47 protein-coding genes are annotated in these 43,476 nt (G+C 69.9%); 20 read left to right on the forward strand and 27 right to left on the reverse strand.

Annotation, left to right across the window (positions count from 1 at the left end):
- Nucleotides 1-12 precede the first annotated feature (12 nt).
- The 7 genes from CcI156_RS18870 to CcI156_RS18900 all read right to left on the reverse strand — a co-directional run bounded on the left by CcI156_RS18870 (nucleotide 13) and on the right by CcI156_RS18900 (nucleotide 5,644).
- Complete coding sequence (locus CcI156_RS18870; protein ID WP_023842042.1) at nucleotides 13-384, reverse strand: NUDIX domain-containing protein; 372 nt, start codon at nucleotides 382-384, stop codon at nucleotides 13-15.
- A 35-nt stretch (nucleotides 385-419) separates the two neighbouring features.
- Nucleotides 420-1,034, reverse strand: a complete 615-nt coding sequence (locus CcI156_RS18875) for an AAA family ATPase (protein WP_076807244.1) — start codon at nucleotides 1,032-1,034, stop codon at nucleotides 420-422.
- Nucleotides 1,034-1,849 (reverse strand): hypothetical protein, encoded by an 816-nt coding sequence (locus CcI156_RS18880; RefSeq protein ID WP_076807247.1) that lies wholly within the window; start codon nucleotides 1,847-1,849, stop codon nucleotides 1,034-1,036. Before CcI156_RS18880 ends, CcI156_RS18875 begins: the two co-directional genes overlap by 1 nt.
- Nucleotides 1,842-2,882 (reverse strand): radical SAM protein, encoded by a 1,041-nt coding sequence (locus CcI156_RS18885; protein WP_076807274.1) that lies wholly within the window; start codon nucleotides 2,880-2,882, stop codon nucleotides 1,842-1,844. Before CcI156_RS18885 ends, CcI156_RS18880 begins: the two co-directional genes overlap by 8 nt.
- 316 nt (nucleotides 2,883-3,198) lie before the next feature.
- Entirely contained in the window at nucleotides 3,199-3,513 is a 315-nt protein-coding gene (locus CcI156_RS18890; RefSeq protein WP_011436251.1) for a 4a-hydroxytetrahydrobiopterin dehydratase, read from the reverse strand.
- Complete coding sequence (locus tag CcI156_RS18895; protein WP_011436252.1) at nucleotides 3,513-4,064, reverse strand: flavoprotein; 552 nt, start codon at nucleotides 4,062-4,064, stop codon at nucleotides 3,513-3,515. The genes CcI156_RS18890 and CcI156_RS18895 overlap by 1 nt, the downstream gene beginning before the upstream one ends.
- Nucleotides 4,061-5,644: a hypothetical protein gene (locus CcI156_RS18900; protein WP_011436253.1), complete on the reverse strand. Its 1,584-nt coding sequence runs from the start codon at nucleotides 5,642-5,644 to the stop codon at nucleotides 4,061-4,063. The genes CcI156_RS18895 and CcI156_RS18900 overlap by 4 nt, the downstream gene beginning before the upstream one ends.
- Nucleotides 5,645-6,840: 1,196 nt before the next feature.
- On the opposite strand from CcI156_RS18900, the gene fxlM reads away from it, so the two are divergent.
- The 6 genes from fxlM (at nucleotide 6,841) to CcI156_RS18930 (ending at nucleotide 14,948) form a co-directional block, all read left to right on the forward strand.
- The gene (gene fxlM, locus CcI156_RS18905) at nucleotides 6,841-8,073 is read left to right on the forward strand and encodes a methyltransferase, FxLD system (protein WP_076807249.1); all 1,233 of its coding nucleotides are present in this window, start codon (nucleotides 6,841-6,843) and stop codon (nucleotides 8,071-8,073) included.
- 127 nt (nucleotides 8,074-8,200) lie between these two features.
- On the forward strand, nucleotides 8,201-8,386 hold the full coding sequence (locus tag CcI156_RS18910) for an FxLD family lanthipeptide (RefSeq protein ID WP_023842039.1): 186 nt from the start codon (nucleotides 8,201-8,203) through the stop codon (nucleotides 8,384-8,386).
- Nucleotides 8,387-8,468: 82 nt separating this feature from the next.
- Nucleotides 8,469-11,693 (forward strand): lantibiotic dehydratase, encoded by a 3,225-nt coding sequence (locus CcI156_RS18915; protein ID WP_175637624.1) that lies wholly within the window; start codon nucleotides 8,469-8,471, stop codon nucleotides 11,691-11,693.
- Nucleotides 11,690-12,916, forward strand: a complete 1,227-nt coding sequence (locus CcI156_RS18920; protein ID WP_011436258.1) for a lanthionine synthetase C family protein — start codon at nucleotides 11,690-11,692, stop codon at nucleotides 12,914-12,916. Before CcI156_RS18915 ends, CcI156_RS18920 begins: the two co-directional genes overlap by 4 nt.
- Before the next feature lie 8 nt (nucleotides 12,917-12,924).
- Complete coding sequence (locus CcI156_RS18925; protein WP_083342718.1) at nucleotides 12,925-13,776, forward strand: thiopeptide-type bacteriocin biosynthesis protein; 852 nt, start codon at nucleotides 12,925-12,927, stop codon at nucleotides 13,774-13,776.
- Nucleotides 13,773-14,948, forward strand: coding sequence for a hypothetical protein (locus CcI156_RS18930; RefSeq protein ID WP_023842038.1), 1,176 nt, complete (start codon nucleotides 13,773-13,775; stop codon nucleotides 14,946-14,948). The genes CcI156_RS18925 and CcI156_RS18930 overlap by 4 nt, the downstream gene beginning before the upstream one ends.
- Here CcI156_RS18930 and CcI156_RS18935 read toward each other — a convergent pair.
- The 10 genes from CcI156_RS18935 to CcI156_RS18980 all read right to left on the reverse strand — a co-directional run bounded on the left by CcI156_RS18935 (nucleotide 14,902) and on the right by CcI156_RS18980 (nucleotide 21,872).
- Complete coding sequence (locus CcI156_RS18935) at nucleotides 14,902-15,756, reverse strand: NAD(P)-dependent oxidoreductase (protein ID WP_139341546.1); 855 nt, start codon at nucleotides 15,754-15,756, stop codon at nucleotides 14,902-14,904. The genes CcI156_RS18930 and CcI156_RS18935 overlap by 47 nt on opposite strands.
- A 15-nt stretch (nucleotides 15,757-15,771) precedes the next feature.
- A complete protein-coding gene (locus tag CcI156_RS18940) occupies nucleotides 15,772-15,951 on the reverse strand; it encodes a hypothetical protein (protein WP_131728935.1) in 180 nt (59 codons plus the stop codon).
- 41 nt (nucleotides 15,952-15,992) lie between these two features.
- Nucleotides 15,993-16,307 carry a 4a-hydroxytetrahydrobiopterin dehydratase gene (locus tag CcI156_RS18945; protein ID WP_011436262.1) on the reverse strand — a complete coding sequence of 105 codons (315 nt, stop codon included), beginning with the start codon at nucleotides 16,305-16,307 and terminating at the stop codon, nucleotides 15,993-15,995.
- Between the two features lies 1 nt (nucleotide 16,308).
- Entirely contained in the window at nucleotides 16,309-17,763 is a 1,455-nt protein-coding gene (locus CcI156_RS18950; protein ID WP_076807255.1) for a hypothetical protein, read from the reverse strand.
- A gap of 133 nt (nucleotides 17,764-17,896) precedes the next feature.
- Entirely contained in the window at nucleotides 17,897-18,196 is a 300-nt protein-coding gene (locus CcI156_RS18955) for a 4a-hydroxytetrahydrobiopterin dehydratase (protein ID WP_011436264.1), read from the reverse strand.
- Nucleotides 18,189-19,748, reverse strand: coding sequence for a hypothetical protein (locus CcI156_RS18960; protein WP_011436265.1), 1,560 nt, complete (start codon nucleotides 19,746-19,748; stop codon nucleotides 18,189-18,191). Before CcI156_RS18960 ends, CcI156_RS18955 begins: the two co-directional genes overlap by 8 nt.
- Before the next feature lie 401 nt (nucleotides 19,749-20,149).
- Nucleotides 20,150-20,461: a hypothetical protein gene (locus CcI156_RS18965; protein WP_011436266.1), complete on the reverse strand. Its 312-nt coding sequence runs from the start codon at nucleotides 20,459-20,461 to the stop codon at nucleotides 20,150-20,152.
- A gap of 45 nt (nucleotides 20,462-20,506) precedes the next feature.
- A complete protein-coding gene (locus CcI156_RS18970; protein ID WP_011436267.1) occupies nucleotides 20,507-20,794 on the reverse strand; it encodes a hypothetical protein in 288 nt (95 codons plus the stop codon).
- On the reverse strand, nucleotides 20,791-21,171 hold the full coding sequence (locus CcI156_RS18975) for a hypothetical protein (RefSeq protein WP_011436268.1): 381 nt from the start codon (nucleotides 21,169-21,171) through the stop codon (nucleotides 20,791-20,793). The genes CcI156_RS18970 and CcI156_RS18975 overlap by 4 nt, the downstream gene beginning before the upstream one ends.
- On the reverse strand, nucleotides 21,168-21,872 hold the full coding sequence (locus CcI156_RS18980; RefSeq protein WP_011436269.1) for an ATP-binding protein: 705 nt from the start codon (nucleotides 21,870-21,872) through the stop codon (nucleotides 21,168-21,170). The genes CcI156_RS18975 and CcI156_RS18980 overlap by 4 nt, the downstream gene beginning before the upstream one ends.
- A gap of 119 nt (nucleotides 21,873-21,991) precedes the next feature.
- Between CcI156_RS18980 and CcI156_RS18985 the strand changes: the two genes are divergently transcribed.
- The gene (locus tag CcI156_RS18985; RefSeq protein WP_011436270.1) at nucleotides 21,992-22,240 is read left to right on the forward strand and encodes a hypothetical protein; all 249 of its coding nucleotides are present in this window, start codon (nucleotides 21,992-21,994) and stop codon (nucleotides 22,238-22,240) included.
- Between the two features lie 76 nt (nucleotides 22,241-22,316).
- Here the strand turns inward: CcI156_RS18985 and CcI156_RS18990 are convergent, their stop codons facing one another.
- Nucleotides 22,317-23,555, reverse strand: a complete 1,239-nt coding sequence (locus CcI156_RS18990; RefSeq protein ID WP_076807257.1) for a hypothetical protein — start codon at nucleotides 23,553-23,555, stop codon at nucleotides 22,317-22,319.
- Nucleotides 23,552-24,355, reverse strand: a complete 804-nt coding sequence (locus tag CcI156_RS18995; protein ID WP_076807259.1) for an SAM-dependent methyltransferase — start codon at nucleotides 24,353-24,355, stop codon at nucleotides 23,552-23,554. The genes CcI156_RS18990 and CcI156_RS18995 overlap by 4 nt, the downstream gene beginning before the upstream one ends.
- Nucleotides 24,356-24,971: 616 nt before the next feature.
- Here CcI156_RS18995 and CcI156_RS25880 point away from each other — a divergent pair.
- The 5 genes from CcI156_RS25880 to CcI156_RS19015 all read left to right on the forward strand — a co-directional run bounded on the left by CcI156_RS25880 (nucleotide 24,972) and on the right by CcI156_RS19015 (nucleotide 30,047).
- Nucleotides 24,972-26,501 carry a tetratricopeptide repeat protein gene (locus CcI156_RS25880; RefSeq protein ID WP_011436273.1) on the forward strand — a complete coding sequence of 510 codons (1,530 nt, stop codon included), beginning with the start codon at nucleotides 24,972-24,974 and terminating at the stop codon, nucleotides 26,499-26,501.
- Nucleotides 26,498-27,286, forward strand: coding sequence for a 5-formyltetrahydrofolate cyclo-ligase (locus tag CcI156_RS19005; RefSeq protein WP_011436274.1), 789 nt, complete (start codon nucleotides 26,498-26,500; stop codon nucleotides 27,284-27,286). Before CcI156_RS25880 ends, CcI156_RS19005 begins: the two co-directional genes overlap by 4 nt.
- A 600-nt stretch (nucleotides 27,287-27,886) precedes the next feature.
- Entirely contained in the window at nucleotides 27,887-28,048 is a 162-nt protein-coding gene (locus tag CcI156_RS25885; protein WP_162865199.1) for a DUF5679 domain-containing protein, read from the forward strand.
- Nucleotides 28,049-28,196: 148 nt separating this feature from the next.
- Nucleotides 28,197-29,069: an SAM-dependent methyltransferase gene (locus tag CcI156_RS19010; protein ID WP_011436276.1), complete on the forward strand. Its 873-nt coding sequence runs from the start codon at nucleotides 28,197-28,199 to the stop codon at nucleotides 29,067-29,069.
- Nucleotides 29,070-29,117: 48 nt separating this feature from the next.
- A complete protein-coding gene (locus CcI156_RS19015; protein WP_076807261.1) occupies nucleotides 29,118-30,047 on the forward strand; it encodes a thiopeptide-type bacteriocin biosynthesis protein in 930 nt (309 codons plus the stop codon).
- Between the two features lie 290 nt (nucleotides 30,048-30,337).
- Here CcI156_RS19015 and CcI156_RS19020 read toward each other — a convergent pair whose 3' ends face one another.
- From CcI156_RS19020 to CcI156_RS19045, 7 genes are all read right to left on the reverse strand, one after another.
- Nucleotides 30,338-30,928 (reverse strand): hypothetical protein, encoded by a 591-nt coding sequence (locus tag CcI156_RS19020; RefSeq protein WP_011436278.1) that lies wholly within the window; start codon nucleotides 30,926-30,928, stop codon nucleotides 30,338-30,340.
- Between the two features lie 20 nt (nucleotides 30,929-30,948).
- Nucleotides 30,949-31,305: a TIGR02391 family protein gene (locus tag CcI156_RS26320; protein WP_371681823.1), complete on the reverse strand. Its 357-nt coding sequence runs from the start codon at nucleotides 31,303-31,305 to the stop codon at nucleotides 30,949-30,951.
- Nucleotides 31,306-31,770, reverse strand: a complete 465-nt coding sequence (locus CcI156_RS26325; RefSeq protein WP_217697722.1) for a hypothetical protein — start codon at nucleotides 31,768-31,770, stop codon at nucleotides 31,306-31,308.
- 81 nt (nucleotides 31,771-31,851) lie between these two features.
- Complete coding sequence (locus CcI156_RS19030) at nucleotides 31,852-32,781, reverse strand: endonuclease/exonuclease/phosphatase family protein (protein ID WP_011436281.1); 930 nt, start codon at nucleotides 32,779-32,781, stop codon at nucleotides 31,852-31,854.
- A 261-nt stretch (nucleotides 32,782-33,042) separates the two neighbouring features.
- Nucleotides 33,043-33,399: a hypothetical protein gene (locus tag CcI156_RS25890; protein ID WP_011436282.1), complete on the reverse strand. Its 357-nt coding sequence runs from the start codon at nucleotides 33,397-33,399 to the stop codon at nucleotides 33,043-33,045.
- Between the two features lie 93 nt (nucleotides 33,400-33,492).
- A complete protein-coding gene (locus CcI156_RS19040; protein ID WP_139341547.1) occupies nucleotides 33,493-34,026 on the reverse strand; it encodes a hypothetical protein in 534 nt (177 codons plus the stop codon).
- Nucleotides 34,027-34,287: 261 nt separating this feature from the next.
- A complete protein-coding gene (locus tag CcI156_RS19045; protein WP_076807266.1) occupies nucleotides 34,288-35,424 on the reverse strand; it encodes a hypothetical protein in 1,137 nt (378 codons plus the stop codon).
- A gap of 178 nt (nucleotides 35,425-35,602) precedes the next feature.
- Between CcI156_RS19045 and CcI156_RS19050 the strand changes: the two genes are divergently transcribed.
- On the forward strand, nucleotides 35,603-36,043 hold the full coding sequence (locus CcI156_RS19050) for a hypothetical protein (protein WP_023841966.1): 441 nt from the start codon (nucleotides 35,603-35,605) through the stop codon (nucleotides 36,041-36,043).
- 555 nt (nucleotides 36,044-36,598) lie between these two features.
- On the opposite strand, the gene CcI156_RS19055 is transcribed toward CcI156_RS19050, so the two are convergent.
- The gene (locus tag CcI156_RS19055; RefSeq protein WP_076807268.1) at nucleotides 36,599-37,411 is read right to left on the reverse strand and encodes a hypothetical protein; all 813 of its coding nucleotides are present in this window, start codon (nucleotides 37,409-37,411) and stop codon (nucleotides 36,599-36,601) included.
- 666 nt (nucleotides 37,412-38,077) lie between these two features.
- Here CcI156_RS19055 and CcI156_RS19060 point away from each other — a divergent pair.
- The 7 genes from CcI156_RS19060 to CcI156_RS25895 all read left to right on the forward strand — a co-directional run bounded on the left by CcI156_RS19060 (nucleotide 38,078) and on the right by CcI156_RS25895 (nucleotide 43,295).
- Nucleotides 38,078-38,350: a hypothetical protein gene (locus CcI156_RS19060; protein ID WP_023841967.1), complete on the forward strand. Its 273-nt coding sequence runs from the start codon at nucleotides 38,078-38,080 to the stop codon at nucleotides 38,348-38,350.
- Nucleotides 38,351-38,470: 120 nt separating this feature from the next.
- Complete coding sequence (locus tag CcI156_RS19065) at nucleotides 38,471-39,070, forward strand: ATP-binding protein (RefSeq protein WP_254847516.1); 600 nt, start codon at nucleotides 38,471-38,473, stop codon at nucleotides 39,068-39,070.
- A 111-nt stretch (nucleotides 39,071-39,181) separates the two neighbouring features.
- Nucleotides 39,182-40,045: a GNAT family N-acetyltransferase gene (locus tag CcI156_RS19070; RefSeq protein WP_023841968.1), complete on the forward strand. Its 864-nt coding sequence runs from the start codon at nucleotides 39,182-39,184 to the stop codon at nucleotides 40,043-40,045.
- Nucleotides 40,046-40,214: 169 nt separating this feature from the next.
- Nucleotides 40,215-41,285: a DUF4037 domain-containing protein gene (locus CcI156_RS19075; RefSeq protein ID WP_035733906.1), complete on the forward strand. Its 1,071-nt coding sequence runs from the start codon at nucleotides 40,215-40,217 to the stop codon at nucleotides 41,283-41,285.
- A 170-nt stretch (nucleotides 41,286-41,455) separates the two neighbouring features.
- On the forward strand, nucleotides 41,456-41,980 hold the full coding sequence (locus CcI156_RS19080; RefSeq protein WP_011436292.1) for a helix-turn-helix domain-containing protein: 525 nt from the start codon (nucleotides 41,456-41,458) through the stop codon (nucleotides 41,978-41,980).
- A 5-nt stretch (nucleotides 41,981-41,985) separates the two neighbouring features.
- Entirely contained in the window at nucleotides 41,986-42,585 is a 600-nt protein-coding gene (locus CcI156_RS19085) for a PIN domain-containing protein (protein ID WP_076807271.1), read from the forward strand.
- A gap of 539 nt (nucleotides 42,586-43,124) precedes the next feature.
- Nucleotides 43,125-43,295: a hypothetical protein gene (locus CcI156_RS25895; protein WP_023841971.1), complete on the forward strand. Its 171-nt coding sequence runs from the start codon at nucleotides 43,125-43,127 to the stop codon at nucleotides 43,293-43,295.
- Nucleotides 43,296-43,476 lie beyond the last annotated feature (181 nt).

Genomic DNA, 43,476 nt, shown 5'->3' on the forward strand with positions numbered 1-43,476 from the left:
ACCGGCAGAACATCACCCACCACGACCATCAGGCCACACCCAGCCCCGAAGGCCGTCCCCCCAAAAGATCAACAACGGGACTTCCGAATACGTACCTCCGTGCCAGCACTCCGGCTGAAAGAACAGGCCAAGGCGCGCTTCCCCGCGCTCGTTCCGGAAGTGGACCGTCGAAGCGAGAGTAAGCGAGGCGGGATCGAGATGAAGGCCAATTTCTTCACGGCTCTCGCGGCATAGCGCGGAAGCGGCGTCCTCACCATCTTCGAGTTTTCCTGACGGGACGTTCCACCAGCCGTCGGCGAATCCCGTGCCGGATCGCAACGCGAGCAGGACCGCATCATCGCGGATGAGCAGGAGCATGACGTCGATGACGCTGCGGTACCCCATGGTGGCAGTATCTCCCGACTGTGCTGAGGAAACGGTCAGCGGCTGGTCGGGTTGAGCCCGAGGGTCGTGAGCTGCTCGGCGATCCAGCCGACCCGCGCGCTGGTGGACATGTTCGGTGGAATGTCGAAGATGCGCTGCCCGACGGTGGCGCAGATGCTGCGCACGACGCGGTCGGCGGCGGGTTGGATGTCGAGGACCTTGGACCGGTAGGGGTCGCCGATCTGGTGCTGGTCGAACTTGTCGCAGCAGTAGAAGACCGCGTCGTAGACGGACGCCCAGGCCCGGCAGAAGGCTTCCATCGCGCGCAGGACCGGCGCGTGGGGTCCCTCTGGGCCGCCGGGCAGGACGAGCCAGGCGTAGGCGAGGACGTTCGCGATCGTCTTGTCACAGATGATCATGGTGTGTTGGCGTGCGACGCGGAGTTGGCTGGACAGCTGGGCGGCGAACAAGTCGACCTCGGTTTCCAGGTCGAACTCGCCGCGGCCGTGCACGACGATCTCCTCGATGAACGGGGAGTTCCGAGCCGGTTCGGGCACGCAGGCGACGTRCACCCCACGCTCCCGGAAATGTGCCGCCAGGGCATGGGTGAGCGTGGTCTTGCCGGAGGCGTGGGTACCCTCGACGGCCACGACGAGGCAGTTGCGCAGCATCAGCGGACTCCTTCCGCGGCCAACGTCTGGTCGTCGCGACCAGCCGGTACGGCAGGCACGGACGAGGGCCGTGCTGGAGGGGTAGTCGCGGGAGTCACAGCCGTTGGACCTGCGGCAGGGATGTCGGTGGTCTGGTCCCAGGCGGCGGCCTCGACGACATCGTCGAGATTGAGCTGGTCCCACTGATAATGGCCCGTGCTGCGCGCCGCGACGAGCGCGATCGCCAGCGCGCGGAGAACAACCTGCCGAAGGATCTGCGGTGCCCCCGCCGAGGCGCCATACCCCACCCGTGCAGGGTCGGCAGAGGTACCCGACTCCGCGAACAGGCCGTGGAGATGAAACGCGGTACACACGTCTTCCAGTACGACCGGCGTGGAGCCGCGCGCCGTGTCGTGAAGACGCGCGAGACTGGGCTGCGYGGTCTCGCCCGGCCAGGCGGCGGCGAGGGCGGTGATTCCGCGTGTAGGTGCGCCGGCGGCGGCGAGCCTCGCCAGGTCGTCGGCGAGCCGGTGGCCTGCGAGGATCGCCGCCCGGCGTCGGGCCTGCACCAGCAGGGCATCGAGCCCGGCGGCGACGAGGAGAGTCTCCGCCGGGTCCTCGGCCGCGACGGCGTGGAAGCCGAACCGCAACGTCCTCTCGGTCACCGCCAGAGTGCGGCCCCGTGGCAGCCGCAGGTACACCGCTCCCATGGCGTCCGGCGACGCGGCGCGGGTCAGGACGGTGAACGCGGCCAACAGCGGTGTGCGTTCGGCGAACGGCCGCCGCTCGGCACCAAAAGGTGTGTCGGCCCAGCCCAGGTTCGTTGCCTCACGCATGGCTGATCCGCAGCAAAGGACGCCCTGATGGCGGTCGCTCGGCGCGGGTGAGGGCGCGGATCGAGCGGCCCAGGTATTTGGCGTAGTGGTTGCGCTGGAACYGGTACCGCGCCCAGATCGCCGCGATCGGCTCGTCGAGCAGGTTGCCCAGCGGTTCGAGTAGGTCGGGGGCGCCGTAGACCGGCCAGGCACTGGCCTGCCCCGACGGCCCGACAACGATCATGTGGCCTTCGGTGTCCGGGGTCCAGGCCGTCAGGCGCAGTGCCGGCCGCCAGTCGTGCACCGTCCGCAGCTCGGCCAGCCGGTCGAACATCAGCGTGGCTTCGTCCAGGCTGATGAACTCGTGGTCGGCGAGGTCGAGCGCGTTGCCCTTCTTCAACGGCAGGATCAATTTGAGCTTTCCGGCGTCCAGCAGGTCGGCGATCTGGTAGGTGAACGGCAACGCGGCCAGCGTCGAGCRGTAGACCACCGCCGACAGCGACAACGGCAGCCCGGCGTCCTGGAACGCCCGTATCCCGGCCATCACCGCGTCGTAGTCGCCGCKGACCCGGTTCGTCGTCGCCCGCGGCCCTTCCAGCCCGACGTTCACGAACGCGATCTTGCCGGACAGGCGCGCCGCGTGCTGAAGACCGCGGGTCGCGTTGGTCGGCACGCCGATGACCGTCCCAGCGAACAGGTCGACGATGTCCACGAAGTCCCGGCGCAGCAACGGCTCACCGCCGGACAGGAACACCCGCGGCACCCCGGCCAGATTGTCCCGCATCCGCTCCAACGCATCCAGCGTGGGGTCCGGCTCCTGCAACGTCTCCGAGCAGAACGAACAGTCAAAATTGCACCGCTTCGTCACCTGAAGGATCACCGACAGAGGGCCGGCCGCCGTCGAGGCAACCGAGTCCAGGTCCGAGGACGCCGCGAGGTTGAAGTGGTGCCCGTCGGTGAAGACCACAGGTTCATCAGCGCGGGAACGCCCCTCGTCGCAGGCGGACCGCGCCGCGGGATCGACGGCAGGTACGGATGGGGAATACGCGATCATCAGGCCCTTCTCGACGTAGGCGCGCACGGCGACCGGGCCAGCTGACCGCCGCCTTCCTGACGGTGAGCTGCCGCGCCGACGCTGAACGTCCCCAGCGTCCCAAGAGACCCACATGATGGTCATTCCCTGCGGAGCGAACATCTGATTCGTGCGGGTACAGGCCGCTGACCTGCCCGAAGACCTGCCGATGAGGCTTCATGTTCGGATCGATAGCGGCGAATCGTTCGTGTGCCTGTTGGGTATTGTGGCGCGCCACATGTGATCAACAACGTGTGCGCCCGGCGCGGACGTCCCCGCGCGTGCAGGTTGGAGGTTCTCAGCTGGGTTCGGCGCCGTGAGCTCGGGCGATGTCGTCGATGCGCCGAGCGAGATCGAAGTCGGCGTCGGTGATCCGGTGACCRGCATCGTGCGTGGTGATGCCGAAGCGGATGCTGTCCCAGCGTAGGTCGATGTCGGCGTGGTGACCGATCAGCCGCTCGATGTCCGCGACGTGCACGATTAGCGCGACCGCGCCGTGGTAGCGGATGCCGAAGGTTCTCGTGATCTCGTCGTCGACCCGTGACCAGCCGGGTAGCTCACGCAGTCGTCTCTCGATCTCGTCGTCGGACAGGGGCACGGGCGCAGCCGTCATCACGGGTCCTCCTGCGCGGAGATTTCGCTGGCGGGCCGGGCGGCGGGCAGCGAGTCCAGAACGGGACGCCAGGCGAAGGTGGTGGTGCCGTCGGGGGGACCGATCGCGTTGGTCGGCAGGACGGTGAACCCGTAGGCGGCCAGGTCGCGTAGGGCTCGGGCGAAGGCCGGGTGGGCGGCGAGGGTGGGTTTGACGTAGGGGGCGACGACGACGGGCAGACCGAGTCCGATCGCCTCGTTGACGACGCCCAGCGCTGAATTGTCGTTGATCCCGACGGCGCACTTGTTGATCGTGTTGAAGGTCGCGGGGACGACCGCCACGGCGTCCGCGGGCGGTAGGCGAGGCTCGTCTGGCTGCCGGGGTCGCGAGCGGATCGGGTGGCCGGTTAGCTCCTCCAGAAGGCGCACGTCCAGCCAGGTCGCGGCGGCCGGCGTCGGAATGAGGCAGACGGCCCACCCCTCGCCGCGGACGTGGCGGATCAGCTCGTTGATCTGCGCGGCGGGCGGGGCCGCGCAGACGACCAGATGCAGCACCGGTCGCCCAGCCGTCACGCCGCGACTCCGGCCTGCTCGGCGACGTCCCGCAGGACAGAGACGATGGAACCGCGGGCGCGGCTCAGCAGCGTCGCCAGCACCGCCCGAGCGGTCGGGTCGACCCGCAGCAGCTGTGGAGCTCGCCGGGCGACGTCGAGGATGTGCACGGCCGCGACGGCGTCCTCGCCCAGGCGGGCGTGCCCGTCGGCAAGATCTAGGTGCAATCGCGCACGCCTGCCCACCAGCGGGGGAGGCAGCAGACGCGTGTCGATCTGTTCGCCGACGGCGACCGCCTCCGTCGGATCGTCGAGCGTCAGGGCCGCGGTGAGGGTGTGGATCGCCACGTTCGTCGGCCCGAACGCCGACCACAACCGGTTGTCGTCCCGGCCCAGCGTGCCCGCCTGCTCGGCCGCGGCGGTGAGCCGGCGGCGGGCTTGCGCCCGCTCACCCTGACGGACCGAGGTCATCGCCGCGAGCAGGAGAAGGGCGCCCCGCGCGGAAACGATGTCGGGGTGGTCCTCGTCGCCTCGCCGCCGGTTCAGGGCGTCGAGTGCGCTGAGGGCGACCCGTTCGGCGTCGGCCAGCCGCCCTGTGTCGTGGAAGACGCAGGCGATCTGCCTGCGTGCGGTCGCCAGAAGCACTGGCGTGTCGGCGGCGAGCGCCGCGTGTTGACCACGGTCCGCGGCCAGCCACGCTAGATCGTGGTCGCCGGTCCTGGTCGCGAGCTTGGCGGCAGCGATGTACGCGACAGCCTGAGACCGCCGGACCGCGCGGTGGTCCACGCCCGCCGGCGAATCAGCGACCAGCGTGTCGATACCCCGCACCACCGCGGGAAGGAGCCGCGCCGCCCCAGCATAGTCGGCCCGCTGATACCGGTTGTGGCACTCCCGCCCCCGCGCCTCAAGGTCAGCAAAGGCACCCGCCGAGGTCACGCCAGGGTCAGCGGACCACTCCGCTGGAACCGTGACGGCCTCCCGCAGATCAGCAAGAAGATCGTCCCCGGCCGGTGCCCTACTGGTGTTTACCGACACGGCAGGCGCGGCCGGTTGTCGGGGCGTCACCGCGGCAACCCCCGAGATCGACACGGCGAGCAGGAACTGCTGCCGGTTCAATGCGGTCATCAGCGGCGCCTCGACGTCCACCGCCTTGGTGCGCGCAAGGGAACCGACAGCGCTCGCGGGCACGCCCTCCACGCGGATCGTGCTGATGAGGAGCAGGTCTGCTGGGGGCATCTGTTCGCGGTCATCGAGGTCGATCAGGTTGTGGATACTGGTGCCATAGACCTCGGCGAGCAGCGCGAGGAACTGCGGTGTGGGCCGGCGGCGGTTGTTCGGTTGCGGCCACAGCTCCCGTTCGCATAGCCCCGGCCCGGTCAACGGAGCGGCGCCGCCCGGGTCGAGGCCAACCCGGGCGGCATGAGCGTTGATGTGCCCAGCGGCCTGCGCCTGGGTCCAGCCGTGCGCGACCCGGTGGGCGGCGCGGGGACGGTAGCTATAACGGCGGGCGAACTCGGTCGCGATCTCGTCGTGGGACATGCCGACCGCGCGCATCCGCGCCCGCAGCTCTTCCTGCTCGACGCGCTGGCTGGTCTTGCCCATGCCGCTGTGCCCCTTCCCTGGCCGTGGACGGCAATCCGTTTCGGGCTTCGGTCACCGACCGCCATCGCAACCGTAGTCGTCGGCGCACGGCCAGAACAGAAGGGCTGAGCGGATCGAAGTCACGGCATCGTGCGGTCGTGCCGGTCGCGGCGCCCGCGAGGGCGGACTAGGCCACAGGCTGCTGGCTCCTCGGCACGATCTGGGCGACGAGCACGGTCGTGTCCTTGTGGGCTCCTCCGGAACGAATCGGCATGGTCGCTACGGACAAAGCGACGCGCGCGGCAGTGTTCTCGCAGGTCAGCGGCTCTGCGAAGGGGTGAACAGGATGTTCGTAGTGGAGGGAATGACTTGCGTCCCCGCGTCGGCGATCGTTGTCAGGCGTCGCCGTTTCTGGCCATGCGTCAGCGATGTGGCCTGTCGCTGGCTTTCCGTCATCCGATCTGGCCTGGGCTGGTTCCCACGGCGTCCGATCTGGCATCTTGTCGGCTCGCCCGCGAGCCGAACGGCGTGGGAGTCGGTCTCTCCGCTAGAAAGGGGCCAGATCGGATGACGGCCGGCGGGCTCGCACACGACACCGCACATGGCCCCGCCTCAGGTCAGTCACTCCCGGTGGGTCAGATCGACTGTCGCCTGGCAATCGTGGTGGGAGCGACTCCCTGGAGGAACACGGCGGTCACGCCCACACTGGTCAGCTCGGCCGGCGCGAGAGAGCGAGGGGCTGTGGAGGAGGTCTTCGGGTCGGTCCGCCTTGCTGGAAGGATCGTCCACGTTGACGACGGCCGCCTGAGGCGCGGCGGTCCGCATGAGTGGAGGACGCAGAGGGAACCCGCTGATGGACCCCGAGTACGAGCTGAATCTGCGCCTAGTCGACGCCGGCCCTCTGGCGAGTGGCGACGCCACCCAACACCAACGATGAGCGCGGCTCCGGTAACACGGGTCCGTCAGTTTACACGACGACCAGCGACTGACCGTTCTTCCGCAGGCCCMTGCATTCCTAAAGTCACAGAGCGCCCCTGCCGCCTGTGCCTGCGTGCTGCGCTGCGCTGCGCGTCGAGAACAGAACACGCACAGCCCGCCGGGCGGGTACYCCCCGAAGCGCGATGGGGGTGTCCCTCCCAGACCAATTCCGCAGCCAAAGGCGAATGCCCCGGGCATCCAGGCCACGGGCCGCTGTCCAATCCCGCAGTGAGGATTCGATGACCATTCAGCATGAGGAGAGTTCCACCGCGGCTGCTGTGTTGCGCGCGGCCATGGTTGACGAGCTGCGGGAACTCGGCGCGGTCCGTGACCCGAGGGTGGCGCGTGCGTTGGCCGTGGTGCCGCGGCATTTGTTCGCGCCGGGCGCAGATCTGGCAGCGGCGTACGCGGCTACAGGGACGGTCGTCCCGGTGCGCGACGCGGTGGGTCGGATGGTCAGTACGGTGTCGGCGCCGCACATCCAGGCGATGATGCTGGAGCAGGCGCGGGTGGCGCCGGGGATGCGGGTCCTTGAGGTCGGTTCGGCGGGCTACAACGCGGCGCTGCTCGCGGAGCTCGTCGGCGAGACAGGCGAGGTCACTACCGTCGACATTCTGCCCGGGGTTGCCGAGCGCGCCCGGCGTTGTCTGGACGCGGCGGGCTATGGCCGGGTGCGGGTGGTGCTGGCCGACGCCGAGGGTGGCGTGCCCGACCACGCGCCCTATGACCTGGTGCTGGTGACGACGGCGGTCCGTGACATTCCCTCCGCGTGGACGGACCAGCTCGCGCCCGGCGGCCGGCTGGTTGTGCCGCTGCGGCTGCGGGGCCAGACACGCTCGGTCGTGTTCGAGGCCGACGGCGGGCGGCTGGTTGGCCACGACGCCCAGGTCTGTAGTTTTGTCCCGCTCGCGGGTGCTGGGGCTTTCCCGGAGCAGGTGCTGGCGTTGGACGGGGACGATGTCGTGGTCCGGCTGGACGACGCGGCCCCGGTGGACGTGGACGAGGTCCGCCAAGCGCTGACCTGGCCGCGGGTGAAGACCTGGTCGGGTGTCCACAGCGGCGAAGAACCGTTCGATGACCTGCTGCTGTGGCTCGCGGTCGGCCTGGAGAACTCTGGTCTGCTGCTGGCCCGGCAGGCTGYGGTCACGCGGGGGACAGTCGCCCACGCGTGGAGCCTCGGCATGCCGGCGGTCGTAGGAAAAGGCAGTCTCGCCTACTTCTCGCTCAGTGCGAAGGTTCCCGGCCGTGTGTCCCGCGAGTTTGGCGTTCAGGCCCAGGGTCCCGCCGCCGAGCTGCTGACCTCCCAGTTCATCGAACGGATCCGCGCGTGGAAGGCCGATCGGCCGGCCCGTATCGAGGCATTCCCCGCGGGTACTCCGGACGCCGCGCTGCCCGCCGGCGGCGTGTTTCTCGATCGCCCTCATCGGCGTGTCGTCGTCTCCTGGCCGTCCGGCCCGGAGGTTCCCGTCTGAGTGCGGGAACCGTCGTGGCGCCTCACGGGAGGGCACACGCCCTCCCGGCTGGCGTGGCCATCCGGCCGTAGGCGCCAGCACGGCCACGGCGATGTCTCTATTCCCTATTCCTTCTCAAGGAGGTTCCGTGACCCCCCAGAACGCCCCCGCGCCGGTCGTCGATCCCGATTCCGCGCTTGACCTCGACGAGTTCGACCTCGACGTGACGGTGGTCGAGTCCGGCCAGCTCGTCGAGGAGCTGATTCGCATGACCGACGACGGCTGCGGCACGACCTGCCAGAGCGCCTGCCCGAACACCTGCCCTGGCGACTGAACCCGGCCGGAACATGACCTGAGCCCGGTCCGGCCGACAAGCTGCCTGGCCGGACCGGGCTCGCCGGACAGGAATGACGACCATGCCGACCATTCGCGACCCAGGCGGGTCCGCTGCACCACGCTCGGCGATCCCGCGAGCCACGCCGTCAGAGGTCCGCGACTCCGACTTGGCGAGCGGCCCGCAGGTCGCCGGGCTCGGCGCTCGGGCCAGCGACGCGCTGTACAGGGTGGCTGGCCCGGGTGTCGTTCGGGTGGCCGAACCGATGCCAGGTCTGGCCGCGCTGCCTTGGCCTGACCTTGGGGACGGGGGCGAGGAGACCGAGCGGTGGTGCCAGTGGCTGCGCGAGGCTTGGGCGTGTGCGCCGTTCGCCGCAGCCGTGCAGGCCGCGAGCCCAGTGCTCGCGCGCCGGATCGCCCAGGTGTGCGCGGGCGGCGATCTACCCGCACGGCAGGCACGTAGCGCCGTGCTGTCGCTCATGCGGTACCGGTTACGGCTGGTGAGCCGAGCTACACCGTTCGGCCTGTTCGCCGGGGTCGGCCCGGCCCGGCCCGGTACCGCGCTCACCGTGTATGAAGACCCGACGCACCATCGCATGCTGGCACGGGTGGACACGGCGTGGTTGTTCGATGTGCTTGACCAGCTCGAAGGCGTTCCGGGTGTTCTCGACGTCCTGCCCGTCCGCGCGAACGATCTCGCCTTCGTTCGTGATGGTCGGCTGGTACTGCCGTTCGAGGGCCCGCGAGCCGGGAGCGACGCCGAGGTGTCCACAGCCGAGACCTCGGTCCGATACACACAGGCTGTCGCGGCGGTGATGAAGGCTGCGGCCGGACCCGTTCTCGTCGGGACGTTGGCCGCCCAGCTCGGCACCGAGTTCCCGGCCGCGCCTGCGCGGGTGCTTCGAGGCATGCTCTCGACACTGGTCGAGCGGCGGTTCCTGCTGTCCGGGCTTCGGCCACCGTCCACCGAACTCGACCCGCTCGGCGCGGTCCTCGCGACGCTGCGGGCGATCGGTGCCGACCCGGTACCCGAGGCGGCCGATCTCGTGGACGCCCTGCGCCGCCGCTCTCGCGGGCTCGCCGACATCACGGAACCGTGGACGYCACAGCCGGCGACCCCAGACACCGCAGCCCCGACCTCAAGCCCCTCCGGGCGCCGGCCTCCCATCGCCCTCGACATGCGGGCCGGCGTCGGGCTGGAACTKCCTCGGCTGCTCCTCCGAGAGGTAGAAGCAGCCGTCGACCTGCTGGTCCGGCTCGCGCCGGCACCCCGGGGCAACGCCGCCTGGCGCGACTATCATGATCGATTTCTTGAGCGCTTTGGTGCCGGCGCGTTCGTGCCGGTCAACTCCCTGATCAATTGTGAAACCGGGCTCGGCCTGCCCGCCGGATACCGGGGAACCACACTCGGCCCGGCAACGGCCGGCCCGCTCTCGGACCGCGACGCGCTGCTGCTTGCCCTGGCGCAGACCGCGGCRGCCCGCCGAGACCGCGAAGTCACCCTTGATSCCGAGTCGCTCGCGCTGCTCCGCACGAGCGACGCGGTGGGCTGGACCTGCCAGCCCCACACGGAGCTGCGGTTTCGGCTGCACGCAGCAGACCGCCGCGCGGTGGAACGCGGCGCGTTCGACCTCGCTGTCGAGGGAGTCTCACGGGCCGCCGGGACAACTCTGGGCCGCTTCCTCGACCTCGCCAACGAGGCCGACCGCGAGGAGATGACCTCGGCACTTCGCGCGCTGCCGACCCGCCAGCCGGGGGCACTTCTCGTCCAGTTGTCGGGTGGCACGCTGTCGGCCACCGCTGCGAACGTCTCCCGCGCGCCGCGCATCCTGGACCATCTCATCGCGCTCGGCGAGTACCAGCCGCCGGACCGCGGGATGATCCCCGTGACGGACCTCGCCGTCACCGCAGACGGTTCGGGTCTGTGGCTGGTCTCGTTGTCCCTGGGCCGACCGGTGGAGCCGGTCGCGTTCCACGCCGTCGAACTCACCCGTCACGGACACCCCCTGCTCCGGTTCCTCAGCGAGATCGGCACTTCCCGCGCCGCCCCCTGCGCGCCGTTCTCCTGGGGCGCGGCCCGACGGCTGCCGTTCCTGCCACGCCTGCGCCACGGGCGGACGATCCTCGCCCCGGCCCGCTGGCTCCTGGCCCCGGCTGACCTGCCCGGACCGGACGCCACCTTCGCCCGGTGGAGCGACGACCTCGCGGCCTGGCGGGACCAATGGGGCGTTCCCGACCAGGTCTTCCTCGGCAGCGACGACCGCCGCCTCCTGCTCGATCTGACCGAGCCCGCCCACCTCCACCTGCTGCGCGCAGACTTGGGCCGCGCCACGCGGGCAACCCTGCGGGAAGCACCGCCGCCTGACGCAGCCGGATGGATCGGCGGGCGGACCCACGAGATCGTCCTCCCGCTCGCCGCACCTCCGACCCCGACGGCGGAGGTACCGCGCCCACGGCGCCCGGCGCGGATCGCGACCTCGGCGGACGCCCATCTACCCGGAGACGGCGCCTGGCTGTACGCCAAGCTCTACGCCCAGCCCGACCGTCAGGTCACCATCCTCACCGAACGCCTCGCCAGCCTGTGGGAACACTGGGACACCCCGCCGCTGTGGTGGTTCCAGCGATACCAGGACCCAGCCCCACATCTGCGGCTACGAATCCGCCTCATCGACCCTGACGGGTTCGGCGACGCGGCCCGGAGAGTGGGCCGCTGGGCGACCGCACTGCGCCAAGCCGGCCTACTGGACCAGCTCCAGTTCGACACCTACCTTCCAGAGACCGGCCGCTTCGGCGGCGCCTCGACGCTCGCCGCCACGGAGACGCTGTTCGCCGCGGACTCCACCGCCGCACTCGCCCAGCTCGCAGCCTCCGCCCGCGGTGCCACCCACCCCCATGCGCTGGTCGCCGTGAGCCTGCTCGACCTCGCCGCGGGCTGCCTACCCGGAGACGACGCCGCCCGCTGGCTCGTCGAGCAGCTACCACGCACGCAGGGACCGCCGATCGACCGCGCGCAGCACGACGCCGCCGTTCACCTCGCTGACCCGCGCGAAAGCCAGGCGACGATGCACACCCTGCCGGGCGGGAAGGAGATCCTCACCGCCTGGGCGCGCCGCCGGGCGAGGCTCGCCGACTATCAGACGGCGCTCACCTCGGCCGGCGACGGACTCACGACCCGCGGCCTCTTGCCGACGCTGATGCACCTCCACCAGTTCCGGATGACGGGGCCGTCCGTCCAGGCAGAGCGCGACTGCGCCCGCCTCACCCGCGCCGTTGCGCTCAGCGTTCTCCGCCGCCGGGAGATGGCATGAATCCAGGCACCGCGGAAGACACCGGCCGCGACACGCTCTCCAGCCGGGCACTGGCCGCCTCAGCGGCAATCGCGGACCAGCTCGCCGACCCCGCCGCCGTTCCCCGAGGCCCTGGCCGGCGGCGAGGCCAGTCCCTCGCGGGCGGTGCAGCCGGCATCGCGCTGCTCCACCTCGAACGAGCCCGCACCGGCCACGGCGACCCCGCCATCGCCAACGCCTGGCTACGGGCGGCAACCCGAGACCCAGCCAGCGCAGGGCCCAACGCCTCCCTCTACTTCGGCGCCCCCACCCTCGCCTTCGTACTCGACGCCGCAGGCCGCCCAGACCAGCTCACCCAAGCGGTCACCACACTCGACACCGCGACCATCGCGGTCACACAGCGACGACTTGCCGCGGCTGACGCCCGCCTCCGCGCGGGCCTCCGCCCGCCGCTCGCCGAATTCGACCTCATCCGCGGCCTCGCCGGCCTCGGCCGCTACCACCTACGCCGCCAGCACCCGATCATCACCGATGTCCTGACCCACCTCGTCCGTCTCACTCAGCCCCCTGCCAGCGGAGACGGACTACCCGGGTGGTGGACCGACCTCGACCCCAGCGGCGCATCCTCCCGTGACTACCCACACGGTCATGGAAATGCCGGAATGTCCCACGGCATCGCCGCCTGCCTCGCCCTGCTCGCACTAGCCAACAGYCGCGGCACCGAGGTCGACGGCCACCGGGAAGCGATCGAACGGATCTGCGCCTGGCTCGACGGGCACCAGCAGCCTGGCATCGCTGGCTGGCCGGGCATCGTCACCCCGACACCGGGCCATGACGTCAGGCAGCAGCGGTTGTCCTGGTGCTACGGCACCCCAGGGATTGCCCGTGCGTACCAACTCGCTGGACTCGCCACCAGTGACCCGAGGCGCTGCGAGAAGGCCGAAACCGCGTTGCACGCATGTCTCGACGACGCGGCTCGCCTCGAACTGACCACCGACATCGGCTTGTGCCACGGCCTGGCAGGGCTGGTCCACACGACATCCCGGGTCGCGGCCGACGCCACCACACCCGAACTCGCCCAGCTCCTGCCCACCCTCGTCGCCCGGCTGCTCGACCAATACCCCACCGCGCCGCACGACCCGGAGCTTCTCGATGGCTTGGCCGGGGTGGCGCTTGCCCTGCACACCGCGGCCCTCGGCTCCGCCCCCGTGACCGGGTGGGACGCCGCCTTGCTCCTCGCGTGAGAGAACCGATGATCCGCAACGACTCCGACCCCCGCCCGTGCATCGACGACGCACCTCAAAACGACGAAGACGGGTGTTCGCCGCGCCACCCCTGGCGGCAGGCCACCATGCACTTCGCCGACTACGCCCAGGCCGATGCCGCCGGCCGGGACCTCGGCGCCGCGCTGGTGGCCGCCGAAAATGATCATCTGCTGGATGCGTGGTGGTTCATCCGCAAGTCCCCCTGCTGGCGGCTCCGCTTCCAGCCGACCTCACCGGTAGACGACGCGGCAACCAAAGCGGTCCACGACCATCTCCATGCTCTGCGCGAGCGCGGCCGGATTGCCGGCTGGAGCGAAACCCTGTACGAACCGGAAACCTTCGCCTTCGGCGGCCCGCCCGCCATGCAGATCGCGCACCGGCTCTTCCACCAGGACAGCCGCCACCTGCTCACGACCGCGCCCCGCAGCCGCGCCCGCGCCCGAGCGCTGTCGATCCTGGCCTGCGTGAGCCTGATGCGCTCCGCCGGCCAGGACTGGTACGAACAAGGCGACATCTGGGCCCGGGTCGCCGAACACCGCCGCTGCCCACCCGACCTTGTCAGCGACAGCCGTTCCCTGGAGCCCAGCCTGACCCGCCTTCTGAGMGCACAGACGCCAGACACCAACGCCCTGGGCAAGGACGCGGATCTGGCTCACTGGATCGGTGCCTTCGGCGCCACCGGCCGTGACCTTGGCCGGCTCGCTCATGACGGCACACTCCAGCGCGGGCTACGCGCGGTCCTCGCGCACCACATCATCTTCCACTGGAACCGCGCAGGGCTATCCCACGACGCACAGGCAGTGCTCGCCCGCGCCGCAAGCACCGTGGTCCTCGGATGACCGCCAGCCCGACCACGCCGCCGCCMCTTCCCCAGACGGTGGCGAACTGGTTTCCCCTGGTACCCCGGCCGCGTCCACCGACCATCGACCGGCGACAGCGGCTCACCGAGATCGAACACCTCGCCCACTCCGCACCGGGAAACGCGCGCAGGACGACCAACGCTGCCGAGGCTCTCAACAAGGCCGCGCTCCTCGCGAGCGACTGCGGACTGCCCGACCTCGCCAAGGATCTCTGCTGGCGCCAGTTCCACGTCTTCGACAACGCCGGCCCCCAGCCCCCGGCCCTCGCGACAGCCGTACTGCAACCGCTGATCAATCTCGGCCGGCTGGAGCTCCGTGCCGATGACCCCGACCGGGCATACACGTTCTTCAACCAAATCCACCACGCGGTCCGCACCTCGACCGCCGTCGTTCTCGACGGCGTMACCGTCAACCCTGCGCGGTTGTTCGCCGACGACAACACGCTCCTCCGGGCACGCCGGTTTACCTGGACCGTCCTGCTCGGCGACGGGACACGGGCGTTGGCGCGCGCGGGCCGCTGGGACGACGCCGTTGCCCACCTCCACCGACACCACGGCATCGGACGACGGCTCCTCGACGGCCGCCAGACCCTCATACTCGCGAGCCACCTTGCAGGAGAATCCGAAGCCGCACGCACCGCGCTCGCCACCAGTGTCACTCCGACACCCTGGGAACGAGCGGTCGCCGCCGTTCTCGGAATCCTCTGCCGACACGGCAGCGAGCCGCAGGCGATCGGAGCGGCGCTCGATGACCTCCGCGCCAGCAGCCGTGACCCGACCCACCCTGTATTCCAGAACCGGCTTGGCCTAACGCTCCTAGACCTCGCCACCGACGCCACCGACCAGAAGTGGATTGCGTCCGCGATCCTCGCCGGCCTCCGCGACGGACACGACGGGCGGTGCGCGGCTGATGCCCTCGCCCACCCCCGGCTACAACAGCACCTTTCCCCCGCCCATCGGGTCGACCTAGTCGAGCGAGTCAAGACCGCTGGAATCCAGCGACCTCCCCCGACCACCTTCCGTGACGCGATGACGACAGCCACRCTGGCCGCGGAACGCGGACTCCGCGACGCGCTCGCCGGGCCATTGGAAGGCGGCCGGTTGATTACCCGCCGTCCTGACCAGAGTGCAGCTCGCGGAGAAGCAGGTTGAGCGGGGCGTGCTCGATGTCTTTATGCTCGTACCAGGTGCGGAGGAGTTCTTCCGCTCCGCGGAGCATCGCGTCCGGCAGTCCGACGGTCCGGTAGCTCTCGGCCGCTTGGGCGAGTTCGGGTCCCCACCGCCAAGCGCGGGCCGCGACAGTGGCGAAGAAGTCTGGTTCGGCGAGCGCCGGTCGGCTTCGTCTGCGGGCCTCGTCGGTGAGCGCTTGCTGGACGCCGTATTCGGCGGCCAGTGCGTGCGCGAGCGCGGCGAGAACCMGCGACGTCTTCGCGAACGACGAGTGGGCGATCTTCAAGGCGGACGCTGCGCCCACCTGGCCGTCGAACACGATGACCTGCACGGTTGATCCGGTGAACAGCCCGGAGATCTCGCCGGCGTGGCGGGCATCCCCGGCCAGGTACATGCGTGTGGTGTCCTGCCGTGTCGGGACCGGGCCGATGAGGCAAGCATCAACGATGGTGCCGCCCGCAGCGGTCATGAGCCGCTCGATGGCGCGCATACGTTCCGGGTTGACGGCATTGGCGTCTACGTACAGACCCGTAAACCCCGCCGCGGCCACCGCCCGTGCCACGTCAAGCGCGGCCTCCGGTGGACACAACGACATCAGGATCTCGGTGCTGTCGCAGAGGTCGTCCAGGCGGCTGACGGGCAGCAGGCCGGCATCCTGGGCCCGTTGCAACGTCTGCGGGCTTCGTCCCGTGGGGCAGTACAGCACCTCGTGCCCTGCGGTCCGCAAGATCTCGCCGATCCGCGCGCCCATGCTCCCCGGGTGTAGCAGCCCAATCCGGCGGGGCGTCACGAGACCTGGTCTCCTTCATAGCCGGCGGCCGAGGGATTTGCTGCCGTAGGCCGGGACCGCACCACCATCTCTGATCTGATCGCGCAGCCCGACGGCGAGTGCCTGCCCTCGGTAGGCCGGCCGGTCGAGAATGGTCAGCACCTGGGTGAGGCGTCTCGCACTCTCGACGCGCCGGACCGACAACATTTCGATCACGATACGGACCGCGGACATCGAGGGGACAATGCGCCGTCAAGTCAGAGCGGTTCGGCATTGTGGGCCTGGGCGATGGCCTCGATGCGCCGTGCGAGATCGAAGTCGGCGGTGGTGATCTGATGCCCGGCGTCGTGGGTGGTGATCCCGAAGCGGATGCTATCCCAGCGCAGGTCGATGTCCGCATGGTGGCCGATCAGCCGCTCGACGTCGGCAACGTGCACGATCAGGGCGACTCCACCGTGGTAACGGACGCGGAACGACTTGGTGATCTCCTGGCCAGCACGGGCCCAGCCGGATAGCTCGCGCAGCTGCGCCTCGATCTCGTCGTCGGCCAGGGGCACGGGAGCGTCCGCCACGTCAGGTCTCCTTCTCCGGGGCGAAGATCTCATCGATGTCGCGGCCGACGGCCGCGCCTTTCAAGGGTTGCGCCGCTTGTCGTAGGCCGGCGAGCTCGCGGCGAATCCGCACGGACCCAGTTTCCACCGCCAGGGCCGCCGCAAGTCGCCCGGCATCGACCGCGCGCCCGACGTCGCCGCTCTGGACGCACGCGGTGGCCTGCCGGGCGAGAAAAACACCGCGGTCTCGCCGGGCGTTGGCAGGCGTCGTGTCGAGGATCTGCCGCCACAGGCCGGCAGCGGCCGTAACCAGGCCCAAGCGTCCGTAGCAGGTGGCGCGTTGCACCTCCAGGTAGGCCGACGTGCGACGGCATGCGTTGCCCCACGGCAGGCCGTCGTCGCATCTCTCGACGAGCGGAGCCGCCTGGTCCAGGGCGGAGTCGACGGTGGCGCGGTCTCCGACGAGTGACGCGCCGTGGGCCTGCTGCTGGAGCGCCAGGACCCGCATCTTCGGGCTGAGTCGACCGGCGTCGGCCAGGACCGCGCCACACAGGTCGAGCGCGCCGAGCCCGTCAGCAAGATCTGTGCGGACTGATGCGTGGTTGAGCAGCGCGTAGGCGACGAGCTGCGGGTCCCGGGAGCGTTGTGCGACCTCCAAAGCGACGCCCCGCCAGACGGACGAAGTTTCRAGGTCACCGGCATCCTGATGGAGCCAGCCGATCAGCGAGGCATAGGCCGCGCTGGRGCGCAGGAGGGCCAGCCGCGTCTCCCCGCGTGCGGTCGCCACCAGGTTGCTGATGAGCGTGTGCTGAACGGTGACGGTACTGATCAGCTCGCGGGGACCGAGCATCACGTCCGCTCGGTAGTGGCCCTCCAGCTGCTGGCCGAAGTAGTCGACGAGCGCCGGGTCGACGTGCCGCGGGGCGGTTCTCCCGAACGTGAGCGCGGTAGCCGTCGCGGTGACGAAGTCGCGTCGGTCGATGTGGGCCGGAGAGCCTGGCTGGACGAGCCCCCGGGCGGAAGGAGCAGCCCGGGGCGCAGGCAGAATGCGGCCAGCGGCAGGCTCGATGCGATCAACGCGGCTGATCAAGAGGGTGTCGGCGGGAGTGAAGTGTTCGCGGTCGTCGAGGTCGATGAGGTTGTGGATGTTGGTGCCGTAGACCTCGGCGAGCAGCGCGAGGAGCTGGGGGGTGGGCCGGCGGCGGTTGTTGGGGAGCGGCCAGTTCTCCAGCTCGGACAGGCGGGGGCCGTCCATCGGGGCGGCGCCACGGGGGTCGAGGCCGACCTGGGCGGCGTGGCTGTTGATGTGTCCGGCGGCTTGTACTTGGGACCAGCCGTGCGCGTGGCGGTGCGCGGCGCGGGGGCGGTAGCCGTAGCGGCGGGCGAACTCGACGGCGATTTCGTCGTGGGACATGCCGGCCGCGCGCATCCGCGCCCGCAGCTCGTCCTGTTCCGCCCGCCGGCTGGACCTACTCACTCCAACGCCCCGCTATCTTCTCCACCAGTGTGTCGGCGGCTTTGAACGTACGAAAAGGATTCGTGCACGCCGCGGCGAATCGCCGTCACAGCCTACCTCCTTTCGCGGCGTTGAACGAATACCCGGTTCTATTTTATCGTGCGCCATGCGCTGACGCGATTTCCTGAATGCGCCTGGCGAGCTCGATGTCGTGTTCGGCGACGTAGCCGCCGATGTCGCTGGAGCTGATCGACACATGCACGGTCTTGTATCCGAGTGTCGCGTCGGAGTGGTGGCCGAACTCGTCCTGGATCGCGGCGATGTGCACGATGAACGCGGCGCCCTGGATGTGGGGTATCGAGTAGAGCCGTTCGATCCGCCGGCCGTCGGTCGTCCATCCGTCCAGGGTCTTGAGGTGTTCGTCGATCATGTCTCGGGTCAGCGCCTCAGCCATGCTCTCTCCCGGTCTCGTCGGTGGTGAAGGGTGTGAGCACGTCGGCGAGCTCCTGGCCGAGGGGGTGCGCGCGCCACGGAGCCATCGCCGCCGCGACCGCGGCCAGTTCTCGCCGGGCCCGCGCGGAGCCGGTCTCCACCGCGAGCGCGCTGGCCTGGCGCGTGAGGTCTACCGCCCGCTCTGGTTCTCCCTGCCGCGCGGCGGCGACCGCGTGGCGCGCTGACCAGACCCCGACGTCCCGGCGGGCAGAGGCCGGGGCAGCGGGGATGATCTGCTGCCAGAGGCGGTCAGCGTCGTCGGCGAGACCCAGCCGTCCATAGCAGGTTGCACGCTGCACTTCGACGTAGCCGTCGGTGCGGCGGCAGGCCGTGCCGTATTCCTCGACCTCGACGTGCTCCACGAGCCGGCCGGCCTGATCGAGGAGGAGATCAACCTGGCGACGGTCACCGCGCAGCGACGCGCCGTGTGCCTGCTGCTGCAAGGCGAACACCTGGACTTCGGGTGCCAGCTGCCGGGCGTCACCCAGCGCGGCCTGGCACAGGTCGATCACGGCCGCCGCGTTTCCCAGGTCGGTGAAGGCCATCGCCCGATCGACCAGCGCGCAGGCGACGGCGTCGCGTTCCCCGCAGCGGTGGGCCAGTTCCAAGGCCGCGTCGTGGCAGCGCATCGCGGCGACCGCGTCTCCCGCGTCGAGCCACAGCCAGGCCGCGAACGCGGCGAACGAGGAGCCGACCTTCGCCAGGCCCCGGCGGGTCGACCCGTCCGCGGCATCCAGCAGTTGCGTGATGACCTCGTATTGGGAGGCGACCGTGCCGATCAGGGCGCCGGCGCCGAGCAGCATGTCCGCGTGGTAGTGGCCCTGGAGCTGGCCGTCGAAGTAGGAGATGAGCGCCGGGTCGACGTGGCGGGCGCGGCCGGCGCCGGCCAGACCCGCCACTACTGCTGATCCCGCGAGAAGAGTGAACCCGCGGCGGCCGAGAGCGTCCACCCACTCCATGCTTCCAGCAGGCCCGTCGAGACGCAGCCCCCTGGCCGCACCATGACCGCGTCCCGACTGGACGCACGGGGCCGTGGGGCTGAAACACGGGGCCGCGGGCAGTGCAAGGTTCACCGGTGATCCCGTCGGCGGCGTTGGCCGAGCGTCCTGGCGTGTGGTGGTGATGACCAGCATGTCTGCTGGGGGCATGTGTTCGCGGTCGTCGAGGTCGATGAGGTTGTGGATGTTGGTGCCGTAGACCTCGGCGAGCAGCGCGAGGAGCTGGGGGGTGGGCCGGCGGCGGTTGTTGGGGAGCGGCCAGTTCTCCAGCTCGGACAGGCGGGGGCCGTCCATCGGGGCGGCGCCACGGGGGTCGAGGCCGACCTGGGCGGCGTGGCTGTTGATGTGTCCGGCGGCTTGTACTTGGGACCAGCCGTGCGCGTGGCGGTGCGCGGCGCGGGGGCGGTAGCCGTAGCGGCGGGCGAACTCGACGGCGATTTCGTCGTGGGACATGCCGGCCGCGCGCATCCGCGCCCGCAGCTCGTCCTGTTCCGCCCGCCGGCTGGACCTACTCATGCTTTCTCCGCGGACCTGTCCGGTCCCCGAGCACGTCCTCCGCCGGCATTTCGGGGCAAACAGGTGCCGCGCCGCCTGCTCGGCCTCCACCGTCGCGGTCGGTGCTGTCGGTTGCCGAGGTGAGCACCAGGCTTCTCCTCCGCTCGGCCGGCGGGTGACGGTCTGTCAACCCTACGACGTCGTGGATCTATCCGGCGTCGATGGATCAGTAGGGGCACGGCGCGCACAGCACGAAGATCAAGCCGGGCGCGGCGCTCCACCAGGATGCCCGGCGTCATGAGCGGAGACATTCCCCTCGTCGCGAACCTTTTCTTCGGCTGCTATGAAGCCGCTGATCTGCGGAAACGACGTGCGGCAGTGCGATTTGTTCGGCGCCACACGGGCCAAGAGTTCGCGGACCTCTATCGAGCCGGCCGGGTGCTTGTGGCAACCGACTCGTGGGGGCTGGCACCGCAACAGCGCACATAGATGATCATGGCGGCGATGTCGACGCGGGTACGGGCCTCGTCCAAGCCCAGGCCGAGCCGTGCGGCCCGGTCATAGTCGTCCAAGGCCGAGCACAGGTCGGCCCAGTCGGGGTCCGTCGGGTCGAGCGGTGGGGTGAAGGTGGCGAGCAGACTCGCCAGTTTTTCGGGGGGCAGGAGTTCGCGCATACGCGCGAGCAGAACGATGGGACGGAGCGCGGGCGGGACTGTGTGTCGGTGAGATCGCATGGAGGTGGCTTCGTTGTTGGCGGTCCGGGTMGGCGTGGAGCCGCCTCACCGCCGGCCGCGACGGAATCGCGGCCGGGACCCGGACCGGGGAGGGGAAAACGAGGAGAAGCTGCCGACCATCTGTCCATCGGTGCTGATGAGGGCCACGTAGCCGTCGAAGCGCAGTCCCCAGGCGACGACGTGGATATCGCCGTAGGAGGGTTCGGCGACGATCGCGAACAGACGGGGCGCCAGGACGTGCACGAGCGCACTGAGCAAACCCACGTCGGCCTGACCCGGCAGGTCGGCGTCGACGATGGCGGGGCTGTCGGTGTGGGGATAGTCGACGGTCACGGTTGTTCTCCGGCCGGTGGTCTGGGTACCGCCCCTTGTTTCGAGGGCGGGTGTGCTGGAGCGTCGCGKGCCGCGGTGACGGCCCGGCTGAGGGCGGTGGCGAGAGCGTCGGCTTCGTCGAGGGTGAGGGCCTCGCTGTCGGGGTCGTCGTCCCCGACAGCGAGGGAGATCAGGGGGTCGTAGATGGTCGTGGAGGTCACGTACTGTTCGATGGCCACCTGGACGGCGGTGCCCTCGCGTATCCCGGCGATCTCTGGCAGGTCGATCACGATGAACGCGGAGATGTGGTAGTCGCCGGGGCCTGCCGGCTCTACCTGGAGGTGGCCGGTTGGCTGGTCGCACCACGGTGGGCAGGCGGCGTCCACAGGCTCGCTCACGGGGTCGTCACCTGTTCGCCGTCGCGTGGGTCGCCCGAGTTTGTGATCGTCGTCCAGTCGTCGCCCAGGTTGCGCAGGGCGTCGAGGACGCGTTGCAGCAGCGCGTGGTCGAAGATGTCCGCATCCGGTCCGCCGTCGCTGGTGGGGGGCGGCGGGTCACGGCGCGGCAGATCCTCGGCCGGCTTGTCCGGAAGGTGCTGGATGGGTGGCAGGTCGTGGGCGAGCGCCGCCCAGACGATCTTTCCTTTGGTGCGGTAGCCGTCGGGGGTGCGGACGCGGACTGGGTAGTAGCCGAGATCGCGGGCGAGCGCGGCGACGAGAGGCAGACCCCTGCCGTTTTCGGCGTCGGGCCCGGCGGTCCGGCGGGTTGGGCGGCCTGGGCCGCCATCCCACACCTCCACGATCAGGTCGCGGTGGCTGTAGGTCAGGCGCATCCCGATCCGGGACCTGGTGTCCTGCTCACCGTGGGGACGGCGTGCCTCGTGGGAGGCGGCGTAGGCGTTGGTGATCAATTCTGATGTCACGCAGGTCGCGGAGTCGATCAGGCTGTCGAGGCCCCAGCGGCGCAGCTGTGCCGCGACATCGTGGCGGGCGGGTCTGACGGACTGTGGGCGGGCCGGGTAGTGCCGGATGTACTGCGGCAGCGGCTCGGCAGGCTGCTCAGGCGTGGTGGACGGGGTTATGGCGAGCACGGTGGTCATACGGATTCTCCTGACACGGAGGCGGAAAGCGGCCCTCGCGCTGACGCTGCGGGTGCGGCCGGGGGTGTAGGGCCACTGCCAGCSGCCCTGGACGCGACAGGCTGGGCCGGAGAGACCACGTGATCCCCGGCCGTGTCGGCGGGAGCGGTCGGGCGGTCGGGCGGGGAATCCGGGGCACGGGCAGGGGCGGTGTCGGCGACCAGCGTCAGGTTCTGGTCTGCGAGCAGGACCAGGTCGCACGGCCATGGCCGCCCGCAGCCCGCGCAGACGGCGCCGTGACGGACGTGGGTATCGAGCAGGCGGACCGCGGCGCCTCGAAGCCGCTCGAAGTCACGATCGAGCGGGTCGTGACCCTCGTTGTGCGGTGACCGGCTCACCGGGGCGCGGTGCAGCGTCGTGACCATGAAGGTTCGCCTTCCGTGGGCGGGGTCCGCGACGGTGCATTCAGCGCCGCGCGGTCGTCGTGGCCCTCTCGACGTCGTCGTCGTCCGCCGGGCGGCCGGCGAGCGCGGCCAGGGTGGCGTTCAGCGCGGGCAGAGCGCCTCGCCGGCGCAGCTCACCGGTGAGGGTCTTGACGTCGGCCAGCGCCGGCAGCGGACGAGCCGCCAGCTGGCCGATGGCCKGGTCGAGGGGCAGCGCGGCGGGCAGTGTCAGGGCGGCGACGACCGTGTCGTAGACGGTGGCCGCCCAGGTCGTCATCACGAGGGTCAGCCAGCCGTTCCACTCGGCGCCATGGGCGGCCACCCGGCCAGCAAGGTACGCCTCGATACCCTCGACGAAGTCCGACCGCACCGTCGGTGGGCTGTCGAGGGCCAGCAGATGCAGGTGGCCAAGCAGGGTTCCGATGTCCGCGGGCTCTCCCCCCGGCCCCAGGTCAGGGGACACCAGCACCGGGCGGGACGAGGTTTCCGGGTACAGCACGTGGCGTGGTGTGAGCCCGCCGAACGCGATCCCGGTTCGGGTGACCAGCAACGGATCGAGCTGGGCGGCCAGCCGCGTGAGCCGTAGGGACAGGGTTCCCAGCAGCGCGCCCAGCTCGCCKGTCCCGGCTGGCTGCGCGGGAGCTGAATGAAGGTGATTCACCGAGTGGGCCAATGCCTGGGCGAGAATCCGAGGGTGCGTTCGCAGGGTCGTCGGCGCGGCCACCTGCCGCAGCTGCTCCGGTGGGTCGCGGTGCAGTTCACCCAGGTCGTCCATGAGCGTCGTCAGCAGGTGCGTGAGGGCCGCCGGGCGGTCCTGGAGCCTGCTGGTCAGGCTGGCGCCGGTCACCCACGGGGCGAACATCACCYCGCGTACCGTGGCGATCGGGCCGGCGACCCGCAGACCGCTGTAGGCGACGAGGGCGGTGAGCTGTTCGGCTTCCCGGGCGGTCGCGTCCTCCTGGGCCGTCGCGTCCGCGTCGCCCGCCTCGTCGCTCAGCACGGCGGCGAGGTCGCCGCAGTCGCCGAGCACCACGCCAGTGAGCGGTGTGCCCGCGGGGCGCAGCGTCGCGCACAGCGTCTCGGGACCGACGTGCACCTGGCGCAGGATCGCGCTGCCAGCCGTGAGCGTCGGTCCGAACGTCGTCTCGGTCCGCGGCCACAGCGCGGCGGTCGCGGCGGCGATCCGTCCCTCGGCGTGCTCCACCAGCCGGCGGACGTCGGCCGCAGGCCAGCAGGTCGAGCAGCCCGGCGGCGGGCTCATCGGATACGACCGACGCCGGCGTAGACCGGCAGCCGTCCGGCGGCCGTCGTCGCCCGGCGCTGCCGGTCGTCCTCCCAGCCCGGGAGCAGGACCACGCCGGGCTCGACCAGCTCGGTGCCGTCGAAGAACCCCGTCACCTGGTCCCGGTCGCGCAGCTGGAACGGCGCGGTCGTGCGCCGGTACACCTCGGCCGCGTCCGCGACGTCCCTGCCCTGCCCGTCGCCGGTGGCGTGGGTCAAGACCAGGTAACTGCCCGCCGGAAGGGCGTCGCGCAGAGAGGCGACCAGCCGTTGCGGGTCGGTGTCGTCGGGGAAGAAGTGCAGGATCGCCACGAGCAGGAGCCCGACCGGCTGGGACAGGTCCAGCAGGCCGRTGATCTCCGGGTGGGTCAGGATCTCCTCGGGCCGGGCCAAGTCGGCTTCCACCGCCAGCGCCTTTGGATTGGACGCGAGCAGGATCTGGCTGTGCGCGACCGCGACGGGGTCGTGGTCCACGTAGGCGACGCAGGCGTCCGGCGTGACCTGTTGGGCGACCTCGTGGACGTTGCCCATCGTCGGCATGCCGGAGCCAATGTCGAGGAACTGGCGAAGGCCGACCTCGCCGGCGAGAAAGCGGACTGCTTCACCGAGGAACAGACGGTTGACCCGGGTGGTGTCTCGGATCTGCGGCCACGTCTCGATGACCCGCGCCGCGGCTTCCCGATCGGCGGGGAAGTTGTGTGCCCCGCCGAGGAAGTAGTCGTAGACCCTGGCCACGTTCGGGCCCTCGGGCGCCGTTGGGGCGAACGTCTCCGGCTCCATCAGGACCGCCCCCGCGACGATCGTCCTGCTCCGACGAGGGCGCCCCTCGGCGATCGGCGCGGCCGTCCCGGTCTGTCGTCCGGTCCGGGGCTGGCCCCGAGACGGGGGTTACAGGGCGTCGCGCAGTCGATCCTCATCATGGGGGCGGCCCTCACTGACCGTAGGCATAGGGGAACCGTTACACCATCGTCCTGACGGCGACGGCCGGTCATTCCTGCGGCGACGAAGAAGCTGTTCGTCGAATCGAACCCCTGTTGACCTGGAGAAACTCTCATGGAGGCGGCCGTTGCTTCGAGCCAGCGGCGCCTCCTGGTACGCGAGATGTGATCGTCCGGTAACCAGGATCGTGTCGGCGGTCACACCGCCCGAGCGCGCCGACGCAGCGTGCCGGCCCCGCCCTGCGCCTGACTGCAACCGGCCGCGGTGGTGAACGCCCCGTGCTGCCGGTTCACGTGCACCGCGACAGTCGCCCAACTCGGCGAGACCACGCGCGACGGCCAGGCACCGACCAGGCCACGCCGCGGGCGACGTGACCGTACGGCTACCGTGAGACGGACTGATTGCTTTTGCGGGCTCTCCGCCGGGAGAGCCTGTCGCCGGCGAGGGGATATCCCGGATGTCCAGGCCCAAGGCCAGCCTGCGCGCCGAACAGGACGACCTGCGCAGTCGGATGCGGGATCGCGGGATGACGCATCAGGAGATCGCCGCGGAGTTCGCCCGCCGCTACCGGTTTCGCCCTCGGGCGGCGCATCGGCATGCGTTCGGCTGGACGTTGACACAGGCCGCGGACCGGATCAACGCCTACGCCGCCGAACACGGGCTCGACCCCACGGGCAAAGCACCGATGACCGAGCCGAAGCTGAGCGAGCTGGAGAACTTCCCCCGGTCACGCGTGCGCCGGCTCATGCCCCAGACCCTGGCCCTGCTCGCCGGCGTCTACGGCACCGATGTTCACACCCTGCTCGACCTCGACGACCACGACCATCTCAGCCCCTCAGATCGGCTTCTCCTTACCAGCATGGGCGCCTCCGCGCCGGCCCCGGCCCCGTCTGCGCCGCCAAGTCGGGCCCTGGCCGGAACGCCGCCCCTGGCCCGATCCGCAGCCGACCGTTCGCGGGACCGACCGGCTCGCGGCCCGGCCTTCGATCTTGTGACCTGGCCTGTCCTGGCAGTGGGTCAGCACGAGCCGGTCGAGGAGCGTCTCCGCCATGTCCGCGACCAGCCCCGATCCGTGGATCTGGTGACGATCGCGCTCCTGCGCCAGCGGGTCGAAGACCTCGATGCCCAGTACGACCGCACGCCGCCGACAGAGCTGCTGCCCGAGGCAGGCCAGCTGCTCACTCTCGTGAGCTATCTGCGTTCCCAGACACCGACGATGCGGCTGCGCCGGGAACTGCTGACCGCGGAAGCCGAGGCGGCGATCCTGATGGGCCAGCTTGTCTGGGATGCCTCCCAGCGACGCGACCACCGCCAGGCCCACACCTATCTGGACCGGGCCGCCGCCGCAGGCCGGGAGCTGCGCAATCCGATCGCGGAAGGACTCGCGCTGCTGCGCTCCACGATCGTCGCTCTGCACGGTGAGCGGGCCCCACAGACGGCGCTCGATCTCGCTCGCCGGTGCATGGCGGTGACCGAAGGCTCCAGCGACGTCCTCGCCGGGCTGGCCGCCCTGCACGCCGCCGAGGCGTACGCGATGCAACGCGACACCGCCGAGTGCGAACAGCTGCTCGGCCACGCCGAACACCTTCTGGGCAGGACCGACGCCGCGGACGAGGCGAGCTACCTGTACTCGCCCAGGCACATCCCCCGCATGGCCGGCTCCTGCTACCTCTTCCTCGGCCAGCCGAGGACGGCCGAGGAGCTCCTGGGACACGCCTACTCCCACCTTCACAACCCGGCCAAGGCCGAYGCGATCGTCCTGGGGAACCTYGCGCTCGCCCAGATCCGCCAAGGCAAACCCGACGAGGCCGCGCACGCTTTCAGCCAGGCCCTCGATGTGGTCACCCGCACGCGGGGCGGCGGCGGTATCACGATGGCGTTCACGATCAGCCGGGAACTGGGGCCCTGGCGCCATGTGCCGGCCGTCCGCGACGCCTGCGACCGTCTCCTCGATGTCATGGCGCCCCCAGTCCCTACAACCCCATGAACCGCGACGTCCACGACGCCAAACAGCAGGTCCGCGACCGGATCTGGGCCCTTCTGGAAGGCGAACAGGCCGCGCCACCGGGCGTCCATGGGTATATCCCCGCGTTCACCGGCGCCGAGGTCGCCGCCACGCGGCTGGCCGCCCTACCCGCGTGGACCTCGGCGCACGTCGTGAAGGCTGTGCCCGATCGGGCGCAGCAACCCGTCCGCGCCCACGCGCTGCGCGACGGCAAGACCGTCTACATGGCCGTGCCCAGACTGGCCGAGCCGCTGCCGTTCTACCGTCTCGACCCCGCCGTGCTGCCCCTGCCTCCCGAGCAGGCCGCCGACCGGCACGTCGCCGCCACCATCGCCGACCCGGTCGGCGTGGACGACATGGACCCCGTCGACATCGTCGTGTGCGGCAGCGTCGCGGTCAACCGAGCCGGCGTTCGGCTCGGGAAAGGCGCCGGCTACTCCGACCTCGAATTCGCGCTTCTCCAGGAAGCCGGGCTCATCCAGTCCACCACCATCATCGTCACCACGGTCCATGACCTTCAGGTCGTCGATGACGACCTCCCGGAAACCCGCCACGATTTCAGCGTCGACCTCATCGTCACCCCCACCCGCACCATCACCTGCGGGCCACCCCACCGCCCGGAGGGCCTCTACTGGCAGGATCTCGACGACGTCACCGTCAGCACGATCCCCGTCCTCGCCGCCCGACGAGCGGCCTGGCTGCGGTTCCCGGGGACTCCTACAGCGCCCGAGAACAATCAACCTCGTCGCCGCGCCGACGAACACTGACCCGCACGACACAATATTGCTGTTCAGCGTTCTTATTTGGCGCACGCACCGTGCGCTCTCCCCGGTGGCCGCTAGGCCCAGAGCATGCACCAACGTGGCCTATCTCGATCTTCGCAGGTCGGCGGTCTCGGGCGGCTAGGCCGCCGCGCCTCGTCGCGGAGTCTCAGGACACGGGCATGCCGGTGGGCGCGCCGCACCGCGCGGGATGCGTCCCTCGCGCGGGAGCGTTTCGCGCCAATCGGTGTGAAGAGGATGCGGCTCACCGACGGTCTCGGTGCAGGTCAGGCAGGGCGCGCGACCCCGAATCACCTCTTCGCTCCTCGGGGAATGACTCGCGCCCGGCTCCTTGAAACGCTAGCCCGCGTTCCGCCAGCCATCGAGCCGTGCCAGCGCTGGCACCCGACCGAGCCCACGACGATCAGCCCACTACCGACGCCATGGTCGGCTGCCACGCGGCCATCGACAGCGAGGCGTGACACAACGCAACGCTCGCAACAGCGCCAGTCCTTTGCTTCCAAATCCATCACCGTCACGAGCGTTATCAACCAGCCCGTCCAATCCGGCGACCACAACCGGGGGCGGACCCGGAAGGGAGTCCGAGTGTCCGACAGCACCTCCAGCTACGAGGGTTACTGCCTCAAATGCAAGGAGAAACGCCACTACACCGGCGAGGTCCGGATCAGCGAGTCCCGCCGGCGGATGGCCCGAGGCTCATGCCCTGTCTGCGGCTCGACGATCAACCGCATCCTCGGCAAAGCGTGACCCGCGCCAGGCATGTCCACCGTCGCCCGCCCCGCCGTTGACAAGGTCCGGTGGGGCAGGCGGACCTCCACGCAGCGCACCACCGTCTGCGGATCGTCGAAACCTTGCATGGACACAAGAAAAGCCCAAAGACTAGGGAACAGCGGAAGTGGCGTCAGTGACGGACGAGGACAGCACGGTCGGCGGCTGGAACTTTCAATCAGCGGCCAAGGAGACAGCTGCGACGACGGATCTCCGCACCGATGCACCCAACTCTGCGCGCATGTACGATTACTATTTGGGCGGTAAGGACAATTTTCCCGCCGACCGGGAAGCCGCCGAGCAGGTGCTGGCAGCATTTCCCCAGGCGTGGACGGTGGCCCATGAGAACCGGGGTTTTCTGCGGCGGGCGACGCGGTTCCTCGCCGCCGAGGCGGGGATACGCCAGTTTTTGGATATCGGCACTGGCATCCCGACCAGCCCGAACCTGCATGAGATAGCGCAGTCGGTAGCCCCCGATACCCGGGTCGTCTATGCGGACAATGATCCCGTCGTCCTGGCGCATGCCCGTGCCCTGCTGACCACCAGTCCGGAAGGCGCCACCGCCTACCTCGATGCCGACCTTCGGGACCCGGAGAAGATCCTTGGCTCGGCGGAGGTACGTGCCACTGTGGACCTGAGCCGGCAGGTCGGGCTGTCACTGATCGCGATCTTGCACTTCCTGCTCGACGACCACGACCCCTACGGCATCGTGAAGACGCTGCTGGACGCACTACCCGCTGGTAGCTTTCTGGCGCTCACGCACGCCACCGCCGACTTCGCGCCCGCCGAGGCGGACCGGGCCGCTGCCATCTACCGGGACCGCGGTATCCCTGCCCAGGCCCGCAGCCGAGCCGAGGTCGAGCGATTCTTCACGGGCCTTGATCTGGTCGATCCCGGGGTCGTCGTCGCACACCGCTGGCACCCCGACGCCCCCAACACCGCCGGTGATCCAACGGACGCGGAGGTGTCCTGCTACGCGGCCATCGCGCGCAAGCCGTAGGCCATCCGAACTGCGTCCGGTTCCAGGCGTGCCCACAGGGGATGACAGATGACAACGGCGAAACCGGCGACGACGCCTGCTGGCCAGGTCGCGGAGGCGGTGCGGRCCGTCCTCGCCGGAGAGRCTCTCCCCGAGGTCGCCGCCCGAACCGGTCTGTCGGCCGTGGATCTGCAAGCCGCCCTCGCGACTTACCACGCAGGCGGCAAAAGGGCGGTCGAGGCGCGATCCGCGGGCCGCTGGTACACCGTCCGCGTCGTCTTCGGCGACCGGACGCAGGCCGAGACGACGATGTCGACCATCGTGGCCCCGGTGCTCGACACGCTGTGCGCGAGTCGTCGGTCGGTCGGGTGGTGGTTTCGGCGGGAGCCTCGTGCCTGGCGGATCTACCTGCATAATCCCGACCTCGCCGCCGCTGGCCAGGCGATCCGTCGGCTGGGACGAACCGGAACTGTCGCCGCGACCGTTCCGGAGCCCTACGAACTGGACCCGCAGCCCTTCGGCGGACTTACCGGCGCCGCCATCGCCCAGGATCTCTTCGTCGTTGAGAGCCGAGCCGTCCTCGGCTACGCCCGCCTGGCCGATCCGCCGCTCGGCCGCCGCGAGCTGTCCGTCGCCGTCCTGGACACCCTGATGATCGCCGCCGGACTCGCCTGGCCCGCCCGCGGCGACGTCTACACCCGCCTCGCCGCGACCCATCCCAACGTCGACCCGACCGGCGCGCGCCGCCTCGGCGCGGAACTGCTCGCATCCCTGACCGACCCAGCCTCCGACCTGGCATTTGCGTCCGCCGCAGCGTGGACGGACGGCTGCGCCGACGCAGGCGAACGGCTCGCCGACGCCGCCGACAACAACCTGCTGACCCGCGGACTCGTTGATGTCCTGGCCACCATCGTCAACGCCCACTGGAACCGTCTCGGGGTGCCCGCAGCCACCCGGGCCGCATTCGCCCACGCGGTGACGCACCTCTACTCTCCTTAGGGATGTCGCCACCGAGATTGCCGATCGGTGGCGATTTGGCCACCGGAACGGATCGCGTCGCCAGAGTCGACAGGGCGAACGTCGAGGACCGCGCGAACCTGCGCCACCGTGCCACGAACGGACTGGTGTTTCCTGGACAAACGCCTCGCCGACCTCGAAGCGCAACTCCTCGGCTCCCACCGCGAGCCCCGCGAACGGACGCTGCGGGACGGGTGAGTGGACGACGAACCCCGCCTATCCTGCGGCGGGCGGTGCCGATCACCGGCCGCGATCTCTCACGCGGGTATGGATCAGGGCGCGAGCGTCCGTCCCCACAGGATGAGGCCGCCGGTGACCAGCCCGTCCTCCCGCGCGGTGGCCAGCTCGGTTGCGCGCCGCTGTTCGGCGTCGGGATCGCCGGAGGGGATGCGCAGGCCCAGGTGTGGGCCGTGTAGCACCAGAACCTCGCCGTAGTGGCGGGCCGCGGTGATCCAGTCGGCGGGGAGAGTGCACAACGCGTACACGAACAGGTTGCCGTCGGGCTGTTGGAGTTGGAGCCCACCGCCGTCGCGGGGCCATTCCCCGAGCAGCCATCCGTCCAGGTTGGGCAGTCGGTGYACGCCGAGGGGGCCGATGCGCTGCATGCCCTGTGCCAGCGCGAGTTCGGTCCACACCTCCTGTCGTGGCGTCGGGTTGTCGGGGTGGGTCCACAGCGCCTGGTGGCGTTCGATCAGRGCGACCGGGACTTGCGGCAGGTCGGGGCTGAACCGGGGGATGCCGAGGTCGTCTCGATCGAGGGCGGCGTGCCCGAAGCCCAGGGCAGGATCATCGAGGTAGGTGGGCCGGCCGAGGGCGGAGAAGTCGGCCAGGATTTCGTCGAGCTGCCGGTCGTTGATCTCCATGGGTCTCCCGTCGGGTTCGGTCATGGCCGCGACACCGTGGTAGCGCTGTCCAGGCGTCGGTGCAGGAGCGACAGCGTCGAGAACAGATCCAGGGCGTCGGGCTCGGTGATGGTCCATCCCGCCGTGGCCCGTGGCGTGTGGGCCGGAGGGTTACGGAACGTGCCGAACACCCCTTTGAGCAGGTTCGCGAACCCCGTGTGCTCGCTGATCTCTGTTTCAGTGCGGAAGGCGTTGATCCGCAGGGAACCGGTCTTGACCGCGAAGCAGTAGTCGACGAGGGCGGCGCCGTCGAGCTRCGAACCGCCGAGCTGCCGCAGCCGTTCCGCGAGTCCCTTCGTGGCCTCGAACACGGCGTGGAACAGCGACTTGCGAAGGATCTACTCCTCGCAGTACCGGGTGACCTCCGGGTGCACACCTCGGCGGGTGAGCTCGGTCCGTAGCCGTCCCGCCAACGCGGCCACCTCATCCAGGGTGGTCGCCCTCCGCGCCCGCGCCACCTTGCCCTCGTCGCTGACCCGGCATCCGACCAGAGCGAGAGGTTCGGCCAGACCATCGCGCAGAGCCTCGAACCGGGCCGGGTCCTCCAGGTAGCGGCCGGGCGCCATCGCCTCGGTGATTAACCCGATGATGCAGTTGCTCGCCTGATYGGCTTGCTGTTTGCTCATCAGCGCGGCCCACAGCCGGTCCCGTTTGCTGGCGCCCGGCTGGACATCGGCGATGCCGAGCATGCCGAGCAGCCGGTCGATCTCTCTACCGGTGAGTCCCGGCCGGTCCGTGCGGCCGAGGACGTCGCAGATCCCCTCGACGACCGCCGGCGGCCACATCGGGTACCGAGTCGTCATCGCCGCCCCCCGCATACCACCATTGGGGGATCATCCTCGCAGACCGTCAGGTCTCACTCGCCTGCCCTCGGTCGGTTCCTCTCACGAGGGAAGCTGCGGGTTGCTGCGCTGCGCCTGCGCGCCGAGAGCCGTGGTCTCGTAGGTGACTGTGACGGGCAGGTGATCTGAGGCGCTGCGCGCGAGCTCGGTCCGGGTGACCTCGACCGCGCGCAGGGCCGGGGCGATCTCGGCGGTTACGCGGATCGCGTCGATCCGCCGGTCTCCGAAGGTGTTGCCGGGCCAGTGCCCGACGGTGGCCTCCCACGGCCGATCCAGCACGACCGCGGCGTCCGCGAGCCCGCCCGCGTACAGCACCTCGCCCGGCTCCCGGTCGGCCCGGTGCCGCCGGCGGCCCCGCTCGTCGTAGCCCCACACCGTCTGGTAGATCAAATCCGCGTACCAGTCGCTGTCGGCATACGGGTCCGGGTCGTAGTAGGAGCCGTCCGGCCGCCGGTCGGCGCCGACGCAGTTCCAGTCCGCGCCGATCAGGCCGGGCGGGCTGCCCTCGGGTCGGGTCATCACCGCCACGACCCGCTCCATCTGGTCGGCCCGCATGTGCCGGCCGAACGGGGTCGCGTGGTGGCTCGCGTGCTGTATCTGCCGTCCGGCAATCTCGATTGTGATCTTCGCGAGGGCGTGCCAGAAGTCCGCCGCCCCGTATGTGCGGAACGACCCCGGGACCACGCTCAGCCCCGGCCGCCATAGCAGGCCGACGTGGAAGCGCTGCCGGCCGGCGGCGATCGCGGGCCGGTTCGGCTCGTAGGTGCACTCCATCCCGGCGTCGTCGGCGAGGGTCCGCAGCCGCCCCGCGGCGACCTCGACATCGGGGGCGATGATCTCTTGGACCGCAACCACGTCCGCGTCCAGACCGCGGATCACCTCGACAACTCGCCGGTAACGCTCCCGCTCGTCCGGACTGTCGGACGCGAAGAGGTCGAGGGTGTTGTACGTCGCGAACCGAACCTGGGCCATGTGACGATTTCCCTTCCATGCGGGTCCGCGACGATGCGTCGCGGAAGGTCCGTGAGCGGCATGACGGGCCGGCCACCCGCTTTTCACCAGCCGACAAGTCCCAATATTTGATCATGTCTGCTGTCGCACGCCCGCCGTCGGCGCGCGAGCATGGACAGGAGCGTCCCGATGTGAGCAGGACGGGTGATGCCGATGAGGGACGAGAAGACGCGGCGGCGCCGTGACGTCCGCGACGCCGAGTACCGGGCCGCTCTCGGCCTGTCAGCCGACGGCCCGTTGCCGGCGAGCCTGGGTACGGTCGGTGGCTCCCGCGGCGGTGGTCATGCTGGCCGGATCAACCAGACGACCGCCGGACGGCCAGCTGGTTGGCGTCATCCCACCCGGTCGGCGCGGAGACGCCGGGGCAGGCACGGAGGTGAGCACGATGGGCAGCAGCGGTAGCAGGTCTGGACGGAGTACGACGAGCAGCGCGAGGTCGTCACGGTCGACGCCGATGACGGGCAAAGCGGCGTCGCGGGTGCAGTCGGCCGCGGCCCGCAGCCCCTCGGGCAGGTCGGCCCGGACCGGGTTCGCGCCGCGAGCGCAGTCCGCAGCCGCACGGACCCCAGGCCCGGCCAAGCCCCGATAGCCCACCGGGTCAGTGGACGCGGCGATGCGGGTCCGCGCGCTCGTCGCCTTGGGAGGGTCGAACCGCGGGACCGCGCACGCAGGTCAACCGTCCGCAGGTCCGATATCCGGTGTCCAGACCTGCTGTGTGGTGATGCGGTGAGTCTCCAGGACGGCGACGACGTCCGCGGACGTCAGATGTCGTCGCGTGAGCAGCAGCCGGGCCGTCTGCCCCACAGCCGCCCAGAGCCCCGGGTCGCCGAGCAGCCGGGACGCGTCGAGGTGAGCACRCTGGAGATCAATGATGAATCCCTGCGCGGCGAGCCGCTCGGCCTCGGCCCGGTCCGCGCCGCCCCCAATGGCCCTTACACAGCGGTGCAGCTCAGGGTGACCGTAGCCAGCGGCGCACAGCCACTGTGACTGCCCGACGGCACCCGCGGCGAGCCAGACCGCGAAAAGCTGAGCGTCGCCGGGCCCGGTAAACGACACGACGCCGCCAATGCGGACGGACCTGTCACTCTCCAAGGTCGCGTGCAGGAGCGGCAGGCCGACGGCGGTCCCGACCACGGCGTGGGACGCCTCATGCACCGCACCGGCCTGCCAGTAGACATCGTCGGCGAGACGGCTGGTGCACCACACCGCCTCCGGTTCCTCGGCACCCGTCGGCGTCGGAGTCCACGGTCCCAAGAACTGGCCGTGTACTGCCCTGTGTGTCGCGTCGTCGCGCTCACGCCAGCCAGYATCGCCCTCGCTGGTGCCAGCCACGGTGCCCACCCGGCCAGCTCCGTCACCCGCCATGCAGCGACCCCCGACCCGGCGGCCCCGCCTGCGGGCCGCAGCCGACCATCCGCCGTGCCGACCTGCCGCAYGTTCCTACTGCTCCGTCCGCGGGTCGCATGGTCAGGGCGCGAGCTGCCGTGCGGCGCGCAGGACCGCGGCGATGACGAGCGCGGACGCCAGGAGGCTCGCGGTGAGCAGTGCCCCTCGCCCGATCGCGTCGCCCAGGTCAGAGGTCACCGCCAGGCCCACGGTCACCGCGCCCCCGATCKGGACAGCAACCCCGGCCGCGGCCAGCGGGAGCACCCACCGCGGTGCCGGGCGCCGACCGGGCGCTGTCCACCGCTGACTCCCCTCCATCATCGTCATGATCAGATCGCGTTCGCGTAGGTACCGCTCCTGGAGGTGTTCGTGCGCGTTGCGGGCCCCCTGCGCGGGCAGGCAGGTCAGCGCCGTCTCGATCGAGGTCAACGCGGCATCGAGGTCGCGGCATCGACGCTCGCCGCGGGCCCGCCGGTACCACCACAGGTGCGCCTGTGGAGTCGCGGCCACGGTGTCGGTCGCGTAGCGGCGYAGCAGTTCACCTTGGCCCTCGAAGGGGCCGGCGACGTCGAGCCCGTGCAGGCAGATGTCGGTGACCTCACGGCTACGCGGCTCGGCCGTCCATGCGGCCTCTACCAGCGCCACCCCCCGCGACGTGTCCCTCATACCGCATGCGGCGAACGCACTCAGCGCGGTGAACAGCGGGCCGTCGCGGTGCGGGCCGGACGCCCGCGCCAGCATGGACGACGACACGAACCGGTCCAACGCCTCGAACCAGAAATCGGCGCGGAGCTTCCCTGCGTGGTAAAGCGCGGCGAAATAGGCCACCTCAGCGGAGCCGGCGCTGTCGCGCACGATCCTGCCTGTGGCTGTGGTGACGTCCGCCGCGGGCTCGACGGTGTCCCGGGTGATGAACGCGTAGCCCAACGCCCATTTCTCGACGATCTCCGTTCGGACCGCTTGATCTTGGCAGTGGTCGATCAGCCAGCGGGCGCAGCGGGCCGCGACCTCGACGGTCGGCTCCGCCAGGAAACGGCGCCGCCAGTAGCGGTCGGCACAGCCGAGCCAGGGATCGGTGGCGAAGTCCGCCGACGGGATGTCGAACGGAGGTTCGGTGCCTGCATCGATGTACTCGCCCGCGACCGCTTCGCAGACCTGGCCGAACTCCCGGCTCACGCCGACCGACTGTCGCAGTCGGGACAACGGGTCATCGGTCATGGGCCCGAGTCTGGCACCGCGTCACATCGACCGCTCCGCAAATTTGCATCCCGCCACGCGGGCGGGATACGAGCTCGTCCCGAGGACCGGGGATTCGGCACCCAGCCACCGATCCCACTCCTGGGGATCGCCCGTCAACGGTATCGTCACAGGTGTGACCTCGGCTTATCAACGGACTGTGACCGCTACCGAGGCAGGGCCGATCCGGCTCTTCTTGGCTGCGGCTGGCACGAACGTCGCCCTCGTCGGTGACGGCGACGCCGACCGCGCACAGATCACCCTCTCGGCAGCCACGGCCACGGACACCGACCGCTACCTCGACACAGCCTCGGTCGTCGACAACGGGACGGAAATCCGCATCGGGGTCGCGCTCGAACCCGTACCCGGCAATCGCGGCGTCCGCAACTACGTCGGCGGCGGCACCGTCGACGGGTCGATCATCCAAGCCGGTAACATTCACGGCGGCATCACGTTCAACGGCGGCGCCCTGCGCATCGAGACCGGCGCCAACCCGTCGGTGGAGATCGCCGCTGTCCTGCCGGCCGGCTCTACCGTTCAGCTCCGCGGTCAGCCAGCCTCGTTGCGGACCACAGGCAGGCTCACCATCAGCCAAGTGTAGCTACTTCTTCACCTGGTAGCCGCCCGGAGTCACAAGGGGGGGCGAGAAAGCGAGCAGGGCCGTGTACCGCTCGTTCCGCCGCTCCCGATCGTTAGTACCGGGCCTCCCGGCCGACGGTCGCGGCTCTCGATATGTGTGCCGCCCTGTGAGCGGACCCACCACCGCTACCGAGGATGACGACGCCTGAAAATGATCAGCCTCGTCGTCGCGCTGACCAACGCGACGAGAAACAGCAGACTCCCGCCGAGAGCCGCCTGCATCCCCAGACGGGCCGCAAATCCAGTCCATCGGGGGCGCCCAATCTCCCACAAGAATCACCAGGACGCCTTCGAGCACGACAACGAGCAACACAATGCCCAGCAGCGCGCCGGGGTCCTGGAGTCGACACTGGAGATGGCGTACCGCCGCCCTGTCCTGGTCTGCCGCGGACCCGACGCGGTGGATTTCCGCGATGATCCGCGCCGGTCGTGGGCCCGTTGTCCTCGGCCGCGATCCCGCGCCCACCGAGATCACGATGCTCTCGCGGTGAACGCGGGATCGGCGCCTGTCCGTCGATCACATGGCCGGTTGGGGCATACCGTCGAGGTGGCTGGAGATGCTTTCGATCTGGGTGTGGATGTCGGTGCGTAGCTGCGCGACCAGTTTGCGCGCGGTGGGAGTACCGACATGAAGGCGCTTGCGCAGCGTTTCCGCGGAGATCGGGCGCTGGTACTGCTGCCAGTGCAGCACGTCCTCGGCCCGAGCCCGATGCAGCAGGTCCTGATCGCGCGCCTTGCGACCAACCTGAGACGGCCCCGTTCGCGCCGGCCGCATCTCGGTGGTGGCAGGCCGTTCTGGCTGCGCGTGCGGTTCGGCTGCCACGAGACCGTGCGCGCCACCGCCCGCGGGTGCACCTTCCGGCAGGCCATCAGACGGGGTTGGGCGCATGGCCTGAAGTAGTCCCGGGCCCACTTCCGACCATCCGATAAGCAAAAGCGGACCAACCGCATCAAATGCCGCTTTGCCGTAGTCCCCGGCGATCAGGGGTTCCGCGATGTTGAGCGCTAGCGTTACAGTGCTAGCGAAGATGAGCATGCGCCGTGCCGCTCGCAGCACATCCACGGGCCCGCCATGGAGGGCGACGTGCCGCGTGCCGAGCAAAAGCGCGACCACCGACAGATCCACGGCCGRGGCAACCAACGGCGCCACCCAGATCGGGACGCCAAGACGCAAGCCAAGGGCAAGTACATTGCCGAAGCCGAACAGGAACGTCAACCCGACAACGATCCCGACGATGACCGTCACCAGACGGGCCGGAGTCTCCGGAACCGCCAGGTCTACGGAACGCCTGTTCGATTCGGTAGATGATGTTACGGTCGGCGCGGTCACTGGRCATCGTCCCTGGTCAGGGCCCGGGTAGCGACCGGCCGGACAGTGATTTCAGGGCCAGCAACCAAGATCGATCGGTTCGGATGCTGGTACACATGGTCCACCAGTTTTTTGATCATGCATCCGACCTGGACGAATGCGGTTTGCGATCTATCACTTTGAGGTCCGGCTCTGTGGAACGGTGCTGGTCAGGACCTCGGCCGCTGGTTCGAGCCCCGGCTGGACGACCACTTTGCCGCCGTGCGAACCGCGTCCGCCTCGTCGAGGTACTGCGTAGCGGCGACTTCCGGCGACGACACCCGTCGTCGCCACCGGCAGCGACCGGGTCAGCACCAAGAACGTGCGGGGCAATCTGTTCGCCGAGGGCCTGGACAGGGATGAAGGGGACAGTCACGTCCAGATGCCGTCCGCCATTGTCGTGGCCCCGGACCCGGACCGGACCCCCGGCGCCGCCGTATTGGGTGAGCCGGCAGGGACCGTGAGCCGGCAGGACAATGTACATGGCCCTGACCGCTTCGTGTCTGTGGCCTCTCTCGTGGACGTCCTCGATTCGGCGGCGGAGATCATGTCTGACACCTCCCGCGCACACTTCTTCGGCAACCTCGACGAACTGGTGGCCACCTCGCGGCTGGTGGTGGACCGCCGGCCGGCAGCAGGCACCCGCGGGTGCCGCGGGCCGTGTACCCCGTCGACTACGGCTACTTGGAGGGCACCGTGGCCGCGGACGGCGGCGGTATGGACGTCTTCCGCGGCAGCGCCGCCGGCGCCGGTGTGGTGGGATTCTTCGTGACGGCGGATCCGGGCAAGCGCGACGTGGAGGTCAAGGTACTGATCGACTGCACCGCCGACGAGGTCGAGCGTGTGCGGCGGCTGCTCGACGACGTCCTGGGGATCGGCGGCCTGCTCGTGCCGCGGTGCACGGAGACCGCCACTACATGAGAGCCACACAGGCTGGCCGAGCCCCCGGGCCGTTCACATTCGCTGTGTCAAACTGCGGGCGGCCGTCGTGGCGTGTGGCGGGCGATGTTGGTCTGCCCGTGCCTGACTATTCTTCGGCTGGTGCCGACCCTCATCTGGATCAACGGTCCGAACGCCGTCGGGAAGACCCAGGTCGCCCACAACCTGCACCGCAGACTGCCCGGAAGCTTCATCAGTGACCCCGAGCACCTCGGCTTCGCGATGCGCCGGATGCTCCCGAAGCCCCGGCGCATGGACTTCCGCGACGTCCCCCTGTGGCGCCAGGCGGTCAGCGAAATGCTCCACCTTGCTCTCCAAGGGCCCGAGGACCCGGTGATCGCGCCGATGACCATCCTCGACCCCGGCCTGCTCGGCGAGCTGACGGCCTCGGCCCGCGCCGCCGGGCACCGCGTCGAGCACGTCACGCTGCTTGCCGACCGCACGACGATGATCCGCCGCATCCACCGACGCGGTGAGACGTCCCGCAGTTTCAGCGCCCGCCAGCTCGACCGTGCCCTCGACGTCCTGCGGRCTCCCGAGTTCGCTCGTCATCTCCCCACCGACACCCTGTCGATCTCCGCCGTGGCGGATGACGTCGCAAGCCACACGGGGTTCACGCTCAGCCCTGACACATCAGGGCGACTCGTGCGACAGGGACGCCAACTCGCCGTCCAGCTCCGCCACATCCGCCTTAACGCTTGAAGATCACTCGACTATCGGCAGCCATGCCGCCGCAAGCGCGTCAGAGCCGCTGGCCCGACGGCTCGCGAAAAACCGGGTGCGCAGACGTGGCACCAGCAGGGACCATGGGGCGTGGCCTGGTTCATGACCGGAAGCATTGAGGAGTTTCTCGCGGTGGCGGGCGAGTTTCTGATGTCCCAGCTGGCCGAGAACACCGTGTTGGTCACCGTCGCCGAGACGCTCCAAGCGCGTGGCATGGCGGCATTCGGGGATGCGGCTCCCCTGTTCGGTTGGTGGCTGGAGGCTGGCGGACCCATCGAGAGCGCATTCGTGCATACCCCACCGAATTCCGTCCTTCTGACGACCGTTCCGCCGCGGGCAGTCGAGTCGCTGGTCGCGTCCTGGCCGCGCGGAAGGCCGCTGTCCGGGGTAAATGCGCCAGCGCAGGTGGCCAGCGCATTTGCCTCGTCCTGGCACCAGGGGACAGCTGCCGCGCCATCTCTTCATCGCCGGGAGCGTTTGTATCGGCTCGGAGACCTCGCAGCGCCCCAGCCAAAGCCCGCAGGTCGTCCTCGTGCGGCCGAGGCAACCGACAAGGACCTGCTCGTGGCCTGGGTCACGGCGTTCCAAGAAGAGACCGGTGCGGCCGCCGGCAACGCCCCGAGGCGGGTCGATGACCGTCTCAGCTATGGCGGCTTCACCCTGTGGGAGGTCGACGGTGCGCCGGTGTCGGTGGCCGGAATTACCCGGCCGGTAGGCGGGATGATCCGCATCGGGCCGGTATATACCCCGCCGGGCTTCTGGCGAAGAGGCTACGCCGGGGCGGTGACAGCGGCGGTGAGCCAGACCGCGCTGGAAGCGGGAGCGCGCGAGGTCCTGTTGTTCACCGATCTGGCCAATCCGACCAGCAACAGCGTGTATCAGCGGCTCGGCTTCGAACCTGTCGAAGACCGCGTCGTGCTGCTGTACGAGCGCACGCCCACGCCTTCGATCTGACCGGAAAAGCGATCCAGACAGCGATGCCGCGCACTGAGTCAACCTCCCCTGGAGAGCGGTGGTTCTTCTCGCGGCGTGACTGGCGGTCGGATCGGCAACCCAGCACAGCCGCGGTCTCGGACCAGCCATGTGACGATCGGAGCCCACCGTCGCCCCTACGATCAGAGCCGTGTCCGGTCGCGATCTTTGCCGACGGTTCTACGAACAGGCAGTTCGGCCGCTGATCCCTGGCGTGCCCCACGCTGCCGCGTTGCTCGGTGAGGGTTCCGAGGTACTCGGCTTCGACGACGAGGTCTCCACGGACCACGATTTCGGCCCCCGCGTGCAGCTGTTTGTCCCGCCAGGTCTCGATACCACGCCGATCGAGATCGCCATGGAGAGGCTGCCAGCGCGGTTCGACGGTTTCCCGGTTGTCTATCCCGACGGGGACCGATACGACGGCTGGCCACATCACCAGGTGGAGGTGACCACTGCGCGGGTGTTCTTCGTCGACCGGCTCGGCGTCGACCCGGCCGACGGGATGGATCTGGCGGACTGGCTGCTGGCCCCGACCCAGATCCTGGCCAGTCTCACAGCCGGTGTGGTCCTGCACGACCCGCTCGATCTGCTCACCGCGCGGCGCCGGGCGCTGGCCTGGTACCCAGACGACGTCTGGCGCTACGTCCTGGCAGCCGGCTGGCTGCGGGTCAGCCAGGAAGAACCGTTCATCGGCCGCACCGGCAGCCGGGGCGACGACCTCGGCTCGCGCATACTCGCCGCCCGCCTGGCCCGTGACCTCGTCCGGATCGGCTTTCTCCTCGAATGCCGCTGGGCCCCGTACAGCAAATGGCTGATGACCGCGTTCGGGCAGTTGACCCTCGCGGACCAGGTCGGCGAGCACCTGGGCCGCGCGCTCGATGCGCCGCGGTGGCGGGACCGCGAAGCAGCGCTGTGCGCCGCGGCCAGTCACCTCGCCACCGCCACCAACCGGCTCGGTCTGGCCGAGCCCGTCGACCCCGCGCCGCGACGCTTTCACTCCCGAAACATCCAGGTACTCGACGCGCAACGCCTCACCCGCGTGCTGACCGACGCGATCAGCGATCCGGGGCTGCGGGCCCTCCTCACCCGGCTCGGACACCAACCCGACGGCCCGCTTGGCCATCTCCCCGGCGCGATCGACCAGGCTACCGACAGCGTCGAAATCCTCACTCAACCGAACCGCCGCCGCGACTACGCAGCCCTCCTTGGCCTCTGGTCCTGAATGTTCCGGAGCACTGATCCGACGGCGCGCGGACGTCGGGGTGCCTCGTTCGAGCTGGGGATGGGCGCGGTGGCCGTCGGTGGATAGCTACCAGCGCATGGTCGGCGTAGAATCGAGCGAAACGAGCATGCCGATCGCCCCGATCGCCCCGATCGTCCTGGAGGCCGTTCATGACCTCACCCACCCGACCCGAACCGCTCCACGACGAGACGTACCTGCCAGGCGAGGACACCGGTGAGATCATCGACTTCCTGGCCGCGCTTCGCGACCGCGGCCGGCAGACCGCCGACCCGCGACCTCGGCTCACCGGCCCGGACGGGCACAGCGTCGAGCTTCCCGAGCCGATGTTCAATGTCCTTCTGCAGGTCGCCGCGGCGATGAAGGCGGGCCTAGCCGTCACGGTGGCGCCGCACCATCTGACGATGTCCACCCAGGAAGCCGCGGACCTGCTCCGTATCTCCCGCACCACCCTGGTTCGGCTGCTGGAGAGCGGCGCCATCCCGTTCGAGAAGCCCAGCCGCCACCGCAAGGTCCGCCTCGACGACCTCCTGGAGTACCGCCGACGCCAACGCCACGCCGCCGACCTCGCCTTCGCCGACATGGTCGCCGATACCGAGCGTCTCGGCCTCTACGACGTCAGCCCCGACGAGACCCGGGCGGCACTGAAAGCCGCACGCAAGAAGACCGAAGGCTGACCKGGATGTTCTCAGCGCTACTCGACACCTGCGTCCTCGTGCCCAGCAGGGCGCGCGACATGCTGCTTGAGATCGCCAGCACCGGTGCCTACCGGCCGCTCTGGTCGAGCGAGATCCTGGACGAGCTCGAACGGACCCTGCGCACGCTGCTCGCCAAGCGTGGCGTGTCACCAGAAGAAGCCGATGCCTACCTCACCCGCCTCTTCCGGCAGATGAAGACCACCTTCCCGGACGCCCCCGTGACCGGCTGGGAACGGCTCGTGCCGACCATCGAACTCCCTGACCCCGACGACCGGCACGTCGTCRCCGCCGCCATGGCCGGCCGAGCCGACGTGATCGTTACCGACAACCTCACGGACTTTCCACCCGCCGCGCTTCCCATGCCCCTGACTCGCCAGTCCCTCGACGACTTCTTCCTTGACGAACTCGACCTCCACCCGGACCTCGTCGTCAAGGCCGTTCGTGCCATCGCCGCCCGGACCGGCAGATCCGGCCCCACGCTGACCGCCTACGACATCGCTACCTACCTGCGTGCCCACGGCGCCCCGGCATTCGGCGCACGCCTTCTCGTTGCACTCGATCAGACGGCAAGACCGGCTCCGTAGCGACGTGGCCCGGGCTCAGCGCATGTCTGGTCGCTCGCCCGCACCACAACCCCCGCAATGACGGTCAGCAGACGGGCGGAAGTGCCAGGAACCACCAGGTCTGCGGAACGCACGTTCGAACCGGTTGTCGATGTTGCCGGTCGGACGGTCACTGGGAATCGGCCCTGGTCAGCGCCCGAGTGCCGACCGGCCGGATGGCGATTTCAGGGCCTACAACCAAGATCAGTCGATTCGGATGCTGGTGCACATGGTCCACCACGCAGAGTAAATAGCCTCCGACCCGGCTAGATAGCTTTGACCTATGAATCGAGCCTGGCTGTCTGCGTCCATCGCCACAGGTAGTCATGCATGAGCGGCTGGTTCGCGCAATGCCGGGACTCCTACGCCGACCGGCTCATGCGGTCACTCTCGGCGTCCGGCACGGATCGCCGCGCCCGAGACGCAGCCGTCCGGTGTCCTGTGCCGGGTTGCCGTTCTGGCGGCGAAGGCCAGCCGGTCAGGTGGCGCGGCCAGCGGCGGGAGCTGAGGCCGGGCTGAGCATGGCGGCCAGCGCTGCCATCGCATCGGGAATGGACCTCTCCGCCCCCAGCGAGGGCGCCGACAAGCTGCTCGCGACCCTCGACGTCCGACCCGTCAGCGACTGGCGCGATGTCGAGGGTGGCCTGTTCGCCGTCGTCGACGAGACCGCGGCGGTGCCGACCGCCGGCTGACCCCTCCGAGACCACGAGCGCCCCGGCCTGGGTCCAGGCCGGGGTTTCTCTTTGCCCGGACAAGGTGGGGGCGGCGCGCGCGACCAGGCGGCGCGCGCGACCAGGCGGCGCGCGGCGGGCACGCAGTGGATCGCGACCTGCGGTTTCGTCGGGAACCGGTAGTTCTTGGACGGTGCCGCCA

It is taken from the genome of Frankia sp. CcI156 (assembly GCF_001983015.1).
GTDB lineage: Bacteria > Actinomycetota > Actinomycetes > Frankiales > Frankiaceae > Frankia > Frankia casuarinae.

What these genes read in the sequence shown, in the direction of transcription:
- CcI156_RS18955 (WP_011436264.1), bottom strand. Translation starts at nt 18,196, where the DNA reads ATGGCTGAGGCGCTGACCCGAGACATGATCGACGAACACCTCAAGACC.
- CcI156_RS18870 (WP_023842042.1), bottom strand. Translation starts at nt 384, where the DNA reads ATGGGGTACCGCAGCGTCATCGACGTCATGCTCCTGCTCATCCGCGAT.
- CcI156_RS18900 (WP_011436253.1), bottom strand. Translation starts at nt 5,644, where the DNA reads ATGGGCAAGACCAGCCAGCGCGTCGAGCAGGAAGAGCTGCGGGCGCGG.
- CcI156_RS18980 (WP_011436269.1), bottom strand. Translation starts at nt 21,872, where the DNA reads ATGACCACCGTGCTCGCCATAACCCCGTCCACCACGCCTGAGCAGCCT.
- CcI156_RS18960 (WP_011436265.1), bottom strand. Translation starts at nt 19,748, where the DNA reads ATGAGTAGGTCCAGCCGGCGGGCGGAACAGGACGAGCTGCGGGCGCGG.
- CcI156_RS18965 (WP_011436266.1), bottom strand. Translation starts at nt 20,461, where the DNA reads ATGCGATCTCACCGACACACAGTCCCGCCCGCGCTCCGTCCCATCGTT.
- CcI156_RS19080 (WP_011436292.1), top strand. Translation starts at nt 41,456, where the DNA reads ATGACCTCACCCACCCGACCCGAACCGCTCCACGACGAGACGTACCTG.
- CcI156_RS25895 (WP_023841971.1), top strand. Translation starts at nt 43,125, where the DNA reads ATGGCGGCCAGCGCTGCCATCGCATCGGGAATGGACCTCTCCGCCCCC.
- CcI156_RS19005 (WP_011436274.1), top strand. Translation starts at nt 26,498, where the DNA reads ATGAACCGCGACGTCCACGACGCCAAACAGCAGGTCCGCGACCGGATC.
- CcI156_RS19030 (WP_011436281.1), bottom strand. Translation starts at nt 32,781, where the DNA reads ATGGCCCAGGTTCGGTTCGCGACGTACAACACCCTCGACCTCTTCGCG.